The sequence below is a fragment of the Crenalkalicoccus roseus genome (assembly GCF_004761865.1).
Classification (GTDB): domain Bacteria; phylum Pseudomonadota; class Alphaproteobacteria; order Acetobacterales; family Acetobacteraceae; genus Crenalkalicoccus; species Crenalkalicoccus roseus.
This window is the reverse complement of the sequence record NZ_SJDM01000002.1, coordinates 1-55,355: the sequence shown is the minus strand read 5'-3', so window position 1 is coordinate 55,355 and position 55,355 is coordinate 1. Positions and strand designations below refer to the sequence as shown.

The window sequence follows — 55,355 nt, the reverse complement described above, 5'->3', positions numbered from 1 at the left end:
TGCACCGCGGCATTGCGGCCGAGCGTGGCGGCGCGCGCCTCCAGCGTCCGCAACGGACCGGCCAGCAGCAGCGCGCGCAGCTCCTCGACGCTGCGGGCCTCGCGCAGCGCGGGTTGCAGCGAGGCCGCCTCCTCCACCCCGCCGGCCCAGCGCACCGCCTCGGCCCGCGCCGCCTCCAGGTCGCCGCGGGCGAAGGCGGCGCGGGCGCGGTCCACCGAGCGCAGCGCCAGCAGGCCGCGCAGCTCCGCCCAGCCGGCGGAGAGGATCAGCCCGAACCCCGCCACCACCACGCCGAGGGTCAGCAGGCCGAGCGCGGCGCCGCGCTCGAATTGCGCGGCGACGAAGTTGAAGGATTCCAGCGCCGAGAGGCCGAGGATCAGCACCCCCGCCCCGGCGGCGAGCCGCCCGAGGCCGGACCAGCGCCGCGGCTTCGGCGCCGGCGCCACCGGCGCCACCGCCTGCTCCCAGCCGAAGTCGAGGCGGGGCGCGGGCCGGTCCCGCTCCGCCTCCTCCTCCAGAATCACCCGCGGTCCTTGCGGCCTGTCGCTCACAGCAGGTCTCCGATCAGCCAGGCCAGCAGCGCGTCCAGCCCGAGATGCGGAACGCCCGAGCCGCCCGCGGGGTCGAGGCGCGGCGGCTGGAAGGCCGGCATCTCGAAGAAGGCATGTTGCCAGAAGCCGGGCTCGGGCGGGCGCATCGGCACCTCCCCGGGATAGACCTTGGCGCTGCGCCCCTCCTTCAGCAGCACGCCGCGCACCGCCCCGACGGGGCGGCCTTCCAGGCTGACCACGTCCTCCTCGGTGCAGCGGATCGCCGCCAGGGCGTGCACGGCGGTGACGGCCCCCGCCACCGCCGCGCTCGCCTGCGGGGCCTGGACCAGGTGGCCGAGCAGCGCCGTCAGCGCCTCCCTCTGGCGGGCGGGGACGTGGTCGGCCTTGGTGGCGACGAAGGCGGTGCGCGTGGTGCCGAGGCCGAGCAGCCGCTCCAGCAGGCCGGTGCCCTGGCGCAGGCTGGCGGCGATGGCGCCCAGCGCCTCGGCGGTGTCGGCGAAGGCGGCCTCTCCGGCATGCAGGGCGCCGAGCACGTCCACCAGCACCGCCTGGCGGTGGAAGCGGCGGAAGAAGGGCTCGAAGAAGCGCTCCCGCTGTTCCGCCACATAGGCGGCGTGGCGGCGGGCGAGCAGGCCGGCGAGGCCGGTGCCGCCCGGCCGCGGCAAGGGGAAGAACCAGAGCAGCGGCGCCTCGCCGCGCGGTCCGGGGTTCAGCACCCGCCCCGGCTGCAGGAAGCGGAAGCCGAGGCGGTCGCGGCAGCCGCGCAGCGCCTCGCGGTAGAGGGCGTGGCCGCGGCGGGCCAGCGCCTCCTCCGCCGGCGCGTCCTCCGGCAGGGCGTCCGCGAAGGCGAGGAATTCCCGCGTCGCCGGCAGCCTTTCCGGCGCGCGCAGCCGCGCCAGCGTCTCCCGCGACCAGGCGGCGTAGTCCTGGTCCAGCATCGGCAGGTCGAGCAGCCACTCGCCCGGATAGTCGAGCAGTTCCAGCGTGACGGTGCGGGTGCCGAGGAGGGAGCCGAACATGCCCTGCCGGTCGAGTTCCAGCGTCAGTTCGAGGGTGGAGAGGTCCTCGGTGCGGTCCGGCCAGGCGGGCGGATCCCGCGCCAGGGCCTCGAGATGGGCATGCACGTCGAAGCGCGGCACGCTCTCCACCCCCGCGGGCACCAGGCGGACGGCGCGCAGCCGCCCGCCCGCCGCCTGCTCCAGCGCCGGCAGGGTGCGGCTGCCGCGTCCGGCCGCGAGCAGGTTGGCCACCAGCGAGGTGAGGAACACCGTCTTGCCCGCGCGGGTCAGGCCGGTGACGGCGAGGCGGACGCGCTCCTGCCCGATCAGGGCGCGGCCGATCTGCTCCGTGCCGGCCGCGAGGTCCCGCAGCAGGCCGAAAGGGTCGAGAAGGGAGGCCATGGGAGTGCCGGTGGCGGCCGCGGGCGCGGGGCGGGCGCCTGCCCTGCGCCGCCGCCCGTCAGGTCCGTTCGATCAGCTCGATCTTGTAACCGTCCGGATCCTCGACGAAGGCGATGACGGTGGTGCCGAACTTCACCGGCCCCGGCTCGCGCGTCACCTTGCCGCCGCCGGCGCGGACCTTCTCCACCGCCGCCTTCACGTCCGGCACGCCGATCGCCAGGTGGCCGAAGGCGGTGCCGTGCTCGTATGTCTCGACGCCGTAATTGTAGGTGAGCTCGATCTCCGCCTGGCCGGAGGCGTTGCCGTCCCCGTAGCCGAGGAAGGCCAGGGTGTACTTGCCCTCCGGCACGTCGCGCCGGCGCAGCTCCTTCATCCCCAGCAGCTCGGTGTAGAATTTGATGCTGCGCTCCAGGTCGCCGACCCGGATCATGGTGTGCAGGAAGCGGCTCATGGGGTGCTCTCCTCCTCGGTGAAGGCGTCGGGGCGCAGGGACAGCAGGAACAGCCCGGCGGCGTTGGCGGCGGCCACGGTGGCGGCGCGATCCACCAGGATGGTGCCGCCCGCCTCGATGGCAATGCCGCGCAGCCCGGCGGCGATCGCGCCCTCGACGGTGACGGGACCGATGGTCGGCAGGTCGAGGCGGCGGTCCTGCCCGGGCTTCACCAGCTTGACCAGCACGCCGCCCGGGCCTTCCCGCCTCAGCCCGGCGCAACGCGCGAGCAGCGCGTCGGTGCCCTCGATCGCCTCGACGCCGAGCACGAGCCCCTGCTGCACCACCGCCCCCTGGCCGACATCCACCGTGCCGAGGGCGCGCACCACGGCGATGCCGCGCTGGATGTCGGCCCGCGCCGTCCCGTCGGGCGCGGCGCGGGTGAGCAGGCCGGGGCCCGGCAGCAGATCGGACAGCACGGCATGGGGCGCGACCACCTCGAACCCCTCCTCCTCCAGCACCCGCGCGACGGCGCGGAGCAGCCCATCATCACCGGCGAAGAAGGCGCGGCCGATGCGGGCGAGGAGGCGCGCCCCGGTGGCATCCGGCCGCAGCGACAGGAGCGAGGGGCGCGCGGCGCGTCCCGCCAGCACCACCTGGCGCACCCCCTCCCGCCGCAGCGCGGCGAGGATGCGCCCGGCCGCTCCCACCCGCTCGACCATGTGCGGCATCCCCGCCCAGGCGGCGGGGTCGGCCCAGCCCTCCAGGGCCACGGCGAAGACCGGCCGCCCGGCGGCGCGGGCGGCGCGGGCGACGGAGAGCGGCAGCTCCCCCCCGCAGGCGAGGATGCCGAGCGTGCCCTGCCCCGACCCGCTCACGGGCGGAGCCCCCCGAGGCGGGCGATCGCCTCCTCCGGGTCGCGCGCGGTCAGGGCGCCGGCCTCGGCCAGCGCGGCGAGCTTCGCGGCGGCAGATTCGCGGGCGGCGCCGACCAGCGCGCCGGCATGGCCCATGCGCCGCGCGGGCGGCGCGTGGCGACCGACCAGCATCGCGACCACCGGCTTCCCGCAGCCGGGGATCGCCTCGGCCAGCGCGTATTCCTTGTCGCCGCCGATCTCGCCGCAATAGAGCACCGCGGCGGTGCCGGGATCGGCGGCCAGCGCCGCCAGGTATTCGTGCGGGTTGCGGCCGGCGACGGCATCGCCGCCGAGGTGGATCACCGCACGCTGGCCGAGGCCGGCGCGGCTGAGCAGGCGGGCCATGGTCAGGGTCAGCGTGCCGCTGCGGCACAGCACGGCGACGCGGCCGGGCATGCAGAAGGAGGGGGCGATGGAGCCGAGCAGCCCCTCCCCGGGAACGCAGAGGCCGAGCGTGTTCGGCCCGACCAGCCAGCTTCCCGCCTCGCGCGCCGCCCGCGCCGCCCGCAGCGCGTCGTGCACCGGCACGTATTCGGCGGCCACCACGATGGTCGGGATGCCCGCCGCGGCCGAGGCCCGCACCGCGTCCAGCACGCCCTCGGGCGGGGTATAGAGCACCGCGGCATCCGCGGGTTCGGGCAGGTCGGCCAGGGTGTCGAACAGCGGCAGCCCGTCCTGCGCGCCGCCGCCCCGTCCCAGGCTGATGCCGCCGATCAGGCGCGTGCCCGCCTCCCGCATCGCGGCGACCTGGGCGGCGGCGTAGCGGCCGGTCGGGTTGAACACGACGACGCGGCGGGGGAAGCTGGCGAGGAAGGGCAGTGGGGTCACGGGAGGGGACGGTGCGGCTCGCCGAGCATGATGGCAAGACGCTGCTGCGCCGGCACGGCATCCTCGTGCCCGAGGGGCGCCTGCTGACGGGTCCCCCGGATCCGGCCGAGGCGGGCGTGCTGAAGGCCCAGCTCCTGGAGGGCGGCCGCGGCAGGCGGGGCCTGGTGCGCCGCGCCGGACCGGGCGAGGCCCCGGCGGCGGCCGCGGCGATCCGGGCCCTGCTCGGCGATCCCGCGGCCCCGCTGCGCCTCGAGGCCGAGGTGGCCATGACGCGCGAGCTCTACCTCGCGCTCCGCATCGACGGCACGGCGCAGGCGATCGAGCTGCTCTGCGCCGCCGAGGGCGGGGTGGAGGTGGAGCAGGCCGGCGCCCTGCTGCGCTGCCACCTCGACCCCGACGCGGCGGGCGCGGCGGAGCGCGCCTTCGCCGCGCTGCGCCCCGGCCTCGGCCCCGACTTGGCGGCGCGGGTGGCGCGGTTCGCCCTGCGGCTGGCGCGGATCATGCGCGCCGAGGATCTGGAGCTTCTGGAGATCAACCCGCTCGGCCTCCTCGCCGACGGCAGGCTCATGGCCTGCGACGCCAAGCTGGTGCGGGACGAGTCCGCGGCCTTCCGCCACGACTCCCCCGCCCTCTCCGCCGCGCTGGAGGCGGCGGCGCTGACGCCGCTGGAGCGCCGCGCCCGCGACCGGGGCTTCCACCTGGTCGAGCTGCCCGGCGGCACGGTCGCCATGGTCACCGCCGGCGCCGGGCTCGGGATGCTGATGCTCGACCTGCTGGCCGATGCCGGCTGCCCCGCCGCCTGCTTCATGGACAACGCCCCGGACGGCCCGGCGGAGACGATGCCGGAGCGCCTGGCGCTCGCCTTCGAGATCGCGGCGCGGCCGGAGGTGCGGGCGGTGCTGTTCTTCACCACCATTGCCTCGCGCGGGCTGCGGGGGCGGGTGGAGGCGCTGGCCGCGGCGCTGCGCGCCAACCCGCCGGCGAAGCCCTTCTTCGCCGGCCTTGCCGCGGGCCACGCGGCGCTGCGCGGCTACTCGCTCGAGCAGGCGCGCGCGGAGCTGGCGGCGGCCGGCGTCGCGGCGCTGCACGACGACCCGCAGGCGCTGGTGCGCGCCGTGGCCGCGGCGGTGCGCGGCGAGGGCTGACGTCCGCCCCCCTCCGACCGCATCACAGATCGGTGTCGGAGCATTCCCGCCGCGCGGCGAATGCCGGGAAGCGGCGATATGCTGTCAGGTTCGCACGACGCTGATCGCGCGGCGCCGCGAGGCCGCCCGTCCGGGCGGCGACGCAACCACCCAGGAGGGGAACGGCCGGATGCGGCATGGGCCAGGGCTTCGCGGCGGGAGGAGGCCGATGGCCGCGCCGCGTCGCCGCGCGCCCGGCCTGCGGCCACCGCTCCGCCACGCACGAGAGGAAGCCCGCCGATGATCGGCCTCGCCGGCATCATCCTGTCGCTGTTCCTGCTGATGTATCTCGCCTATCGCGGCATCAACGTGCTGGTGCTGGCGCCGCTGATGGCGCTGCTCGCGGTGCTGGCGCAGGGCGACCTGCCGATCCTCGGCACCTACACGCAGGTCTTCATGCCGGCGCTCGGCCGCTACCTGATCCAGTTCTTCCCGCTGTTCATGCTGGGCGCGATCTTCGGCAAGCTGATGGACGATAGCGGCTCGGCGCGCGTCATCTCGCACTGGATCGTCGGGCGCGTCGGCGCGGACCGGGCGATCCTCGCCGTGGTGCTCGCCTGTGGCGTGCTCACCTATGGCGGCGTCAGCCTGTTCGTCGTAGCCTTCGCCGTGTTCCCGATCGCCGCCGAGCTGTTCCGCGAGAGCGGCACGCCGAAGCGCCTGATCCCCGGCGCCATCGCGCTCGGCAGCTTCACCTTCACCATGACCGCGCTGCCGGGGACGCCGGCGATCCAGAACGCGATCCCGGCGCCCTTCTTCGGCACCGACGCCTTCGCCGCGCCCGGCCTCGGCGTGATCGCGGGCCTGATCATGTTCGGCGGCGGCATCCTGTGGCTGAACTGGCGCGCCCGCTCGGCCCGCGCGGCCGGGGAGGGCTACCAGGGGCCGCTCGCCGCCGAGCGCGCCGGCCTGCGCCCGAGCACCGTCGGCGCGGCGCAGGTCGGCGAGGTGTCGCGCGAGGCGCCGCCGCCCGCGGGCGCCGACCAGCCGACCGGCGTGGCGGCGGAGCCGCGCCCGCGCCCCACGCCGCCCGTCGCGCTCGCCTTCGCGCCGGTGCTCATCGTCATCGGGGTGAACTGGCTGTTCCTCAACCTCGCCATCCCGATGATGGACACCGCCTACCTGGCCGAGCCGCGCTACGGCTCCACCAACATCGGCGCGGTGCGCGGCATCTGGTCCATCATCGTGGCGCTGATCGTCGCCATCCTGTTCATCATGGCCACCTCCTGGCGCGCGATCGCGGACATGAAGCGCTCGGTGAACGAGGGCACCATGGGCTCGCTGCTGCCCATCTTCAACACCGCCTCGGAGGTCGCCTACGGCGTGGTCATCGCCAGCCTGCCCGCCTTCTTCGTGATCCGCGAGGCGGTGCTCGGCGTCGGCGGCGGCGACCCGGTGCTCTCGCTCGCCGTGGCGGTGAACGTGCTGGCCGGCATCACCGGCTCGGCCTCGGGCGGCATGAGCATCGCACTGCAGACGCTGGGCTCGACCTATGCCGAGATGGCGGCGGCGGCGGGCATCAGCCCGGAGATCCTGCACCGCGTCTCGGCCCTCGCCTCGGGCGGCTTCGACAGCCTGCCGCACAACGGCGCGGTGATCACGCTGCTCGCCATCTGCGGCCTGACGCACCGCGAAAGCTACGTGGACATCGGCGTGGTCTCGGTCGCGATCCCGCTGCTCGGCCTGGTCGCCGTGCTGGTCCTCTACAGCCTGTTCGGCACCTTCTGAGGGGGAGTGCCGCGCCATGCGCGCCATCCTCGCCGCCGCGGCGGCCCTGCTGCTCCTGCTTCCCCTGCCGGCCGCGGCGCAGCAGGTGCTGCGGCTGGTGACCGGGGAGCTGCCGCCCTACGCCTTCCACGTCCCCCCGCCCACCGTGGCCGAGCAGGGCGAGCCGCAGGGCCTGGTCTGGGAGGTGGTGCGGGAGGTGGCGCGGCGCATCGGCCACCCGCAGACGGTCGAGTTCATGCCCTGGCCGCGCGCGCAGGAACTCGCACTGACGCGGCCGAACATCGGCATCCTGGCGCTGACCCGCTCGCCCGAGCGCGAAGCGCACTACGCCTGGGTGTTCAACGTGGTGACGGACGACCTGGTGCTGGTGGGCGGCGCGGGCGTGGACGTCTCCTCGCTCGAGAAGGTGCGGGAGCGGCCGACAGGGGTGCTGCTGCGTTCCGGCGCCGAGCAGCTCCTGCGCGAGCAGGGCTTCACCCGCATCCTGCCCGCCCCCGAGGAGTGGATCAACGCGCAGCGCCTGAGGGACAGGCTGATCGACGCCTGGCTCGCCCCGCGCCTGATGGTGCTGCACGCGGTGCGCGAGGTGGGGGGCGATGTCGCCACGCTCGCCATCGGCGCCGTGGTGCGCCGCAGCGAGATCTGGTTCGCCGCCTCCCGCGACCTGCCGGAGGCCGAGATCCTCCGCTGGCGCCGCGGCTTCGACGAGGTGCGCGCGGACGGCACCTATGACCGCATCCTCGCCCACTACACGCGCCTGCGCCCCGCGCCGGTGCCGGACGCGGCGCGGCGGCAGCCGATCCCCTGGGTGAACTGAGCGCCGGCGGCGGGAGGGACGGAGATGCGCAACAAGATCGTCTCGGCGGCCGAGGCGGTGGCGCTGGTGCAGGATGGCGACACCATCGCAACCTCGGGCTTCGTCGGCATCGGCGTGCCCGATGACCTGCTGGCGGCGCTCGCCGCGCGCTTCGCCGCCGAGAGCGCGCCGCGCGGCCTGACGCTGCTCTTCGCCGCCGGCCAGGGCGACGGCAAGGAGCGCGGGCTGAACCGGCTCTCCGCCGACGGGCTGCTGCGCCGCGTGATCGGCGGCCACTGGGGCCTGATCCCGAAGATCGGGCGGCTGGCGCTGGAGGAGAGGATCGAGGGCTACAACCTGCCGCAGGGCGTGATCAGCCAGATGTACCGCGACGTCGCCGCGGGCAAGCCGGGCACCATCACCCGAGTCGGGCTGCGCACCTTCGTGGATCCGCGGCTGGAGGGCGGCAAGGTCAATGCCGTCAGCACCGAGGACCTGGTGCGGCTGATCGAGATCGGCGGCGAGGAGTTCCTGTTCTACAAGGCGCTCAGGATCAACGTCGCCCTGCTGCGCGCCACCACCGCCGACGCCGACGGCAACCTGACCATGGAGCGCGAGGCGCTGACCCTCGACAACCTGGCCATGGCCATGGCGGCGCGCAATTGCGGCGGCATCGTCATCGCGCAGGTGGAGCGCGTCGCCGCCGCCGGCTCGCTGCATCCGCGGCAGGTGGTGGTGCCGGGCGTGCTGGTGGACTGCGTGGTGGTGGCGGAGCCGGCCAACCACGCCCAGACCTACGGCACCCACTACTCCCCGGCCTTCTCGGGCGAGCTGCGCGTGCCGCTGGAGGGCCTGGCGCCGCTGCCGCTCGACGAGCGCAAGATCATCGCCCGCCGCGCGGCGATGGAGCTGCCGGTGAACGGCGTGGTCAACCTCGGCATCGGCATGCCGGAGGGGGTGGCCTCGGTCGCCAACGAGGAACGCATCCTCGACCTCATCACGCTGACCGCCGAGCCGGGCGTGATCGGCGGCATGCCGGCCTCCGGCCTCGATTTCGGCGCGGCGGTGAACACGCACGCGATCATCCACCAGAACCAGCAATTCGACTTCTACGACGGCGGCGGCCTCGACCTCGCCTGCCTCGGCATGGCGGAGGCGGGGGCGGCGGGCGATGTGAACGTCAGCCGCTTCGGCACGCGCCTCGCCGGCGCGGGGGGCTTCATCAACATCAGCCAGAACGCGCGGCGCGTCGTGTTCATGGGCACCTTCACCGCGGGCGGCCTCGACATCGCGGTGGAGGAGGGCCGGCTGCGCATCCGCCAGGAGGGGCGGGCGCGCAAATTCCGCGAGGCGGTGCAGCAGGTCACCTTCAGCGGCCCCTTCGCCGCTGAGCGCAGGCGCGAGGTGCTCTACGTCACCGAGCGCTGCGTCTTCCGCCTCACCGCCGAGGGGCTGGAGCTGGCCGAGGTGGCTCCGGGCGTGGACCTGGAGCGGGACATCCTCGGCCAGATGGGCTTCCGCCCCCTGGTCCGCGACCCGAAGCCGATGGATGCGCGCATCTTCCGCCCCGGGTCGATGGACCTGCGCGCCAGCCTGCTCGACCTGCACCTGCCCGACCGCATCGCCTACGACCCGGAGCGCAACCTGCTGTTCCTGAACTTCGAGCGGATGCATGTGCGCGACCTGGCCGACGTCGCCGCGATCCGCGCCGCGGTGGAGGCGCGCTGCCGCGCCATCGGCCGGCGGGTCGGGGTGGTGGTGAACTACGACGGCTTCCGCCTGGAGGACGGGGCGGCGGATGCCTATGCGGCGATGGTGCGGGAGGTGGCGGACGCGCACTACACAAGGGTGTCGCGCTACACCACCAGCGCCTTCCTCCGCCACAAGCTCTCGCGCGTGCTGACCCGCACCGTGGCGCCGCACATCTTCGAGTCGCAGGAGGAGGCGCGCGCCTTCCACGAAAAGGCGGAGGAACGCGGCGGAGGCTGAGCGGGGGGAGGGTTCAGAGGGCGGGCGGCGCCCCGGCCAGCAGCCGCCGCCGCGCCTCGGTCGCCAGCCGGTCCACCCGCTCGTTCATCGGGTCCCCGGCATGGCCGCGCACCCAGACCCAGCGTACCTCGTGGGGCTCGGCGGCGGCCAGCAGGCGCTGCCACAGCGCCATGTTCGCCACCGGCTCCCGGGCGCTGTTGCGCCAGTCGTTGCGCACCCAGCCCTTCACCCAGCGGGTGATGCCGTTCTTCACGTATTCGCTGTCCGTGTGCAGGGTGACGCGGCAGGGGCGCTTCAGGGCCTCCAGCGCGCGGATCGCGGCGGTCAGCTCCATGCGGTTGTTGGTGGTCTCCGCCTCGGCACCGGAGAGCTCCTTCTCCGCCGCGCCGAAGCGCAGGATGGCGGCCCAGCCGCCGGGGCCGGGATTGGGCCGGCAGCCGCCGTCGGTCCAGATCTCGACCTGCGGCATCTCCTCAGAGGCCAAGGGAGCGCGGCCCTTCCGCGGCGGCGAAGAAGCGCAGCTTGCGCAGATATTCCAGCGGGTCCTTGCGAGTCACCAGCGCGCCCGGCGGCGTCGCCGTCCAGTCGTAGAGGCGGGTCAGCAGGAAGCGCATCGCCGCGCCGCGGCAGAGCACCGGCAGCGCCTCCTCCTCGGCCGCCGTCAGCCTCCGCACCGCGCGGTAGCCGGCGAGCAGGGAGCGCGCCCTGGTCACGTTGAAGGAGCCGTCCGCCTCGAAGCACCAGGCGTTCAGGCAGACGGCGATGTCGTAGGCGAGGAGGTCGGTGCAGGCGAAGTAGAAGTCGATGACGCCGGAGACGTAGGGCCGGCGGTCCGCCGCTTCCAGGAAGAAGACGTTGTCGGGAAAGAGGTCGGCGTGGATGTGCCCCTCCGGCAACCGCCCCGGCGCCGGCCAGCGCGCCAGGATCTCCTCGAGCGCCTGGTCGAGCTGGCGGACCAGCCCCGGCTGCACGGAATCGCCGCTCGGGCGGCAGCGCTCCAGCAGCGGCGGCCAGCCGGCGGGGCCGAGCGCGTTGGCGCGGCGCGGCGTGAAGCCCTCCCCGGCGGCGTGCAGCCGCGCCAGCACCTCGCCGAGCGGCGCGCAATGCTCCGGCCGCACGCGGCGCGGCCAGACGCCGGGCAGGAAGGTGCAAATCGCCGCCGGGCGCCCCGCCAGGCGGCGCAGCGCCGCGCCGTCGCGCCCGTGCACCGGCAGCGGGCAGGGCAGGCCGCGCGCCGCCAGGTGCTCCATCAGGCCGAGGAACCAGGGCAGCTCCTCGGGGTCCACCCGCTTCTCGTAGAGCGTCAGGATGAAGTCGCCCGCCGTGGTGCGCAGCGCATAATTCGAGTTCTCTACCCCCTCGGCGATGCCGCGATAGGCGAGCAGGTCGCCGAGCGCGTAATCGGCCAGGAAGGCGCGCAGCGCCTCGTCGGTGACCTCGGTATAGACGGCCATGGGCGGGCTTCTAGCGCCTGATCCGCAGGGGTGGAATCGCCGGCGGCGGATCAGCCGCCCGGCGGGGAGCGGCGGGGTGATCCACCAGGGTTGGACCGCGCTGTAGCAGGCCGTTGCCGCGCTGTCGCGCCGCATTTGACAGCGCCCGCGCCGGCCGGGACGATGCGGCATGCGCCCGGCCCCGCCCATGCTCCTGCGGCCGATCGGCCGACTCGAGACGCCCTGGGCGACACCGGCCGACTGCCCGCGCAACGGCCGCCAGCCGCGGCCGGCGCCGGTCTGCCGCGCGGTGGTGGAGCCGGAATTCCGGCCCGGCCTGCTCGGGCTGGATGGGTTCTCGCACCTCATCCTGCTCTACTGGCTGGAGGCGCCGCCGGGGCCGCCGCGCCTGGTCCTCACCCCGCCCTTCGATGCCGCGCCGCGCGGCGTCTTCGCCACCCGCGCGCCGCTCCGCCCGAACCCGATCGGCCTCTCCGTCGTGGCCTTCGATGGGTTCGAGGCGCCGGGCGTGCTCCGGATCCGCTATCTCGACTGCGCCGACGGCACGCCGCTGCTCGACATCAAGCCCTACCTGCCGAGCACGGACGCCGAACCGGAGGCGCGCATGGGCTGGCTCGAGCCGCACGCGACGCCACGGGAGGGCTGATACGGACCGCGGCCGCACCGCCGCCAGGCGAGGGCCGGCGGACGCGGTCGCCGGCATGAGGGGGCCGGAGGAACCCGGCGGGACGGTGCGCGCTTCTGCGGCATGCACAGCTTCGTCCGGTTCATCCTGCTGCACTTCGCCACGGGCTTCGGCATTGCCGCCCTGTTCGTCGGCGCGCTGCTGCTGGCCGATCCGGGCGGCATCGGCGGGCTGCTGCTGAGCGCCCGGGAGGGGGCCTGGCCGGCGCTGCTGCTCTGGCTGTTCACCGGCCTGACCTTCGGCGCCGTGCAGTTCGGCGCCGCGCTGATGCTGCTCGAGGAGACGCCGCCGCGGCGGCCGGCGCGCGGGCTTCAGCCCGTACCGGCGCGGGTGCCCGCCCGCCGGCGCTGAGCCGCCGCTCAGAGTCCGGCGCAACCCTTGGCGCGGAGCGCCTGCGCCACCCAGGCGCGGTCGTAGCGGCCCGCCTCGATGGCGGCCTGCGCCTCGATTTCCTTGGCGTTGTGCGCCTCGGCTGCCGCCACGACCTCCTCCGCCAGCTCCGCCGGCACCACCACCACGCCGTCCGTATCCGCTGCGACCAGGTCGCCAGGCATCACCACCTGGCCGCCGCAGGCGACCGGATAGCCGATCTCGCCCGGCCCCTCCTTGTACGGTCCCGAGGGCGTGACGCCCCGGGCCCAGACCCCGAGGTCCAGCACGGCGAGCTGCGCGGCGTCGCGGATGGCGCCATCCAGCACCATCGCCGCGATGCCGCGCCTGGCGGCGTGCCCCATCATCAGCTCCCCGGCCAGGGCGATGGAGAGATCGCCGCCGCCGTCGCAGACGATGACGTCGCCAGGCTGGGCGAGATCTATGGCATGGTGCAGCATCAGGTTGTCGCCGGGCCGCACGCGCACGGTGAAGGCCGGCCCGGCCACCGCGGCCCGGCCGCCGAAGGCGCGGAAGCCGCCGCGCATCGTCTGCATGCGGTGCATCACGTCGCCGATGTTGGCCGCCGGCAGCCTCGCCGCCCGCGCGCAGAGCGCGGAGTCCACGCGGCTGGTGACGGAGCGGATGCGGAAACCGATGCTCATGCGCGTCTCCTCCGGGTTTGTGCGCGGCGCATCATGGCGCCCGGGCGGAGAGTGTCGAGCCATGCCGGCGCGTTCCAGCCCCGGAGCGTGATCCACTCCCATGGATCACGCCTCCTCGCCCCTGCCGGGGCGACCGGTCCGCCGCTCCGGCGGGTCCGCCTCGGCGGATCTAGCGGGGCGCCAGCACCATGATCATCTGGCGGTTCTCCAGGCGGGGCATCTGCTCCACCTTGATCGTGTCGCCGAGATCGGCGCGGATCCGCTCCAGCACCTTCAGGCCGAGATCCTGGTGGGCCATCTCGCGGCCGCGGAACCGCAGGGTCACCTTGACCTTGTCGCCTTCGCCGATGAAGCCCTTCATCTGCTTCATCTTCACTTCGTAGTCGTGGTCGTCGATGTTCGGGCGAACCTTGATTTCCTTGATCTCGACCGTCTTCTGCTTCTTGCGGGCCTCGTTGGCCTTCTTCTGCTGCTCGTACTTGTACTTGCCGTAGTCCAGCACCTTGCAGACCGGCGGCACGGCATTGGGCGAGATCTCCACCAGGTCGAGCCCGGCGTCATAGGCGCGGATCAGCGCTTCCCGCGTGCTCAGCACGCCGATCATCTCGCCGTTCTGGTCGATCAGGCGCACCTGGGGAACTCGGATCTCCTCATTGACCCGCGGACCTTCGCGCGCGGGCAATTGGTTGGGGATGGGGCCTCGGGCTATGGGTCCTCTCCTGTCGCTGTGGGAACGAAGCAGCCTAACCTTATGGGGTCTGCGTCAGGCCGCCGCAACCCGGTCGGGCGGCGACCCCTCGACGGCGAGGCGGGACACCGCCTCGCCGAGCGGCAGCGCCTCCTGCTCCCGTCCCGGCAGGCGGCGCAGCACCAGCGCCCGCTCCTCGGCCTCGCGGCGGCCGACCACGGCCAGCACCGGCACCCGCGCCTCGATGTGGTCCACCACCTTGCGATTGATCTTCTCGTTGCGCAGGTCGAGTTCCACCCGGAGACCCGCCGCCTGCAGCGCCGCCGCCGCCTCGCGGGCGAAGGGCGCCACCTCGTCCACGATGGTCGCCACCACCACCTGCACCGGAGCGAGCCAGAGCGGGAACCGCCCGGCATGCTGCTCGATGAGGATGCCGAGGAAGCGCTCGAAGCTGCCGAGGATGGCGCGGTGCAGCATCACCGGGCGCCTGCGCGTGCCGTCCTCGGCGACATATTCGGCGCCGAGCCGTTCCGGCAGCACGAAATCCACCTGCAGCGTGCCGCATTGCCAGTCCCGCCCGATGGCGTCGCGCAGCACGAATTCCAGCTTCGGGCCGTAGAACGCCCCCTCCCCCGGGTTCAGGGTGTACTCGACGCCGGCGGTGCGGCAGGCCTCGCGCAGCGCCCCCTCCGCCTGGTCCCAGACGGCGTCGCTGCCGGCGCGGTTCGCCGGCCGGTCGCTGAACTTCACCCGGAATTCGGGGAAGCCGAGATCGCGGTAGATCGAGGAGAGCAGCTCCACGAAGCGCACCGTCTCGCCCGCGATCTGCTCCTCGGTGCAGAAGATGTGCGCATCGTCCTGGGTGAAGGCGCGCACCCGCATGATGCCGTGCAGCGCACCCGAGGGCTCGTAGCGGTGGCAGGCGCCGAACTCCGCCATGCGCAGGGGCAGCTCGCGGTAGGACCGCAGGCCCTGGTTGAAGATCTGCACGTGGCAGGGACAGTTCATCGGCTTGAGCGCCAGCACGCGGTCCCGCTCGTCCTCGTCCTCGACGCGGGCGAGGAACATGTGCTCGCGGAACTTCTCCCAATGCCCCGAGGCCTCCCACAGCCGTCGGTCGAGGAGCTGCGGCGTGCGCACCTCCTGGTAGCCGGCGGCATCGAGGCGGCGGCGCATGTAGTCCTCCACCGTGCGATAGAGCCGCCAGCCCTTCGGATGCCAGAAGACGCTGCCCACCGCCTCCTCCTGCAGGTGGAACAGCCCCATCTCGCGGCCGATCCTGCGATGGTCGCGCCGCTCCGCCTCCTCGAGCTGGTGGAGATAGGCGTCGAGCTCCTTCTGGTCGCGCCAGGCGGTGCCGTAGATGCGGCTCAGCATGGCGTTGCGGTGATCGCCTCGCCAGTAGGCGCCGGCCACCTTCATCAGCTTGAAGGCGGTGCCGACATCGCCGGTCGAGCGCATGTGCGGGCCGCGGCAGAGGTCGAGCCATTCCCCCTGGCGGTAGACCGAGATGGTCTCGTCGCGCGGCAGGTCCTGGATGATCTCGGCCTTGTAGCGCTCCCCACGCTCGCGGAAGAAGCGGATCGCCTCCTCGCGGTCCCATTCCTCGCGGGTGAAGGGGGCGTCGCGCGCCACGATCTCGCGCATCTTCGCCTCGATCGCCGGGAAGTCCTCGGGCGTGAAGGGCTCGTTGCGCGCGAAGTCGTAGTAGAAGCCGTTCTCGATCGGCGGGCCGATCGTCACCTGGGTGCCGGGGTAGAGGGCCTGCACCGCCTCGGCCAGAACATGCGCCGCGTCATGGCGGATCAGTTCCAGCGCCTCGGGGTCCTTGCGGGTGATGAAGCGCACCGAGGCGTCGTGCTCGATCCGGTGCGCGAGGTCGTGCAGCCGCCCGTCCACCTGCATGGCGAGTGCGGCGCGGGCAAGGCCGGGCCCGATCGCCTGCGCAATCTCGGTGCCCGTCACCGGCCCGTCGAAGCGGCGCACGGATCCGTCGGGCAGGGTGATCGCGGGCATGGGGGGTCTCTCGGCTCCTCGGGGTCGGGGGGCGCGGACCATGGGCGCCGTCCGACGGCGGCGTCAAGCGGGCGGCCGGGACGCGCCGGCCCATGGCCCCTTTCCGCGCCCCGCGAGGGCGGGTGTCGCAGCCCGAGCCGCCCGTGGGCGGGACTTCCCTCGGACCCGCCCCCCCACAGGCAGGCCGAGCGGAGCGCCCGGAGAGGCGCGCGTGAACGCGCCCTCGGCCGCGGCGGAGCTGCGGGAGGAAGGCGATGCCCTGCGACGCGCCCTCGCGGAGCGGCAGGAGCCCCACCGCCGCGGGCCATCCGGGAAAACGCATCACCCGCCGTCGAGCAGCGGCGCCACCACCCGCCGCAGCAGCGCCAGATCCTGCGGGCGCGACAGGCGGTGGTCGCCGTCCTTCACCAGCGTCACCTGCACGTCCGGCCCGGTGATCGCCTCGGCGATGCGGAGCGACAGCTCCCAGGGCACGTCCGGATCGCGCTGCCCGTGCAGCAGCCGCACCGGGACGGAAAGCGGCACCGGCGCGTGCAGCAGCAGGTGATGCCGCCCCTCCTCCAGCAGCGCGCGGGTGATGGGGTAGGGATCGCCATAGGCGCTGGGGCGGTGCCAGACGCCCTCGCGCGCCAGCGCGGCCCGCGCCTCCGGCGGCAGCGCTTCCGCCATGCGCGCAGTGAAGTCGGGCGCCGCAGCGATGCCGACCAGGCCGGCGACGCGCACCGGCCGGCGCAGCGCCAGCAGCAGCGCGATCCAGCCGCCCATGGAGGAGCCGACCAGCACCTGCGGCCCTGCCGTCAGCGCGTCCAGCACCAGCGCCGCCTCCTCGGCCCAGCGGCCGATGGTGCCCTCCGCGAAGCGTCCGCCGCTGGCGCCGTGGCCCGAATAGTCGAAGCGCAGGAAGGCCTGGCCGCGCACGGCGCAGAAGGCGGAGAGGTTCTCCGCCTTGGTGCCGGTCATGTCGCTGTTGAAACCGCCGAGGAACACCACCCCGGGCCCCCTTCCCCCGCGGCGCCGCCAGGCCAGCGTCACCCCGTCGCCACGGTCGAGCCGCCCCTGCTCCTCCCCACCGCCCGGGCGATCGGGCGCGACTTGCTGGCGCGGCCGATTCACGCCCTCGCCATCGCCCGGGCGATCGGGCGCGCTCACAGCCGAGGCATCCCGCGCCGCGCCAGGTTCTGCATCAGCGCGCCGACGCCGAAGCTCCAGGGCGGGCATTCGTCGGTGCGGTCCACCTCGTTCACCAGCGCGCCGAGGCGGGGCGAGGCGATGCGCACCACATCCCCCTCCCGGTGCGTGAAGCCGAGGCCGGGTCCGGCGCGGTCCTTCGCGGGAGAGAAGGGCGTGCCGAGGAACAGCACCGCCCCGTCCGGATACTGGTGGTGCGGCCCGATGAGCTGCCCGACCAGCTCCACCGGGTCGCGGCTGATCGCGCCGACCGCGCCGCGCTCCTCCAGCCGGAAGCCGTCGCGTCCCTCGATCGTCAGCGTGATCTCGGCGCGGCGCACATCCTCCAGCGTGAAGGAGGCGTCGAACAGGCGCAGCAGCGGGCCGAGCGCACAGGAGGCGTTGTTGTCCTTGGCCCGGCCGAGCAGCAGCGCGCTCCGACCCTCCACGTCGCGCAGGTTGACGTCGTTGCCGAGCATGGCGCCCAGGATCGCGCCGCGCGCGTTCACCGCCAGCACCGCCTCCGGCTCCGGGTTGCTCCACGCGCTCGCCGGGTGCACGCCCACCTTGGCGCCGGTGCCGACCGCGGCCATGGGCTGGCACTTGGTGAAGATCTCGGCATCCGGGCCGATCCCGACCTCGAGGTACTGGCTCCACCACCCCTTCGCCACCAGCGCCTCCTTCAGCCGCATCGCCTCCGGGCTGCCGGGCCGGATGGCGGAGAGGTCGTCGCCGATGATGGCGCGCACCTCCTCGCGCACCGCCTCGGCCCGCGCCGCGTCGCCGCGGCAGCGCTCCTCGATCACCCGCTCCAGCATGGAGCGCACATAGGTGACGCCGCAGGCCTTCACCGCCTGCAGGTCCACGGGCGCCAGCAGCCAGGGCTTCTGCGGATCGCGCGCGTGATGGGCGCTGTTGGCCAGGACGGCGCCGAGGTTGAGCGGCATCGGCACGCCGCGGCGGCGGATGGCGGCGAGGGGGTCCTCCGCGTTCAGCCAGGCGCTGACGGTGCCGAAGGCGGGGGTCATGTCGAAGGCCGCGCCTTCCAGCAGCGCGACCGCCGCCGGCCCTTCCGGCGTCATCACCCGCGCCGCGTAGGCCCCCTGCGGCCAGTCCTCCGGCAACGCGCTCGCATCCAGCCGCGGCATCCTGTCCTCCCTCGCCCCAGGCGCGGGAAGCCTAGCCTTGCCGCGCAAGGCTGCCAGCCCCCCGGCGGGCCGCTCCCCACCCTCCCTGGGGGCGCCCGCCGGGGAGCCGTTTCCGCCCGGCTGCCTCCGCGGAAACGCTCCCGCCCCCCTGGCCGCGGGGCAGAGCCACGCTCGCGGCTGTTTCCGGCCGCACGCGATCCGCTCCAGCGCCTGATCCCGGAGGCGCGCTCGCCGGAGCGGCGCCTCGCTCGCCCGGCGAGGGGCGGACGCGTGATCCGCCGAAGCGGATCACGCCGCAGCCCCGCGCGAGGACGGCCATTTCCCCGTGCCGCCTCCCCGGAGCCCGCGGCCGGAATGCCCGGTGCGTCCGGGAAGGGACGCGGCCGCCCGCAATGGGCGCCACGCGGGTCCGGGGCACCGCTCATGCACCGCTGCGCGGGCACAGGGCCGTTTCCGCGCGCCTGCGCGCGCCTTCACGGCTCCTTCGTCCTGCCTGCAGCAGAGCCGTGCCCTCCAGCGGATGCCGGCCTTCCGCGACCGACCTATGACCGGGCGGTCGGGGCGGAGGCCGGTCGCAGGTTGCTCGGCTCTGCGCCCACGTAATACGGGGCGTTGACGCTCCCGAGCGCCGTTGTGCGCGCCGCGTCCTCACCCGCACGGGCCGCCGGGCCCTGGCCGCTGCAGGCGGCCAGCGCGGCGAGTGCCCTATCTTGGGCATGCGGCCGCCCGCTGCACCGGTGCCGGAGCACAATGGCCGCGAATTCACATCACGTGCAGTCCGCGGCCATCCGCCGCCGGAACGGCGGCGCGCCCGGCCGCGCGCGGGGGACGGGCGCGCCTCTTCCGCCCTACTCCTTGCGCAGCATGCGGATGATGCCGGAGAAATCCGCCTCGCCCCCGCCCTGCTCGACGAAGCGGCGATAGAGTTCGAGCGCCTTCGCCCCGACCGGCGTCTCGACGCCGACGCTGCGCGCCGCCTCCTCGGCAAGGCCGAGGTCCTTCGCCATCAGCGCCGCGGCGAAGCCCGGCCGGTAGTCCCGGTTGGCTGGGCTGCCCGGCACCGGCCCGGGCACCGGGCAGTAGGTGGTGAGCGCCCAGGACTGGCCGGAGGATTTCGAGGCCACCTCGAACAGCGCCTGGTGCGACAGGCCGAGCTTCTCCGCCAGCACGAAGGCCTCGCAGGTCACCGCCATGGTGGCGGCGAGCATCATGTTGTTGCAGATCTTCGCCGCCTGCCCCGCGCCCGGCCCGCCGCAATGCACCACCGTGCGGCCCATTGCCCGCAGAATTGGCTCGGCGCGGGCGAAGGCCTCCCCGGGGCCGCCGACCATGAAGGTGAGCGTCCCCGCCTCCGCCCCCATCACGCCGCCGGAGACGGGCGCATCCAGCATCGCCCGCCCCGAGGCCGCCGCCACCTCGCGCGCCGTGGCGACGTCGATGGTCGAGCAGTCCACCAGCACCGCGTCGGGTGCGCTCGCCGCCGCCATGCCCCCCTCGCCGAGCCAGGCCTCGCGCACATGGCGCCCGGCGGGAAGCATGGTGATCACGAACTCGGCGCCGCGCGCCGCCTCCGCCGCGCTGCCCGCGCGCCGCGCCCCGGCCTCCACGGCGCGGTCGAGCGCCGCGGGCACGATGTCGAAGGCCGCGACCTCGTGCCCCGCCTTCAGCAGGTTGCGCGCCATCGGCCCGCCCATGTTGCCCAGGCCCACGAAGCCGATCCGTGCCATCGCCACCTCCCCTGCGGATGCCGGCGGCACCGTGCCAGACCGGTGCCGGGGCCGCGAACGCAGCCTGCGGCCTGTGCCGCGCGTCGCCCCGCCGCGTCAAGCGCCCGGTTGGGCTCAGGCCGGCGCCACCCCAGGGCAGCCGGCCTCCACCGCGAAGCGGGCGCGCTCCTCGGCCGGGGCGCCGGGGCGGGTGACCCAGGGCAGGGCGCGGAAGCTCGCCTCCAGGCGCCCAGGCGTCGCCTCGTGCAGGGTGTAGCCGCGGCGGGCGTTGAGGAAGGCGATGTGCGGGTTGCGCGCCAGCAGCGCCGGCGTGTCGGGGCGCTGCTCCGCCCCGTCGCCCTCGCTGGTGACGGAGGTGGCGACGAACTCGCTCGCCACCACCGGGCTCCGCTCCGCCTCCGGATCGAGGCGAAGCGAGGCGGCCATCGCCACGTGCACGTCGCCCGAGAGCACCACGGCGTTCGCCACGTTGCGCTCGACGATCCCCCGCAGCAGCCGCGCCCGCGCCGCCGGGTAGCCGTCCCACTTGTCCATGGCGAGGGCGCCGTTGGCGAATTCCCGCCGCATCATCGGCACCTGCTGCGCCAGCACCTGCCAGGTGGCGGGGGAGGAGGCGAGGCCGTCGAGCAGCCAGCGCTCCTGCGCTGGCCCGAGCATCTGCGCCTCCGGCCGCGCCACCTCCGCGCAGGGCGGGCGGGCGCCGTCGCCGCAGGGCTGGTCGTCGCGGAAGGAGCGGGTGTCGAGCACGTGCACCGTCAGCAGCCGCCCGTAATGCAGGCGGCGGAAGGCCCGGATCTCCGGCCCGCGCGGCAGGACGGCGCGGCGCAGCGGCATGTGCTCGTACCAGGCCTGCAGCGCCGCCTGCTTGCGCAGCGCGAACACCTCGGGCGGCACGGCGACGGGGAAGCGGGCGCTGCCATCCTCCTCGCTGATGTCGCCGGCCCAGTTGTTGTCCACCTCGTGGTCGTCGAAGCTGGCGAGGAAGGGATGCGCCGCGTGCGCGGCGGCGAGGTCGGGGTCGAGGCGGTACTGGGCGTAGCGCTGGCGGTAATTCTCCAGCGTGTACACCTCCTCCCCCTCGTGGCTGCGCACCAGCGGGCCCCAGCCGGGCTGGCCGGGGACACGGCCGCGGTATTCGTAGATGTAGTCCCCGTAGTGGAAGACGAAATCGAGCTCCTCCTCGGCCAGGTGACGCCAGGCGGTGAAGTGGCCGTGCTCGTAGTGCTGGCAGCCGGCGGCGGCGAAGCGCAGCCGCCCCGGCATCGCCTCCGGCGCCGGGGCGGTGCGGGTACGCCCGACCGGGCTCGCCTCCCGGCCGGCGCGGAAGCGGTACCAGTAGGGGCGGCCGGGAGAGAGCCCCTCCACCTCCACATGCACGGCGAAGCCGAGCTCGGGGCGGGCGATCGCCGTGCCATGGGCGGCGATGCGGGCGAAGCGCGCATCCTCCGCCACCTCCCAGCCGATCTCGACCGCGGCGTGCGGCATGCCGCCCATGGGGGAGAGCGGCTCCGGCGCCAAGCGGGTCCAGATCACCACTCCGTCGGGCAGCGGCTCGCCGCTCGCGACCCCCAGGGTGAAGGGGTAGCGGCGGAAGACGGGCTGCGCCGCCGCGCGCCGCGCCGGCGCCGGCTGCAGCGCCGCCAGCGCGGCGAGGCCGAACCCGCCGCGCAGCAGGCCGCGGCGGTGCAGGTCCAGGATGTGGCGGCGCGTGCTGTCCATGGCTTCCCTCCGGCACCGGCCGCAGTGTAGCGCCGGCGCGTGACAGGGGCGTGACGTTCCGCCCTCCGCACCCCGTTTTCCCGCGGCGTCGGGCGGTCCATTCTCCCCCCTCCCGGTGCGGAAGGAGGAACGGAGGGATGCGGGCGATCGTCATCGGCGGCGGCATCGGCGGGCTGACCACCGCGCTCGCCCTGCACGCCGCCGGGATCGGGGCGGAGGTGTTCGAGGCGGCGGCCGAGGTCCGTCCGCTCGGGGTCGGCATCAACCTGCAGCCGCACGCGGTGCGCGAGCTGACCGAGCTCGGCCTCGGCGAGGCGCTGGCGGCGGCCGGGGTGGCGACGCGAGAGTTCGTCTACGCCAACCGCTTCGGCCAGGAGATCTGGGCCGAGCCGCGCGGCCTCGCCGCCGGCTATCGCTGGCCGCAATACTCCATCCACCGCGGCCGGCTGCAGATGCTGCTGTGGCGGGCGGCGGCGGAGCGTCTGGGCGCGGCGCGGCTGCACACGGGGCGGCGCCTGCTCGGCATCGAGCAGGACGGCGCCGGGGTGACCGCCCGCTTCGCCGATGGCGGCACGGCGCGCGGCGACCTGCTGGTGGCCGCGGACGGCATCCATTCCGCGGTGCGGGCGCAGTTCTTCCCCGGCGAGGGGCCGCCGAAATGGAACGGCTGCATCCTCTGGCGCGCCGTCAGCCTCGCCTCCCCCTTCCGCACCGGGGCGAGCATGGTGCAGGCCGGGCACCGCGACCGCAAATTCGTCTGCTACCCGATCGGCCAGGCGGCGGACGGCCGGGCCGAGATCAACTGGATCGCCGAGCAGCGCTTCCCCGCCGACCATGTCTGGGCGCGGGAGGACTGGAACCGCCGCGCCGACCCGGCCGCCTTCCTGCCGCTCTTCGCCGACTGGGAGTTCGGCTGGCTTTCCGTGCCGGCGCTGATCCGCGCGGCCGAGGCAGTGTACGAGTTCCCCATGGTGGACCGCGACCCGCTGCCCTGGTGGACGCAGGGGCGGGCGACGCTGCTCGGCGACGCGGCGCACCCGATGTACCCGATCGGCTCCAACGGCGCCTCGCAGGCGATCCTCGACGCACGCTTCCTGGCGCTGCAGCTCGCCACCCAGCCCGGCATCGAGGCCGGCCTCGCCGCCTACGAGGCGGCGCGGCGCCCCGCCACGGCGGCGGTGGTGGAGGCGAACCGCGGCGACGGGCCGGACCGGGTGATGGACATCGTCCACGCCCGCGCCCCCGAGGGCTTCGCCCGCCTCGAGGATGTGGTCAGCCGCGAGGAGCTGGAGGCGACGGTGACAGCCTACAAGCGCATCGCCGGCATGGACCCGGCGACGCTGAACGCCCGTCCGAGCTGGTCGGTGCCCGCCCGCCCTGCGGGCTGAGCCGCCCCGCAGCCCGCGCCGCCCCCGCGCGTTGCAGTGCGCAGCACCACGGCCAGGAGGCGGCGATGATCAACGGCAGCGGCAACGGCCACCCGCCCGACGAGGAGCCCCGGGACGCGGTGGCGGAGGCGCTCGACGACGCCGACGACGAGAGCCTGCTCGCCCTCGGCGTCGCGGTGCTGAGCGAGCTCAAGGATCGCGGCCTCCTGCGGGTGGCGCTGCGCAACCGCAGCGACGCGGTGAGCGTGTTCGGCGCCGAATCCATCGAGAGCGACGGCGAGGCGATCGAGGTGGTGGCGGAAGGCTTCCACGCCGAGACGCCGGACCGCTACGAGCTCTGGGTGCGGGAGGCCGACGCGCTGCACGAGCGGCTGACCGCCCCCGAGCTCTCCGAGGCGGAGGCGGAGGCGGCGCTCGGCGGCGCCTCCGACGAGGCGCTGCTGATCGAGCTCGACCGCGCGCAGGACACGCCGCCGCGACCCTCTCCGGGGGAGCGGGACATCGGCGGCCGCATCGCCATCGAGCTGCTGCGCCGCGGCGTGATCGAGCCCCGGGACGGCCCCTGAGCGGCGGGGCAACCGCCGTCGCGGGACGGGCGTTGGCCCGGCTCCGCCCATGCCGGCAGAGAAGGATGCAGCGATGGCCACCGACCACCGTCCGACCGATGCCATGCCACGAGGCGAGCGGGACCGGCCGCCCCAGGAGGACACCCGCGCCAGCCAGCGCGGCCAGCGGCGCACGGGGCCCGAGCCGGGCGAGGATCCCGCCGCCGGCTCGGTCGAGAGCCCGGTGGCGCCGGGCGAGGCGCAGGCGGGGGACCTGAACGAGGCGGCGAGCCAGCTCGGCGGGCCGGTGGACGTCTTCCCCGTGCCCGGCCGCGCCCGCAGGGAGGGAAGGCGGGACTGATACGGCCGCCGTCGGGCGCATCGGCGCGCGGGGCTGCCGGGGTCCCGGCCGGCCGCGCCCGGGCCCGGGGCGGTGGTGGGCGCGCCACCGGCACGGACCCCCGCCCGCACGCGTTCAGCCCTTCCGCGATCTGCCCTATCCTCGCGGGCGGAGGCCGCCGTGAGGATCCTGCTCGTCGAGGACGACGCCGAGACCGCCCGCTACGTGATCCGCGGGCTGCGCGAGGCCGGGCATGTCGTGGACCACGCTGCGGACGGCACGCAGGGCCTCTTCCTCGCCACCACGGGCGGCCATGACGTGCTGGTGGTGGACCGGATGGTGCCCGGCCTCGACGGGCTGTCGCTGGTGCGCGCCCTCCGCGCGGCCAGGGTCGCCGCCCCGGTCCTGTTCCTGACCGCGCGCGCCGGCGTCGGCGACCGGGTGGAGGGGCTGGAGGCGGGCGGGGACGACTATCTGGTCAAGCCCTTCGCCTTCGCCGAGCTGCTGGCGCGCATCAACGCCCTTGCCCGCCGCCCGCCGCCGCGCGAGGAGGTCACGGTGCTCCGCGCCGGCGACCTGGAGATGGACCTGATCCGCCGCACCGTCACCCGCGCCGGACGTCGGATCGAGCTGCAGCCGCGCGAGTTCCGGCTGCTCGAATACCTGCTGCGCCATGCCGGCCAGGTGGTGACCCGCACCATGCTGCTGGAAGGGGTGTGGGACTTCCACTTCGACCCGAAGACCAGCGTGGTGGAGACCCACATCAGCCGCCTGCGCGCCAAGGTGGACAAGGGGTTCGACCGGGAGCTGATCCACACCGTGCGCGGCGCCGGCTATGCGATCCGCGCCGATGGCTGAGGCGCCCGGCGCCGACCGGGGCTGGGCCTTCCTGCGCACCACCGCCTTCCGCGTCACCCTGCTGCACCTGGCGCTGACCCTGCTCGGCACGCTCCTCCTCTCCGGCCTCGCCTGGTGGGCGACGGCGGGCTTCGCGGCGCGGCAGGTGCAGCAGCAGATCGAGCGCGACATGGGCGTGCTGCTGCAGGCCGCAGCGCTTTCCGGCGTGCGGGGCGTGGCGCTCTCTATCGAGGCGCGCATCGCCTCCGATCGCTCGGGCCTCGAATACTACCTGCTCGCCGCCCCCGACGGGCGGCGCATCGCCGGCAACCTGGCCGAGGCGCCGCGCCAGCGCGGCTGGCACACCCTCGTGCTGCGCCACCCGGAGGGTGGCACCGCGCCGCTGCTCGCCCTCGGCGCGCCGCTCGGCGGCGGGACGATGCTGGTGGTGGCGCGCGACCTCTCGCCGGTCAGGGCGCTGGAGGAGCGGCTGCTCGGCGCCGCCGGCTGGGTCGGCGGCGGGGCGCTGCTGAGCGGGCTGCTCGGCGGGCTGCTGATGGGCCGCGGGGTGGCGCGCCGCGCCGCGGCGATGGCGGAGGCGCTGGCGGCGGTGCAGGCCGGCGACCTCTCCCGCCGCCTGCCGCTGCGCCGGGGAGGCGACGAGTTCGACAGCCTGGCGGAGCGCATCAACGCCACGCTCGACCGGCTGCAGGTGCTGGTGGCGGCGCTGCGCCAGGTGACGGACGACATCGCCCACGACCTGCGCACGCCGCTGACCCGCCTGCGCCAGCGCCTGGAGGCGGCCGGCCGCGCCGCGACGCGGGAGGAATGGGCGGCGGAGGCGGAAGCCGCGATCGCCGAATGCGACGCCCTGCTCGAGGTGTTCGCCGCGCTCCTGCGCATCGCGCAGATCGAATCCGGCGCGCAGCGCGCCGGATTCGCGCGCCTCGACCTCTCGGCGGCGGCGGAGGCGGTGGCCGAGGCCTACGCCCCGGCGGCGGAGGAGCGCGGCCAGCGCTTCGAGGCCCGCATCGCGCCCGGCATCGAGGCCTTCGGCGACCGCGCGCTGCTGACGCAGATGATCGCCAACCTGGTGGAGAACGCGGTGCGCCACGGCCGCGCCGGCGGAAGGGTGGCGCTTGCCCTCTCCCCCGCGGCAGGGGGCGGGGCGGTGCTGGAGGTGGCCGATGACGGGCCGGGCATTCCGGAGAGCGAGCGCGAGCGCGTGTTCCGCCGCTTCCACCGCCTCGACGCGGCGCGCTCCACGCCGGGCAGCGGCCTTGGCCTGGCGCTGGTGCGGGCGGTGGCAGAGCTGCACGGGCTCTCCGTCACGCTGTCGGACGCGGCGCCCGGCCTGCGGGTGACGGTGGCGTTCCCGGCGTCACCCGCCGGGACACCGGCGCCGCGGCGCCTGGGCGGAGAGAAGGTCCCGGCCTAGAGCGGACCGCTCCGGATCAGGCCGCCGGGACCGGCCGCAGCCCGAAGCCGCCGCGCATGGGCGGCCGGCCCCGCGCTCGCCCCGAGCCCCCCTCCTCGGCGATGGCCCGCACCGCAGCCGCTCTCCCCCCGGCCGCAGGCGCCCCTGCCGCTGCCGCGATCTCCCGATGCGGAGGTCCGTGGAAGTCTTTACGCCAAAACCTGCTCATACGAAGAAAATTTCTCTTATTTTCCAGGATTTTCTTGCCATACATAGAAATACTTTCTAAGTCCCCGCCCGCTGCGCCTGCCAGAGCTGGAGACTGCCCATGCCCCGCCTGCCCCTTCGCACTCCCGGCGACGCCCCCACGGAAGCGCAGGAGCGGCTGACCGCCGCCGAGAAGGCGAACGGCTTCCTGCCCAACCTGCTGCGCCTGCTCGCCAATGCGCCCGCCGCGCTCGAGGCCTATCAGACCCTCTCCGGCATCAATGCCCGCACGGGCCTCTCCCTCGCCGAGCGCGAGGTGGTGCAGATCACCGCCGCCGCGACCCATGGCTGCGGCTTCTGCGTCGCCGGCCATACCGCGATCGCCACGAAGAAGGCGGGTCTCGATGCCGGCACGGTGGAGGCCCTGCGCGGCCTTGCCCCGCCCGCCGATCCGCGCCTGGCCGCGCTTGCCGCCTTCACCGCCGCGGTGATCCGCAGCCGCGGCCAGGTGGAGGAGGCCGAGCTCGCCGCCTTCCGCGCCGCCGGCTTCACCGATGCCAACGCGCTCGAGGTGGTGCTCGGCGTCAGCCTGGCCACGCTCTGCAACTTCGCCAACAATCTCGGACAGCCGCCGCTCAACCCGGAGCTCGAGGCCTTCCGCTGGGACGGCCCGCGGCGCCTGGCGGCGGAGTAGGCGCCATGCCGGTCCTTGCCGATGCCGGGCTGCGCCGTTGGCTGGAGGAGGCGGCCCCGAGCCTGGACGACGGCTCCGCCGACCCGGCGGCGCCGCTTCTCCGCCTCGCGGAGGCGGGGCTGTTCGCCCTCGGCGTGCCGCGGGAGGAGGGCGGCGCCGGCGGGACGGTGGGCGAGGCGGTGGAGGCCATCGCCGCCGTCTCCGAACACTCCATGGCCGCGGGCTTCCTGTTCTGGAGCCAGCGCACCTTCATCGAGTACCTGCTGCAGAGCCCCAACGCGGCGCTGCGCCGGCGCCTCCTGCCCGACCTGCTCGCCGGGCGGGTGGCGGGCGCCACCGGCCTGTCCAACGCCATGAAGTTCCTCTCGGGCCTCGAGGAACTCCAGGTGGCGGCGCGGGCGGAGGGCGCGGAACTTCGCCTGAGCGGCCGGCTGCCCTGGGTGACCAACCTGCAGCCCGCCGGCTTCCATGTCGCCGCCGCGGTGGCGCTGCCGGGAAGCCAGCCCTTCGTCGCCGCCCTGCCGCACGACCTGCCGGGCCTCGCGCGCTCCGCCGATCTCGACCTCATCGGCATGCGCGCCACCGCCACGGCGGCGATCGCGCTGCAGGAGGCCCCGATCGGGCCGGAGCATCTGCTGCACGACCAGGCGGCGCGCTGGCTGCCGCAGGTCCGCCCCGCCTTCCTCGGCCTGCAGTGCGGCATGTCCATCGGCCTCGCCCGACGCGCCCTGGCCGAGGCCGCCGGCCAGGGCGGCCCGGCGCGGGAGGTGCTGCGCGCCCCGCTCGAGGTGCTCGGCGAGCGGCTCGCGGAACAGGAGCGCGCGCTGCGCGAGGGGCTGCGCGCCGGCGCCTTCCACGCCCGGGCCGCCGGCCTCTTCCGCATCCGCATCGCCCTGGCCGGGATCGTGGCCGAGGCCATGCAGCTCGAATTGCAGGCCTCCGGCGGCCGTGCCTACCTCTCCCCGCAGGGCCGGGGCTTCGCCCGCCGCTGGCGCGAGGCGGCCTTCGTGCCGGTGATCACCCCCAGCCTGACGCAGCTCAAGGCCTCGCTCGCTGCCGAGGCGTTGCGGACGGGCCGCGCCGCATGACCGAGGCGCTGCGTGCCGAGGCGGTGGCGCTGCGCTACCCGGGCGCGGCGCAGCCGGTGCTCGCCGGCCTCGACCTCGCGCTGCACCGGGGCGAGGTGGTGGCGGTGCTGGGGCCGAGCGGCATCGGCAAGTCGAGCCTCCTGCGCGTGCTGGCGGGGCTGGAGGCGCCGAGCGAAGGCCGGGTGCTGGTCGGCGGCGTCCCGCTCGCCGCGGCGCATCCGCGCGTGGCCATCGCCTTCCAGGATCCCTGCCTGCTGCCCTGGCTGTCGCTGGAGCAGAACGTCGCCTTCGGCCTCGACTTCCGCAGCCAGAAGCGGCTTTTGCGCGCGGAGCGCGAGGCCCGCGTGGCGGCGGCGATCGCCGCGGTCGGCCTCTCCCCGGCGCGCCGCCGCCGCCCGGCGGAGCTGTCGGGCGGCATGGCGCAGCGCACGGCGCTCGCCCGCTGCCTCGCGCGCGATCCGGAGGTGCTGCTGCTCGACGAGCCCTTCGGCGCGCTCGACGAGGTGACGCGGGCGGAGATGCAGCGCCTGCTGCTCAGGGTGGTGGCGGCGTCGCGTGCCGCGACGCTGCTCGTCACCCATGACATCGACGAGGCGCTGCTGCTCGCCGACCGCGTGCTGCTGCTGGGCGGAAGCCCCGCCCGCGCGGCCGGGGAATGGACCGTGGACCTGCCCCGCCCGCGCGAGGATCTCGTCGCCGAGCTCGGCGCGCTGCGCATCGAGATCCTGCGGACGCTGCGCGCCGCCATGCGCCGCCACTGAACGGACCGCCCCCATGTGCCTCGACTGCTTCTCCCGCCGCGCCCTGCTCGGGCTTTCCGCCACGCTGGCGGGGGCGGCCGCGCTGCCCGCCGCGCGCCCGGCCCGCGCCTCGGAGGCGCCCCTGCGCATCGGCTACCTGCCGATCACCGACGCCGCGCCGCTGCTCGTCGCCCATGCCCGCGGCCTGTTCGAGGCCGAGGGGATCCGCGCCGAGAAGCCGACCCTGCTGCGGAGCTGGGCGCAGGTGATCGAGGCCTTCGTGGCGGGCCAGGTGGACGTGGTGCATCTGCTCTCGCCGATGGCGGTCTGGGCCCGCTTCGGCAGCCGCGTGCCGCTGAAGGTGGTGGCGTGGAACCATGTCGGCGGCTCCGCCCTCGCCGTGGCGCCGGGGATCGAGCGCGTCGCCGATCTCGGCGGCCGGACGGTGGCGGTGCCCTTCTGGTATTCGATCCACAACGTCGTGCTGCAGGCGCTGCTCGCCGAGGCGGGCCTGAAGCCCGTCATCCGCCGCCGCGGCGCGCCGGCGGCGGACGAGGTGAGCCTCGTCGTCATGCCGCCCTCCGACATGCCGCCCGCGCTCGCGGCGCGGCAGATCGCCGGCTACATCGTGGCCGAGCCCTTCGTCGCGGCCGCCGAGGCGCTCGGCGTCGGCCGCGTGCTGCGCTTCACCGGCGATGTGTGGCGCAACCACGCCTGCTGCGTGGTGACGATGCACGAGCGCGACCTCGCGGCGCGGCCCGACTGGGCGCGCGGCGTGGTCGCCGCCATCGTCAGGGCGCAGCTCTGGCTGCGGGAGAACCGCGCCGAGGCGGCGCGCCTGCTCTCGCGCGAGGATCCGAACCGCTACACGCCGCACGCCCCGGCGGTGCTCGCCCGCGTGCTGGCGCCGCCGGATTCCGACCGCGCCGCCTATCTCGCCTCCGGCGCGCTGCGGCATGCCGAATGGCGCGATGCGCGCATCGATTTCCAGCCCTACCCCTTCCCGAGCTACACGGAGGAGCTGGTGCGCCGCCTGAAGGACACGCTGGTGGAGGGCGAGCGGGGCTTCCTCGACGCGCTCGACCCCGCCGCCGCCGCGGCCGAGCTGGTGGAGGAGGGGCCGGTTCGCCAGGCCCTCGCCAGGGTCGGCGGCCTTCCGGCCTTCGGCCTGCCGGAAGGCTTCACCCGCGCCGAGGCGATCGCGCCATGAGCGCGAGCGTCCTGGCGCCGCCGGCCGCGGCCGGGGCGCGCTGGCCGCGGCCCACGCCAGGGCTGCGCGCAGCGGCCCGCCGCCTCGCCGCCGGTGCCGGCGGCCTTGCCGCACTCCTCCTCCTCTGGTGGGCGGGCATCGCGCTGTTCACGGCGCCGGAGGGGCTCGGCCGCGCCTTCGGCCCCGTGGAGAGCCTGGCAAGCCTCGCCAGGATGCTCGCGGAAGGAGAGGTGCTGACCCATGCCGGTGTCAGCCTGCGCCGCGTGCTGGTCGGGCTCGGCGTCGCGCTGGCGGTGGGCGTGCCGCTCGGCCTCGCCGTCGGCGCCTGGCGTGGCCTGGAGGCGGCGACCACGCCGGCCTTCCAGTTCCTGCGCATGATCTCGCCGCTGTCCTGGATGCCCATCGCGGTGATGGTGCTCGGCGTCGGCGACGCGCCGGTGCATGTCCTGCTCGCCTTCGCCGCCGTCTGGCCGATCATGCTGAACACGGCGGCGGGCGTGCGCGCGCTCGACGCCCGCTGGATGCAGCTCGCGAGGAGCCTCTCCGCCACCTGGTGGGAGACGCTGCGGCGGGTGGTGCTGCCTGGCGTGCTCGGCCATGTGCTCACCGGGGTGCGGCTGGCCATCGGCATCCTCTGGATCGTGCTGGTGCCGTGCGAGATGCTCGGCGTCTCGGCCGGGCTCGGCTATGCCATCCTCGATGCGCGGGACCGGCTCGCCTATTCGGAGCTGATGGCGCTGGTGCTGCTGATCGGCGCGCTCGGCTTCGCGCTCGATGCGGCGGCGCGCGCCCTCTACCGGCTGCGGGGGGGCTGACCGCGCGCCGACGCCGTCATCCCGCGATCGGCCGCGGGGTGCGCCCTGCATCGGCGGCCCTTCCGCGGCCAAGGCCCGCAGTCACCGCGTCGGGGGGATGCCCGGCTGGCTCGGAGGCGTGGGCTGCGGCAGCGGAGCGGGCGCTCCGGGCGGCCCCTCGAGGATCGCCCCGCCTCCCCGATGGGCGCGGTTCGCCTCGGGCGTGAAGGGGCCACGGTCGACCGGCGCCCCCGGCGGGGAGGACGCGCCCTCGGCGCCTGGCCGCGCGGGAGGCACCTCCTCCCGCGCCGTCTGGGCGAGTGCGGCGGCGCCGAGAAGGCCCGCCACCGCGGCCGACAGGAGGATGCCGCGCATCCGCAGTCCCGCTGCCATGGGACAGGTGCTCCCGCTTGTGCGGGAGGGGAACGTTTGTCCCGCGGGCGGGTTGCCTCCCGGCCGGGACGGCCGGCGCTCCCCCAGACCCGCGGGGGAGGGGGCGAGGCCGGTGCGGGGATGGCCCTCCGTCGCGGAGGAAAATGGCGCGCCCGGCAGGATTCGAACCTGCGACCACACGCTTAGAAGGCGCGTGCTCTATCCAGCTGAGCTACGGGCGCCCGGACCGCGCCGTCCCGGGCGTGGCGGCGGCTCAATGGGTCCAGTTCTCGGTCCGGCCGAAGCGGAAATTCTCGGCGTAGGATTTCGGCCGGAAGCGGACCGGCTTCGGCTCCTCCACCTCATAGGCCAGGCCGCGCGCCTCGGCATAGGCGATGGCCTGCTCCCGCGTCTCGAAGTGCAGCCGCACCTGCCCCTCGGTGTCGCCCGACCCGGCCCAGCCCATCAGCGGATCGAGGCGCGGCCTCTCGGCCGGCTCGAATTCCAGCACCCAGCCCTGGCTGCGGCCGCGGCCGGACTGCATGGCGGAGCGGGGGGGGACGAAGATGCGGGCAAGCTGCCTGGTACCGGACATGGTTTCGCTTCTGCCTCAGGCGCGCGGGCAGGGCAATCGGGGCGGCGGGATTCGAACCCACGACCTCCTGTACCCAAAACAGGCGCGCTACCAGGCTGCGCCACGCCCCGCGCAGCGGCAACCTATGGGAGCGTGCGGCGCCCGGCAAGGGCGGCTCAGGGCGCGGTGCCGAAGATCCGGTGCAGCACCCGGTCGCCGACGCGGATGCCGAGGCGCTCCGCCGTCCCGCCGGCCAGTTCCAGCGTCGCCCGCACCGGGCCGCGGCTCTCGATGCTGGCCAGGGAGTGCGGCACGGTGCGCTCCGCGATGCGGTGGATCCGCCCGTCAGCGGCGATGAACAGCATGTCGAGCGGCACCAGGGTGTTGCGCATCCACATGGCGGATTCGCGGGGCGTGCCCCAGTCGAACAGCATCCCCTCGTCGGGGCCGACATGCTCGCGGAACATCAGCCCGATCCGCTGCTGCTCGGGCTCCACCGCCATCTCCACGCGGAAGGTGTGGCGGCGCCCGTCGCGGGTGACGATGACCAGCTCCTCCTCCGGCAGGCGGGGCTGCGGCCCCGTCTGGGCGCGGAGGAGGGAGGCCGGCAGGGCGGCGAGGGCGAGAAGGACCAGCAGGCGGCGGCGCATGGCCCCACCATGCCACCGCGGGGCGTCCCGGCCAACAACCGCGCCCCGGGGGACGGGGGCGCGCTTCAGCCGGGAGGAGGATCCGGCAGGTCGCGCAGCACGGCGGCGCAGGCGCGCTGCACCGCCGCGCGCACCACGCCGCGCCGCGGCGGATCGGCCAGCGTGGTGAACCAGCGCTCGGGCGGGTCGCGCCCCGCGGCGCGGTGCCAGGAGAGGGCGCGCAGCACCGCCTCCGCCGGCGGCGGCAGGCGCTCCGGCACCGGCAGGCCGTTCAGCGCCGCCCAGACGCCGGCCCAGCAGCGCGCCACGGACCAGGGGTTGTACCCCCCTCCCCCCAGCACGATCAGCCGCGGCGCGAGGTCCATCACCGCCCGCACCACCGCCCGGTGGGCGTTGTTGGAGAGCGAGAGGCGCGACAGCGGGTCGTCCTCCAGCGCATCGGCCCCGCATTGCAGCATGATCGCCTGCGGCCGCAGCCGGCGCGCGAGTGGCAGCACCGCCTGGTGCAGCACCCAGGCCATCTCGTCGTCGTGGAAGCCGGCGGGTACCGGGATGTTGCGCGCATGCCCGCCGGCGCGGTCCTCCACGCCGCCGGTGAAGGGCCAGCGCCCCTCCTCGTGGATGCTGAGCGTGAAGACGCGCGGGTCGTCGTGGAAGGCGTCCTGCACGCCGTCGCCGTGATGCGCGTCTATGTCGATGTAGAGGAGGCGCGTCAGCCCCGCATCCAGCCAGGCGAGCAGGCCGAGCACCGCGTCGTTCAGGTAGCAGAAGCCGCTGGCCCGGTCCGGCCGCCCGTGATGCGTGCCGCCGCCCGGCACATGCGCGATCCCGCCCCCGAGCGTCAGACGCGCGGCCAGGATGGTGCCGCCCGCGCCGGTGGCGGGGCGGGAGAACACCTCGCGGAACACGGGGTTGCCGCGCGCGCCGATGTGGAAGCGGGCGCGGTCCTCCTCGGTCGCCGTCTGCGTCGCCTCGGCGCGGCGCAGCGCGGCGATGTAGTCGGGGTGATGGAAGCGGGCGAGCTGCTCCGGCGTGGCGCGGGGGCTTTCCAGGTAGCGCTCCGGCGGCAGCCAGCCGAGCGCGCGGACGAGGTCGAGGGTGGTGGAGACGCGCGGGATCGCCAGCGGGTGCTTCGGCCCGTAGCTGGAGTGCCGATAGATCTCCGAGCCGATCATCACCGGCCCGGCGCGCGGATCCGGCGGCACGCGCCCGCCCTAGCCGGCGCGGGCGATCGCCAGGAAGTCCTCCGCCACCAGGCTCGCGCCGCCGACCAGCGCCCCGTCCACATGCGGCAGCGCCAGGATGCCGGCCGCGTTGCCGGGCTTGACCGAGCCGCCGTAGAGGATGCGCATCCCCTCCCCGGCCGCGCCGAAGCGGGTGCGCAGGCCGGAGCGGATGGCGGCGTGGATGGCGGCGATCTCGGCCTCGGTGGGCGTGCGGCCGGTGCCGATGGCCCAGACCGGCTCATACGCCACCACCCCGCCCGCCGCCGCGAAGCCGTCGGGCAGGCTGCCGTCCACCTGCGCCGTCACCACCAGCTCCGCCTGCCCGGCCAGGCGCTGCGCCTCGCTCTCGCCGACGCAGACGATGGGGACGAGGCCGGCGCCGATCGCCGCCTCGGCCTTGGCCCGCACCAGGCCGTCGCTCTCGCCGTGATCGGCCCGGCGCTCGGAATGGCCGAGGATGACGAAGCGGGCGCCGGCATCCCGCACCATGGGCGCCGAGACGTCGCCGGTATGCGCGCCCTTGGGCGCGGCGTGGCAGTCCTGGGCGCCCACCGCCACCGGACCGCCGGACAGCGCCTCGGCGATCGCGGCGAGCAGGGTGAAGGGCGGGCAGACCAGCAGCTCCGCCGCCACGTCGCCGGCGCCGGCGGCGACGGCGCGCGCCAGCGCCAGACCGTCGGCGCGCAGCCCGTGCATCTTCCAATTGCCCGCGATCAGCGGCCGCACGCCTGGGGTCATCGCCTTCCTCCACCCTCGGAGGGTCCGGGTATCCGCCGCGCCGCGGTTTGGCAACGGGGCGCCGCTCCGCTATGGCTCCGCGCGCAAGGCCTTCAACGGGACGCGATGCTCACCGCCCTCCGCCGCATGGCCCAGACCTGGGTCGCCAAGGTGCTGTTCGCGCTGCTGATCGTCTCCTTCGCGGTGTGGGGGATCGGCGACACGGTGCGCAATTACGGCCGCGACACGGCGGTGGCCCGCGTCGCCGGCGAGCCGGTGGAGATGGAGGAGGCGCAGCTCGCCGTCCGGCGGGAGATGCTGCGCCTCTCCCGCGCCCTCGGCCCGCAATTCGAGGCCGACCCGACGGTGCGCGGCGCCATCGCCCGGCAGGCGGTGGATTCGCTGGTGATGGACCGCGTGCTGCGCTGGGAGGCGGAGCGCCTCAGGCTCGCGGTGCCCGACGAGGCGGTGCGCGACTTCATCTTCACCCTCGAGGGGTTCCGGGGGCCGGATGGCCGCTTCTCCCGCCCGCTGTTCGAGAGCTTCCTGCGCAACAACGGGCTGACCGAGGGCGAATTCCTCGCCCTGGTGCGCGCCGACCTGGCGCGCCAGCAGATGACCGGCGCCGTGCGCTCCGGCGCCGCCGCGCCCGAGACGCTGGCAAGGCCGCTGCTGCGCTGGGAGCTCGAGCAGCGCGCCGCCCTCGTGGTCTCCCTGCCGCTCGCCGAGGCGCCGGAGCCGCCCGCGCCGACCGGGGAGGCGCTGCGCCGCTTCCACGAGAACAACCCGGCCCTGTTCTCCGCCCCCGAATACCGCGACGCGGTGGTGGCGGTGCTCAGCGCCGACCGCATCATCCGCGAGGTCGAGGTCCCCGAGGCCGAGATCGCCGCCGCCTTCGCGCAGCGCCGGGACCAGTTCGAGGTGCCGGAGCGGCGGGCGCTGCAGCAGGCGCTGGTGGACGACCCCGAGCAGGCGCGGGCGATCGCGCGGGCCTGGCGCGAGGGCGCGGGCCTGGACGAGATCGCCGCCCAGGCCCAGGCGGCGGGGGGACAGGCGATCGCGCTCGGCAGCTTCGCGCGCGCCGAGCTGCCGCTGCCGGAGCTGGCCGAGGCCGCCTTCTCCCTGCCCGAGGGCGGCGTCAGCGAGCCGGTGCAGAGCCCGCTCGGCTGGCACGTGGTCCGGGTGGAGCGGGTCGAGCCGCCGCAGCGCCGCACCCTCGACGAGGTGCGCGGCGCGCTGCGCGACGAGCTGGCGCATGAGCGGGCGGCCGACCTCGCCTTCGAGCGCGCTAACCGCGTGGAGGACGCGCTGGCCGGCGGCGCCACGCTGGAGGAGGTGGCGAACCGCTTCAACCTCGGCTTCGCCCGCGTGCGCACCGACGCCGCCGGGCTGGACCCGGAGGGGCGGCGGGTGGCGCTGCCGGTGATCGAGGAGGCGCGGGAGCCGCTGCTGCACACGATCTTCGCCACCGAGCCCGGCGCCATGCCGCGGCTGCAGGAGACCGAAGCGGGCTTCGTCGGCGTGCAGATCCTGGAAGTGGTCCCGCCCGCGCTCCGCCCCTTCGAGGCGGTGGAGGCCGAGGTGCGCGAGGCCTGGGCGCGGGACGCCCGCCGCCGCGCGCAGGAGGAGGCCGCCGCGGCGCTGCTCGCCGCGGTGCGCGACGGCCGGCCGCTCGGCGCCGCGGCGCAGGAGGCCGGTCTCGGCTGGCGCGAGGTCGGCGGCCTGCGCCGCGATCCGCGCCAGGCCGCGGGCGTGCCGCCCGAGCTGCTCGGGCCGCTGTTCGAGCTGCCGCTCCACCAGGCGACCATGGTCGAGACCCCGGAGGGCTTCGTGGTGGCGCAGGTGACCGAGATCATCCCCGCCGATCCGGACGCGGCGCCCGAGGCGCTCGGGCGGCTGCGCGCCGAGGTGGGGCAGACCCTCGCCCGCGACCTCGAGGTGCAGTTCCTCGCCGCGCTGCGCGAGCGCGCGGATGTGCGCGTCAACCCCCGCCTGGTCGAGCAGCTCGCCCGTCCCTGAGCCCCGGAGGAGCCCCGCCATGCCGCAGCCCGACTTCGCCGCCTTCGGCGCCGCGCTGGCCGCCGGCCAGGGGCAGGTGCTGTGGCGCGAGCGGGTGGCCGACCTGGAGACGCCGGTCGGCGCCTTCCTCAAGCTCGCCGCCGGGCGGCCCAACGCCTTCCTGCTGGAGAGCGTCGAGGGCGGCTCGGCGCGGGGCCGCTATTCCGCCATCGGCCTCGAGCCGGACCTGATCTGGCGCTGCCGCGACGGGCGGGCGGAGGTGAACCGCCACGCCCTCGCCGCGCCGCACGCCTTCGAGCCGGAGGCGGCGCCGCCGCTCGAGAGCCTGCGCGCCGCCATCGCCGCGACGCAGATGCCGCTGCCCCCCGGCCTGCCGCCGATCGCCACCGGCCTGTTCGGCTATCTCGGCTACGACATGGTGCGGCTGATGGAGCGGCTGCCGGCGGAGAAGCCCGACCTGCTCGGCATCCCGCAGGCGGTGCTGATGCGCCCGACCCTGGTCGCGGTATTCGACCACGTGCGCGACGCGCTCAGCCTGTTCACCCCGGTCTTCCCCGCGCCCGGCCTCGATGCGCAGGCGGCCTGGGACGCCGCCCAGGCGCGGCTCGACGAGGCGGAGGCGGCGCTGGAGCGCCCCCTGCCCCGCCCCGCCGGGCCGGTCAGCCTGCCGCGGCCGCCGGAGCCCGAGAGCAACTTCACCCGCGAGGGCTTCATCGCCGCGGTGGAGCGCGCCAAGGAGTACATCCGCGCCGGCGACTGCTTCCAGGTGGTGCCGAGCCAGCGCTTCTCCGCCCCCTTCGCCCTGCCGCCCTTCGCCCTCTACCGCGCGCTCCGGCGCATCAACCCCGCGCCCTTCCTGTTCTTCTTCGACTTCGGCGGCTTCGCCGCGGTCGGCGCCAGCCCGGAGATCCTGGTGCGGTTGCGCGACGGCACCGTGACCATCCGCCCGCTGGCCGGCACCCGCCGGCGCGGCGCGACGCCGGAGGAGGACAAGGCGCTGGAGGCGGAGCTGCTCGCCGACCCGAAGGAGCGGGCCGAGCACCTGATGCTGCTCGACCTCGGCCGCAACGATGTCGGCCGGGTGGCGGAGGTGGGCAGCGTGCACGTGCCGGCGCAGTTCCAGATCGAGCGCTACAGCCAGGTGATGCACATCGGCAGCGAGGTGCAGGGGCGGCTGCGCGCCGGCCTCTCCGCGCTCGACGCGCTGATGGCGGGCTTCCCCGCCGGCACGCTGACCGGCGCGCCGAAGGTCAGGGCGATGGAGATCATCGAGGAGCTGGAGCCCTCCCGGCGCGGGATCTACGCCGGCGGCTTCGGCTACTTCGGCGCCGATGGCGGCATGGACACCTGCATCGGCCTGCGCACCGCGCTGGTGAAGGACGGGGTGATGCACGTGCAGGCCGGCGCCGGCGTGGTGGCGGACAGCGACCCGGCGGCGGAGTACGAGGAGACGCGGCAGAAGGCCCGCGCCCTGTTCCGCGCCGCGGAGGAGGCGGTGCGCTTCGCCGCCGGGCGGCGGTAGCGGGCGGGGCGCGGCGCGTTGACAGCGCCGCGGCGGCATTGCCCGATGCCGGGCCGGAGGAGACGACGCCGATGACCCGCCCCTGCCCCGGCCCCCGCCCCGTGACCAGCCGCCCGAACTGGCGGCCGCCGCCCGGCGGCACCGACTGCCACTGCCACATCTTCGGCCCCTACGACCGCTACCCGCTCTCGCCCGGCCGCGGCTACACCCCGCCCGAGGCCTCGATCGCGCAGTATCTGGAACTGCTCGCCACGCTCGGTCTCTCCCGCACCGTCATCGTGCAGCCGAGCGTCTACGGCACCGAGAACGCGGTGACGCTCGACGCCGTGGAGGCGATCGGGCCGGAGCGCGCGCGGGCCGTGGTGGTGGTGGAGGAGGACATCGACGCCGAGGCGCTGCGCGAGATGCACCGCCGCGGCGCGCGCGGCGTGCGCGTCAACGCCGTCAGCGGCAACGGCGTCCCGACCGCGCAGATCGCGCGGCTTGCGGAGCGGATCGCCCCGCTCGGCTGGCACCTGCAGCTCTATGCCCATGCCGCGGAGCTGCTGGCGCTGGAGCCGCTGCTCGCCCGCCTGCCGGTGCCGGTGGTGATCGACCACATGGGCGGGGTGAAGGCGGCAGAGGGCGGCGCCCACAGCCCCGCCTTCCGCGCCCTGCTGCGCCTCCTGGAAGGCGGGGCCTGGGCCAAGCTCTGCGGCTACCGCGCCTCCTCGGGCCAACCCTATGCCGACGTGCTGCCGATGGCGCGGGCGATGATCGCCGCCGCGCCCGGGCGCTGCGTCTGGGGCACGGACTGGCCGCACCCCTCGCTGCGCACGCCGGAGGAGGTCCCGGATGACGGCCACCTGCTCGACCTGCTGGCGCAGTGGGCGCCGGAGGAGGCGCAGCGCCGCGCCATCCTGGTGGACAACCCGGCGCGGCTCTACGGCTTCTGAGCGGCCACGGAGAGGCTTGCGCGCGCGCCCGGCGGCGCTATGGTTGGCGCATGATCCGGCCCGTGATCATCGCGCGATTTTGGTACCGCTGGCACAGCCCGGCGGCCTAGGCACTCGCGCGCAGCAGAGACCCGAAGCCGCCACAAGCTGGCGGCTTTCGTGTCCCTGGGCCCTTCCTTGGTCGCACGAGATCCCGCCGGCGGTGGCGGCGGAGCCGAAGGAGGCCCGCCATGCCCCGCAGCGACTACGATTTCGACGTGATCACCGACCCGCCCGCGCCACCCCCGCCGCCCGCCGACACGCAGCGGCCCGAGCCCGCCGCCGCCCCGCCGCGGCAGGACGGGCGGTGAGGCCAAGGGGCGCGGCAGGCGTGCCTCCGCGCGCCCGGCTTCGCCGCACGGACGGCGGCGGGCGCGGGTCGCACCAAGCGAGAGCTGGTGGCGGGCGGTTCCGCCCGGACGGGATCCGCTCCGGGCGGGCCGCCGCCCCCTCGCTTGACCGTGCCCGGCCCCGGCAGGAAAGTCCCCAACCCATGATCCTGCTGATCGACAATTACGACAGCTTCACCTTCAACCTCTATCACTTCCTGGGCGACCTCGGGGTGGAGGTGGAGGTCCACCGCAACGACGCGCTGACCAGCCAGGAGGCGCTGGCGCGGCGGCCGGAGGCGATCGTCCTCTCCCCCGGCCCCTGCACGCCGAGGGAGGCCGGCATCTGCCTGCCGCTGATCGGCGCGGCGGCGGCGGCGCGGGTGCCGCTGCTCGGCGTCTGCCTCGGCCACCAGGCGATCGGCCAGGCCTTCGGCGGCACGGTCGAGCGCGCCCCGGTGCCGGTGCACGGCAAGGTCTGGGACATCCACCACCGGGGCAGCGACGTCTTCGCCGGCCTGCCGAGCCCCTTCCGCGCCACCCGCTACCATTCGCTGGTGGTGCGGCGGGCGGACCTGCCGCCAGCGCTGGAGGCGACCGCCTGGACCGAGGATGGCCTCGTCATGGGCCTCGCCCACCGGGAGCTGCCGGTCTGGGGTGTGCAGTTCCATCCCGAGAGCATCGCCAGCCAGCACGGCCACGACATCCTGCGCAACTTCCTCTCCCTGGCCCGGGTGCGGGTGGGAGCGCCGGCGTGAACAGCCTGAAGCCGGTGCTCGCGCGCCTCGCCGCGGGCGAGCGCCTGGCGGAGAGCGAGGCCGAGGCCGCCTTCGACCTGATCATGGCCGGCGAGGCGACGCCGGCGCAGATCGCCGGCCTGCTGATGGCGATGCGCGTGCGCGGCGAGACGGTGGCGGAACTCACCGGCGCGGTGCGCGCCATGCGCGCCCGCATGGCGGCGATCGAGGCGCCGGCGGAGGCGATGGACATCGTCGGCACCGGCGGCGACGCCTCGGGCAGCCTCAACATCTCCACCGCCGCGGCGCTGGTGGTGGCGGGCTGCGGCGTGCCGGTGGCGAAGCACGGCAACCGCGCCCTCTCCTCCCGCTCCGGCGCGGCGGACGCGCTCTCGGCGCTCGGGGTCAACCTCGAGGTGCCGCTCGAACGGCTGGAGGCGGTGCTGGCCGAGGCGGGGATGGTGTTCCTGATGGCGCCCCGCCACCACGCGGCGCTGCGCCACGCCGCGGGCCCGCGGGTGGAGCTCGGCACGCGCACCATCTTCAACCTGCTCGGCCCGCTGGCCAATCCGGCGCGGGTCAGGCGCCAGCTCACCGGCGCCTACAGCCCCGACTGGCTGCGGCCGATGGCGGAGGCGCTCGGCCGGCTCGGCACCGAGCGCGCCTGGGTGGTGCACGGCCAGGGGCTGGACGAGATCGCCCTCTGCGGCCCGACCCGCGTGGCGGCGCTGGAAGAGGGCAGGATCCGCGAGTTCAGCATCGCCCCGGAGGATGCCGGCCTCTCCCGCGCCCCGCCGGAGGCGATCCGCGGCGGCGACCCGGCGGAAAACGCGCTCGCCCTCTCGGCCCTGCTCGAGGGCGCCCCCGGCCCCTATCGCGACATTGTCCTGCTCAACGCCGCCGCCGCCCTTGTCGTCGCCGGCCGGGCCGACGACCTGCCCGCGGGCGTGCGCCTCGCCGCCCACGCCATCGATTCCGGCGCCGCCGCCGCCGTGCTCACCCGGCTGCGGCACGCCACCGCCCCCCAAGGGTCCCGCCCATGAACGCCCCCCAGATCGCCCTTCCCGAGGCCAGGATGCCGGACACCCTCGCGCGCATCCTCGCCGACAAGTACGAGGAGGTGCGCGAGCGCGCCGCCGCCCTGCCGCAGGCCGAGATCGAGCGCCAGGCGCGGGCGGCGGCGCCGCCGCGCGGCTTCACCCAGGCGCTCTGCCGCGCCGTCGCCGAGGGGCGGGTCGGGCTGATCGCCGAGATCAAGCGCGCCTCCCCCTCCGGCGGCCTGATCCGCGACCCCTTCGACCCCGCCGCCCTGGCGCGGGACTATGCGGCGGGCGGGGCCACCTGCCTCTCCGTGCTGACCGACGCGCCGTACTTCCAGGGCGCGCCCGAGCATCTGAGGAAGGCCCGCGCCGCCTGCGCCCTGCCGGTGCTGCGCAAGGACTTCATGGTGCATCCCTGGCAGGTGTTCGAGGCGCGCACCATGGGCGCGGACGCCATCCTGCTGATCATGGCGGCGCTGTCGGACGAGCAGGCGCACGAGCTCGAGGACGTCGCCCGCTCCCTCGACATGGCGGTGCTCGCCGAGGTGCACGACCGGCGCGAGCTCGACCGCGCGCTGGCGCTGGAGACGCGGCTGATCGGCGTCAACAACCGCGACCTGCGCACGCTGCGCACCGACCTCGCCACCTCCGAGGCGCTGGTGCCGCTGATCCCGGCCGACCGTATCCCGGTGGCGGAAAGCGGCATCCGCACCCCGGCCGACGTGCGGCGCATGGCGGCGGCCGGGGCGCGCTGCATCCTGGTCGGCGAGCACCTGATGCGCCAGCCGGACGTCGCCGCCGCCGCCCGCGCCCTGGTCCACGCCCTCTGAGGCCCCGCCATGGCCGGCTTCACGCATTTCGACGAGCAGGGCCGCGCCGCCATGGTGGACGTCTCCGCCAAGGCGGAGACGGAGCGGGTGGCGGTGGCCCGCGGGCGCGTGGTGATGGCGCCCGAGACCCTCGCCCGCATCCGGGAGGGAGGGGTCGGCAAGGGCGACGTTCTCGGCGTCGCCCGCCTCGCGGGGATCATGGGCGCCAAGCGCACCGCCGAGCTGATTCCGCTCTGCCACCCGCTGATGCTCTCGAAGGTGACGGTGGACCTCGTCCCGGCGCCGCCCGAGGCGGTGGAGATCGAGGCCACGGTGAAGGTCACCGGCCGCACCGGCGTGGAGATGGAGGCGCTGACCGCCGTCACCGTCGCCGCGCTGACCGTCTACGACATGTGCAAGGCGCTGGATCGCGGCATGCGCATCGAGGCGGTGCGCCTCGCGCGCAAGTCCGGCGGCCGGTCCGGCGACTGGGAGGCGGAAGGATGATCGCGGTCGAGGAGGCGCGGCGGCGCATCCTGGAAGCCCTGCGGCCCACCCCGGCCGAGACGCTGCCGCTGCCTGCCGCCTGGGGCAGGGTGCTGGCGCGGCCCGTGCTCTCCCGCGTCACCCAGCCTCCCGCCGACGTCTCGGCGATGGATGGCTACGCGGTCCGCGCTGCCGATGCGGTGCAGGGCGCGCGGCTGCGGGTGATCGGCGCCGCCCCGGCGGGCCACCCCTTCGCCGGCGGCGTCGGTCCCGGCGAGGCGGTGCGCATCCTCACCGGCGGCTTCGTGCCCGCCGGTGCCGACGCGATCCTGCTGCAGGAGGACGCGGAGGCGGAGGGGGGAACGGTCACCGTGCGCGAGACGGTGCGCGAGGGGCGCTGGATCCGCCGCCGCGGCCTCGACTTCGCGGCGGGCGAGGAGGTGCTGCCCGCCGGCCGGCGGCTGACGGCGCGCGACATCGGCCTTGCCGCCGCCGCGAACCACCCCTGGCTCGCCGTGCACCGGGCGCCGCGCATCGGCATCCTCGCCACCGGCGACGAGATCGCGCTGCCCGGCGAGCCGATCCCGCCGGGCGGCATCGTCAGCAGCAACGCCCATGCCCTGGCGGCGCTGGTGCGCGCCGGCGGGGGCGAGCCGCTGGTGCTGCCGATCGTGCCCGACGATTCGCGCGCCATCGCCGAGGCCGCCGCCGCGGCGCGGGCCTGCGACCTGCTGGTGACCACCGGCGGAGCGAGCGTCGGCGACACCGACCTGGTGCAGAGCGCGCTCGGGCCGCAGGGCTTCGCGCTCGATTTCTGGAAGATCGCGATGCGTCCCGGCAAGCCGCTGATCTGGGGGCGGCTCGGCCAGACGCCGGTGCTTGGCCTGCCCGGCAACCCGGTCTCGGCGCTGGTCTGCGGCGTGGTGTTCCTGCTGCCGGCGCTCGAGCGCCTCTCCGGCCTGCCGGGCGCGGCGCCGCGCACCCTCGCCGCCCGCGCCGGCGCGCCGCTGCCGGAGAACGACCGGCGCTTCGACCATCTGCGCGCGCGGCTGGAGGCGGCGCCGGATGGCGCGCCGGTGGCGACCCCCTTCCCGGTGCAGGACAGCTCCATGCTCAAGACCATGGCGCGGGCCGAGGCGCTGATCCTGCGCCCGCCGCACGCGCCGGCGCTGCCCGAGGGCGCGGCGGTGGAGGTGATTCCGCTCGGCGATCTCGGCATCTGAGCGGCCGATCCTCGCGAAAAACATTTGACGCGCCGGCCGGAACCAACCTAGAACACGCCATCGGGTTTCCCGTTTGTTCCGAAGGCCCCGGCACCGCCGCAGCCAGGCGGGTGGGGCGAGGCCATGGAGGGTTCCAGGTGCTCACGCGCAAGCAGCACGAGCTGCTGATCTTCATCGACAAGCATCTGCGCTCGACCGGCTTCTCCCCCTCCTTCGAGGAGATGAAGGAGGCGCTGAACCTCAAGTCCAAGTCGGGCATCCACCGCCTGATCACGGCGCTGGAGGAGCGCGGCTTCCTGCGCCGCCGCGCGCACCGCGCCCGGGCCCTCGAGGTGATCCGCCTGCCGGACACGCTGACGCCGCGCCGCCCGCAGGGCGCGCCCGACACGGCGCCGCGCGAGGGCGCCTTCGCCCCCAATGTCATCCGCGGCAATTTCGCCGCGCATCTGTCCGGCGTGCAGAAGGCCGCGAACGAGGCGGCGGCGGTGCAGCTCCCGCTCTATGGCCGCATCGCCGCCGGCCTGCCGATCGAGGCGCTGCGCGACCAGGGCACCAATGTCGAGGTGCCGGCCGCCCTGCTCGGCAATGGCGAGCACTACGCGCTCGAGGTGGCCGGCGATTCGATGGTGGAGGCCGGCATCCTCGACGGCGACACCGTCATCATCCGCCGTGCCGACACGGCGGAGAACGGCGCCATCGTGGTCGCGCTGGTGGACGAGGCCGAGGTCACGCTGAAGCGCCTGCGCCGGCGCGGCAACTCGATCGCGCTCGAGGCCGCCAACCCGCGCTACGAGACCCGCATCTTCGGCCCCGACCGGGTGAAGGTGCAGGGCAGGCTGGTGGGGCTGCTGCGCCGCTACTGAGGCACGCCCGCCCCGGGCAGCAGGCCGAGCGCGGCCAGGAACAGCGGCGCGGCCGGGACCATCGCCCGCCCCTCGGCGGCGCAGAAGGCGGGTAGCGCCGCCTCCGGCACCACCCGCAGGGCGGTGTACTCCACGGTGCGGGCATGGCGCTGGCGGGCGAGGATGGTCGCGAACCGCGCCTCCGTCTCCAGCACGATGCCGAGGTCATGCACGCCGGTGCTGCCGGCGCGGACCAGGGCGAAGGGCCGCGCCCGGCGCACCACGCCCCAGGGAAGGGCGAGTTCCTCCTCGAATTCGGTGCGGATCTGGGCCAGGGGGTCAACCCGCCCCTCCCGGACCGCCGAGGCATCCACGCTGCCGGCCGGGGGCATCTGCCACAGCCCCGGCTCGTAGGTCGCGCGCGGCGTGCGGCGGCCGAACAGCACGCCATCCGGCGTGCGCAGCACGCCGCAGACCGCGAGCGGGCGCAGGCCGAGCCTTGCCGCGAGGGCGGGATCGGCGAAGCCGGCGACGACCAGCCGGTATTCCGCGAGGTGGCCGCGCAGAAGGTGCGGCTCCGCGCTCTCCACCGAGAAGACGCGGCCGTTGAACAGCCGCCCGCCGGCGCGCCGCTGCGCTGCCTCCCAGGCCGCGGCGATCGCGGGCTCGAGCGCCGGCGGCACGGGCGGCGCCTCGCCCGAGACCTCGATGCGGAGGTCGGGCGATACCGCCATCATCGTATCCGGTGGCGAAAGAACGTCCTGCATCCTCGCTTCCCCGATGCCGTTTCCGCCTGGCCATGCCCCCGGCAACGGCTTCATCCCCTTGCTTGCGGAGCGGCGCCACGGTCCGCCCGCTTCCGCCCCCCCGCGATCCGCTTCAGCCATCCTCCGGTATCGTCGCGGCCGGCGGCTCGCGCGCGCCGCGCGGCCGTGGCGGGGGCGGCACCCAGGGCCGGTCGCCGCGCCAGGCCCGGTCGCTCAGCACGCGCACCCCGTCCGCCTCCAGCCAGACCGCATGCGCGCCCTCCCGCCAGACCGAGAACCGGTCCACCACCCGGGCGGCGCAGCGGCCCCGCACCGGCTCGGCGGAGACCACCAGCGCCGCGCCGGCACAGGCCTCGCGTGCCGGGCCGCCGCGCAGCAGCACCGCGACCGCACCCTCGGAGCGCGGTCGGAACCAGCAGGCGCCGGCGGTGCAGGCGATGGCGCCCTCTCCCGCCTCCCCCTCTCTCGGCAGGGGCCGCGCCGCCGCCTCGGCATAGAGGCGCAGCCAGCTTTCGGCCACCAGGGAGGAGGCGCCGGAGAGGCGCTGCAGATGCAGGCCCTCGGCGCTGCGCAGCCCGATCAGCCGCGCATCCGCCGAGACCAGCAGGTCGGGCGGCCGCACCGCGGCGGCGCTGGCGAGGCCGGCGGCGATCAGCGGCAGGCCGAGCAGCCGCCACCGCGCCCGCCACAGGCAGAGCCAGGCCATGCCGAAGGCCGTCACCCCGAGGCCCCAGGCGGGGATGGGCGGGGCCGAGAAGGCGGCGCCGGGCCAGGAGGCGACCTGGCGCGCGACCCGGAGTATCGCCTCCACCCCCCAGCCCATCGGCGCCAGGGCCAGCCCCTCCAGCCCGAGCGGCATCAGCGCCACCGCCAGCATCCCCGCCGGCATCACGAGCAGGGAGGTGATGGGCACCGCCAGCATGTTCGCCGCCACGCCGTACAATTGCAGGCGGCCGAAATGGTGCAGGCCGAAGGGCGTGGTCGCGGCGCCGGCGAGTAGCGAGGTGGCGGCGATGCCGAAGGCGCCGAGCAGCAGCCGGCGCCGCCATGCCTCCCGCCGCGAGGCGCCCCCCGTCCGGGCGAGGCGCGGGCGCAGCCACTCCCAGCCGGCGATCAGCGCCAGCACGGCGGCGAAGCTCATCTGGAAGCTCGGGCCGAGCAGCGCCACCGGCTCGATCAGCAGCACCCCGGCGAAGGCGAGGCCCCAGGCGCGCAGGGTGAGCGCCCGCCGCCCCGTCAGCAGCGCCAGCGTCGCCAGGGCCGCCATGGCGAAGCTGCGCTGCATCGGCACCTGGGCCCCGCTCAGCAGCATGTAGAACCCGCCGGCGGCGAGCGCCGCCACCGCCGCGACCGACTTCACCGGCAGGCGCAGCGCCGCCCAGGGCAGCGCGGCGAGGGCCAGGCGCACCACGGCGAAGCTGACGCCGAACACGATGCCGATGTGCAGCCCGGAGACCGAGAGCAAGTGCGCGAGCCCCGCATCCCGCAGCGCCGCGAGGTCGGGGGCCGGAATGGCGCTGCGCCCGCCGGTCAGCAGCGCCGCGGCCACGCCGCCCGTCGGTCCGGGCAGGGCGGCGGCGACGCGCGCCTCGATATCCGCGCGCAGCGCCGCAAGGGGCGGGGCGCGCCCCCGCTCCTCCGCCTCCAGCTCGGCCATGCCGAGGGCGAAGCCGCTGCCGCCGAGGCCGCCGAACCAGGCGGCGCGCTGGAAGTCCCAGCCGCCCGGATAGGCTGGCGGGGCGGGCGGACGGATCAGCGCCCGCACGCGCAGCCGCTCGCCCGGGCGTGGCCGGACCGGATCGGTGGCGCGCAGCCTTATCCGCAGGTGTCGCGCCAGCGGCTCCCCACCGTCCAGCCGCGGCGCGTCCAGGGTGATGCGCTGCCCCTCCGGCAGCAGCTCCACCCGCGTCACCACGCCCGAGACGATGACGGCGCCGCGCGGCAGATCCGGCATCGGCGGCTGCCGCGCGGCGTGCCAGGAGGCCACGGCTGCGCCCAACGCTGCCGCCGCCGGCAGGCCGGCGCACCACGCGGCGAGCGGGGCACGCGGCGCCAGCGCCAGCGCCAGGAGCAGGGGGGGCAGGGCGGCCCAGCGCCAGGCCGGGTCGGGTTCCTCCGGCAGGGCGAAATAGGCGGCGATGCCGAGGCCGAGGGCAATCGCCAGCCAGGGTGCGAGGCGCAGGCGCTCCGCCTCGAACAGGCCGGCAAGCCTGGCCGCCGGGCTGAGGGGCGATGCGAGCGTCTGGGTGGCGGCGCTGGCCATGAACAACAACCTCGGGTAGCAGGCGCGCCGGCGCAAGCGCCGAATGCGTCCCGCCGCCCCGCCCCTTGACCGGGCCCTACGCCGCGTCTTGACACCACCCTGTCACGCCGCGAGGCCCGCCATCATGACCGTTCGCACCCGCTTCGCCCCCTCCCCCACCGGCTTCCTGCACATCGGCGGGGCGCGCACCGCCCTGTTCAACTACCTCTTCGCGCGCCGGCATGGCGGGAAGTACCTGCTGCGGATCGAGGACACGGATCGCGCCCGCTCCACCCCGGAGGCGGTGCGGCAGATCCTGGACAGCCTGGAATGGCTCGGCCTGAGCCCGGACGAGCCGCCGGTGTTCCAGAGCGCGCGGGAAGCGCGCCACGCCGAGGTGGCGCACCAGCTCCTCGCCGCCGGCCGCGCCTACCTCGCCTTCGAGACGCCCGAGGAGCTGCAGGCGATGCGCGAGCGGGCGATCGCCGAGGGGCGCCCGCCCCGCTACGACGGCGCCTGGCGCGACCGCGACCCCTCCGAGGCCCCGCCCGGCCGCAAGCCGGCGATCCGCCTGAAGGCGCCGCGCGAGGGCGAGACCGCGGTCGAGGACCTGGTGCAGGGCGAGGTGCGCGTCGCCAATGCCGAGCTCGACGACATGATCATCCTGCGCTCGGACGGCACGCCGACCTATCTGCACGCGGTGGTGGTGGACGACCACGACATGGGCATCACCCATGTCATCCGCGGCGACGACCACCTGACCAACACCTTCCGCCAGTGCCAGATCTACGACGCGATGGGCTGGACGCGGCCGCGCTTCGCCCACATCCCGCTGATCCACGGCGCCGACGGCGCCAAGCTGTCCAAGCGCCACGGCGCCGTCTCGGTGCTGGAGTTCCGCGAGCAGGGTTACCTGCCGGAGGCGGTGTTCAACTACCTGCTGCGCCTCGGCTGGGGGCACGGGGATGAGGAGGTGATCTCCCGCGAGCGGGCGATCGCGCTGTTCGACCTCGACGGCGTGGGGCGCGCCCCCTCGCGCATGGACTACGCCAAGCTGACGCACCTCAACGGCGTCTGGCTGCGCCGCGCCGAGGATGCGCGGCTGGTCCACGAGGTACTGGAGCGGCTGGCGAGGCGCGGCGTGCTGTTCGGCCCCGCCGGGGCGGAGCGGGTGCGGCTGCTGATGCCGGAGCTGAAGGAGCGCGCCCGCACCCTCGAGGAGCTGGCGGGCAGCGCCGCCTTCGCCGTGCTCGACGGCCCGCCGCCGATGGAGGCCAAGGCGGCGGCGCTGCTGACGCCGGAGGCGAAGGCGCGCCTCCGCGACCTCGCCCAGTTCCTCAGCGACGCGCCCTGGGAGCGGGCGGACCTGGAAGCCTGGCTGCGCGACTACGCCGAGGTGAAGGGGCTGAAGCTCGGCACCATCGCCCAGCCGCTGCGCGCGGCGCTGACCGGCAGCACCACCAGCCCGCCGATCGACGCGGTGCTGTTCGCGCTCGGCCGCACCGAGGCGATGGACCGCATCCTGGCCGCGGTGGAGGGCGGCTGACGCGCCCCCGTCCGGACCGTTCCGCCATGCGCCTCGCCACCTTCAACGTGAACTCCATCCGCCGGCGCCTGCCGCATCTGCGCCGGTTCCTGCAGCGGCTCGCGCCGGATCTCGTGTTCCTGCAGGAGATCAAGTGCCGCACCGAGGAGTTCCCGGCCCTCGACCTCGCCGATCTCGGCTACCGCGCCCATGCGGTGGGCCAGGTGGGGGGGCGCAACGGCGTCGCCGTGCTCGGCCGCATCCCCTTCACCGTGGCGGCGGAGGCGCTGCCGGGCGAGGAGGGAGATACCCAGGCGCGCTACCTGGAGGTGGAGGCGGCGGGGGCGCGCCTCGCCGGGGTCTATGTGCCGAACGGCAATTCGGGTGGGGAGGACGGCTTCGCCTACAAGCTGCGCTGGATGGACCGGCTGGCCGCGCGGGTGCGGGAACGGCTGGACGCCTTCGCGCCCTTCGCCGTGCTCGGGGATTTCAACGTCTGCCCGACCGAGGCCGATCTGGCGCCAGGCGCCCTGCCGCCGGGCGACGCGCTGGTGCGGCCGGAGGCGCGCGCCCGGTTCCGGGCCCTGCTGCACCTCGGTATGACGGATGCGTTGAGGGCGCTGCATCCGGAGGACGCGCCCTTCACCTACTGGGATTATGGCCCCGCCTTCGAATCGAATCGCGGGCTGCGGATCGACCACATCCTGCTCAGCCCGGAACTCGCCGAGCGGCTCACGGCCTGCGGCGTGGACATAGAGGCCAGGGCCGAGGAGCAGCCGAGCGACCACGCCCCGGTCTGGTGCGACCTCGACTGACTCCGCGCCCACCCCGCGCGGGGTGGGCGGGAGGCGGCCTTCGGCTCAGTAGCTCGGGCGGACCGTCACGGTCGGCGCGGGCGCCGCCGGCACCGGCTGCACCACCGTCGGAGCCGGGGTGATGACCGCGGCCGGGGCGGGGGGCGGACGCTCGCGCTCGACATAGGTGCAGGCGGCCAGCAGCAGCGCGGCCCCCAGCGCGGACAGGACTGGCAGTGTGCGCATTCGGTCTTTCTCCTCTTTTGGACCGATCCTGCGCACCAACTGTGACGCCCGGCGACCGTTGCGCGCGGCTTTGGTGAAGCCTGCGTGACCGGGGCGCCCCGCCGGCGGCCGGGCGCCCCGCCTCTTCACTGGTCCGCGTAGCAGTGCGTCTCCGCCGCCGCGCCGGGATGGGTGACGGCGCCGAGATGCGCCGGACCGACGAGCTGGGCGTATTTCCACAGCGCGCCGGAGTTGTAGTCGGTCCGGCGCGGCTGCCATTCCGCGCGGCGCCTCGCCAGCTCCTCCTCGGGGAGCATGACGTCGATCGTGCCCTTCTCGGCGTCGATGACGATGCGGTCGCCGTTGCGGAGCAGCGCGATCGGCCCGCCCACCGCCGCCTCCGGCCCGACATGGCCGATGCAGAAGCCGCGCGTGGCGCCGGAGAAGCGGCCGTCGGTGATCAGCGCCACCTGCTCGCCCATGCCCTGGCCGTAGATGGCGGAGGTGGTGGCGAGCATCTCCCGCATCCCCGGCCCGCCCTTCGGCCCCTCGTAGCGGATGACGATGACGTCGCCCGCCTTGTAGGCGCGGTCCTCCACGGCGCGGAACGCGTCCTCCTCGCAGTCGAAGCAGAGCGCCGTGCCCTCGAAGCGCAGCGTCTTCATGCCGGCGATCTTCACGATCGCGCCCTCGGGGGCGAGGTTGCCGTGCAGCGCCACCACGCCGCCGATCGGCGAGATCGGGTCGGAGGTCGGGCGCACCACGTCCTGGTCCTTCGGCACGATCACCTCGCGGTGGTTTTCGGCGAGGGTCTTGCCGGTGACGGTGATGCAGTCGCCCTTCAGGTAGCCGCCGTCGAGCAGCGCCTTGATGATGACGGGGACGCCGCCGATGCGGTGCACGTCCGCGGCCACGTACTTGCCGCCGGGCTTCAGGTCGGCGATGTGCGGCGTCTTGCGCATGATCTCCGCCACGTCCTGCAGGGTGAAGCGCAGGCCGGCCTCGTGCGCGATGGCGGGCAGGTGCAGGACGGCGTTGGTGGAGCCGCCGGTGGCGCCGACGATGGCGGCGGCGTTGTGCAGCGCGTCCATCGTGACGATGTCGCGCGGGCGGAGGTTGCGGCGCAGCAGCGCCACCACCGCCTTGCCGGATTCATGGGCCCAGCGGTCGCGGTCCACATCCTCCGCCGGCGCTCCGGCGGAGAAGGGCAGGGCGAGGCCGATCACCTCGCTGATGCAGGCCATGGTGTTGGCGGTGAACTGCCCGCCACAGGCGCCCGCGCCGGGGCAGGCGTGACGCTCCAGCTCCTCCAGCTCCTCGTCCGAGATCCGCCCGGCGGCGTGCTGGCCCACCGCCTCGAACACGTCGAGCACGGTGACGTCGCGGCCGTGGAATTTCCCGGGCAGGATGGAGCCGCCATACATGAAGACGGAAGGCACGTTCAGCCGCAGCATCGCCATCATCACGCCGGGCAGCGACTTGTCGCAGCCCGCCATGCCGACCATCGCGTCGTAGCAGTGGCCGCGCATGGTCAGCTCGATCGAATCGGCGATCACCTCCCGGCTGGCCAGGCTGGACTTCATGGACTGGTGGCCCATGGCGATGCCGTCGGTGACGGTGATGGTGGTGAACTCGCGCGGCGTCGCGCCCGCCTCCTTCACCCCGCGCTTGGCCGCCTGGGCCTGGCGGGAGAGGGCGATGTTGCAGGGCGCGGCCTCGTTCCAGCAGGTGGCGACGCCGACCAGGGGCTGCGCGATCTCCTCCTTGGTCAGCCCCATGGCGTAGTAGTAGGAGCGGTGCGGCGCGCGCTCGGGCCCCACGGTGACGTGGCGGCTCGGCAGCTTCGACTTGTCCCAGGCGGTCATGGCGGTCTTCCCAAGGCGATCCTGTGGGGCTTTGTCGCGCGCTGAGGGCGGGCCGGCAAGCGGGGCCCGCGCTGGACGGGCCGGCCGCGGCTGGCGCAGGATGCGCCGCGGCACCATCCGGAACGGGCCATGGCAGAGCCGCGCCCGACACCGCCCGGAAGAATGACCCGCGAGGAATACTACCGCTGGGCCGAGGAGCCGCCGCGCGGCCGCTTCGAGCTGGCCGGGGGCGAGGTGGTGGCGATGGCGCCGGAGCGGGTGGCTCACATGCGTGCCAAGGCGCGGGTCTGGCTGGCGCTGCGCCAGGCCATCGTCTCCGCCGGCCTGCCCTGCGACGTCCTGCCGGACGGGGCGACCGTGGAAATCGGGAATGACGCCGCCTACGAACCCGATGCGCTGGTGCATTGCGGCGAGACGCTCGACGGCGAGGCCCTCGGCTCGCCCCCGCCGGTCATCGTGGGCGAGGTGACCTCCCCTTCCAACGCCGCGTGGATCCGGCGACCAAGTTCACCGACGACGTCCGGGTTTCGTCGATCCGGCCTCATCTCATCGTCGGCCTGCTGCGGCGGGTGGTGATCCACCACCGCCGCCTGGAGGACGGGCGGGTCGAGAGCGCCATCCTCGCCGCCGGACCGGTTCCGCTATACCCGCCGGGCATCGCCATCCAGGTGGAGGAGCTGTTCGGCTAGAGCGGATCCCGTTCAGGCGGCCTCGCCTGAACGGGCGAAGATGCTCGCACGCTCGATGAGCCAGGGCATTTGCCGTGCGCCAGGGCGGATCGCGGAAGGCGGGAGACAGCCGCAGCCGCGCATCCGCCCTGCGGGCGGGCGGAGACGGCTGCGGGGAGCGGCCTACCCCCCGATCCGCGCCAGCGCCGCGTCGAGCCGCGCCATCTCCGCCCGCGCGGCGGCGAGGCGCTCGCGGTTCTCCTCCACCACCTCCTCCGGCGCGCGGGCGACGAAATCGGCGTTGTCGAGCTTGGCGGCGATCTTTCGCGCCTCGGCCTCGGCCCTGCCGCGCTCCTTCGCAAGCCGGGCGCGCTCGGCCGGGATGTCGATGACGCCCTCGAGCGGCAGCATCACCGTGGCCTCCCCCAGCACCGCCTGCGCCACGCCCTTCGGCACCTCCCCATCCAGCGGCCGGACCTCGCTGATGCGGCCGAGGCGGCGGATCGCCTCGATCCAGCGCCCGGCGCGGGCCAGGCTTTCCGGCGCCGCGTCCTTCACCAGCAGCGGCATGGTGACGGAGGGCGGCACGTTCACCTCGTTGCGGACGCTGCGCACCTCGGACACCAGCGAGACCACCCAGTCGAGCTCCGCCCGCGCCGCCTCGGCCTCCGCCACCGGCACAGCGCCGGGCCAGGACGCGCGGATCAGGCTGAACGCCGGCCCGTAGCCGAAGCGGTCCCACAGCTCCTCGGTGACGAAGGGGATGGCCGGATGCAGCAGACGCAGGATGGTGCCGAGCACGTGCTGCGCCGCGCCCCTCGCCTCCTCCTTCTCCGGCCCGTCCGGCCCGGCCAGCACCGGCTTGGCGAATTCGATGAACCAGTCGCAGAAGGTGTTCCAGACGAAGCGGTAGCAGGCGGCGGCGTACTCGTCGAAGCGGTAGGCCTCGAGCGCCGCCGTGGCCTCCGTCACCGCGCGGTTCGCCGCGTCCAGGATCCAGCGGGCGAGCGGTGTGCGCGCCCGCGCCGGATCCCAGGCGGGGTCGGGCGCGACCCCGTTCATCTCCAGGAAGCGCGCGGCGTTCCAGATCTTGGTGACGAAGGCGCGGTGATCCTCGACCCGCTTGCGGGAGAGCTTCACGTCCCGCCCCGGCCCGGTGAGGGCGCAGATGGTGAAGCGCAGCGCGTCGGCGCCGTAGGCCTCGATCAGCTCCAGGGGATCCATGACGTTCCCCTTGGACTTCGACATCTTCTGCCCGCGCTCGTCGCGCACCAGGCCGTGGATGTAGACGGTGCGGAAGGGCACCTCGCCCATGAAGTGCAGCCCCATCATCATCATCCGGGCGACCCAGAAGAAGATGATGTCGAAGCCGGTCACCAGCACGTCGCCGGGGTAGTAGCGGGCGAGCTCCCGCGTCCGCTCCGGCCAGCCGAGCGTCGAGAACGGCCACAGCGCGCTGCTGAACCAGGTGTCCAGCACGTCCTCGTCGCGGCGCAGCGGCACCTCCTTGCCGTAGTGCGCGCGCGCCGCGGCCTGCGCCTCCGCCTCGGTCCGCTCGACGAAGACATGGCCGTCCGGCCCGTACCAGGCCGGGATCTGGTGGCCCCACCAGAGCTGGCGGGAGATGCACCAGGGCTGGATGTCGCGCATCCAGGCGAAGAAGGTGTTCTCCCACTGCTTCGGCACGAAGGCGGTGCGGCCGCTCTCCACCGCCTCGATCGCCGGCTTCGCCAGGGTGGCGGCGTCGGCGTACCACTGCCAGGTCAGCCGCGGCTCGATCGGCACGCCGCCGCGGTCGCCATGCGGCACCTGGTGGGTGTGCGGCTCCACCTTCTCGACCAGGCCGAGTTCCTCCAGCCGCGCCACAATCGCCTTGCGCGCGGCGAAGCGGTCCTGGCCGGCGAGGGCGCGCAGGAAGGCGGGATCGGCCACGCCCTCCACCGCGCGCATCTCGGGCGCGATCTCCTCGAGCCAGATCCGCGCCTCGGCGTCGAGCACGCTCGGCATGGGCAGGCCGTGGCGGCGGCCGACCTCGAAATCGTTGAAGTCGTGCGCCGGGGTGATCTTCACCGCGCCGCTGCCCTTCTCCGGGTCGGCATGCGTGTCGGCGAGGATCGGGATGGCGCGGCCGACCAGCGGCAGCACCGCGCGCCGGCCGATCAGGTGGCGCAGCCTGCCGTCCTCCGGGTGCACCGCCACCGCAGTGTCGCCGAGCATGGTCTCCGGCCGCGTGGTGGCGACCACCACGTAGCGGCCCGGCTCGCCCTCGATCGGGTAGCGCAGGTGCCAGAGGCTGCCCCTCACCTCGCGGCTCTCCACCTCGAGGTCGGAGATCGCGGTCTGCAGCTTGGGATCCCAGTTCACCAGCCGCCGGTCGCGGTAGATCAGGCCCTGCCTGTGCAGGGTGACGAACACCTCCCTGACCGCCGCCGAGAGGCCCTCATCCATGGTGAAGCGCTCGCGCGGCCAGTCGAGCGAGGCGCCGAGGCGGCGGAGCTGGCGGGTGATGGCGCCGCCGGATTCCGCCTTCCACGCCCACACCTGCTCCAGGAAGGCCTCCCGCCCCATCTGCCGGCGGTCGAGGCCGCGGGAGGCGAGAAGCCGCTCCACCACCATCTGGGTGGCGATGCCGGCATGGTCCGTGCCGGGCTGCCACAGCGCGTCGCGCCCCTGCATCCGCCGCCAGCGGATCAGCGTGTCCTGCAGCGTGAAGGTCAGCGCGTGCCCCATGTGCAGGCTGCCCGTCACGTTCGGCGGCGGGATCATGATGGTGAAGGGGCGGGCCGCGCTGTCCGGGTCGGCCGCGAAGGCGCCCGCGCGCTCCCAGCCCTCGTAGAGCCGCGCCTCGAAGGCGCCAGGCGTCAGGACCTTGTCGAGCATGGGCGCATCCGTCTCCCGCGGCCCGCCCCGCGTCAAGGGGCCGCGTCCGGCGTGCCGTCCGGGCGGATCTCCCTGGACGGGACCTGCTCTGAGCGCGATCCGCCCTGGCGGATCAGGCGCTAGGCCGCGTGGACAAACCGGTAGGCTGG

General features: G+C 74.9%; 52 protein-coding genes and 2 tRNA genes (1 of these 54 running past the window's edge). 28 read left to right on the top strand and 26 right to left on the bottom strand.

The genetic code is table 11. From position 1 onward, the window contains the following. The 5 genes in view from ET526_RS02370 to ET526_RS02350 are tightly spaced (at most 58 nt apart) and all read right to left on the bottom strand, a layout consistent with a single transcriptional unit that may run on beyond the window. Positions 1-551, bottom strand: partial view of a DUF697 domain-containing protein gene (locus tag ET526_RS02370; RefSeq protein WP_135466068.1) — the 5' portion only. 334 nt of this gene lie to the left of the window's left edge; only the first 551 of its 885 coding nucleotides appear in the window; the start codon lies at positions 549-551; the stop codon falls past the left edge of the window. After that, positions 548-1,951: a YcjX family protein gene (locus ET526_RS02365; protein WP_135466067.1), complete on the bottom strand. Its 1,404-nt coding sequence runs from the start codon at positions 1,949-1,951 to the stop codon at positions 548-550. The genes ET526_RS02370 and ET526_RS02365 overlap by 4 nt, the downstream gene beginning before the upstream one ends. A 58-nt stretch (positions 1,952-2,009) precedes the next feature. Continuing rightward, the gene (gloA, locus tag ET526_RS02360; protein WP_135466066.1) at positions 2,010-2,402 is read right to left on the bottom strand and encodes a lactoylglutathione lyase; all 393 of its coding nucleotides are present in this window, start codon (positions 2,400-2,402) and stop codon (positions 2,010-2,012) included. Next, positions 2,399-3,259, bottom strand: coding sequence for an LpxI family protein (locus ET526_RS02355; RefSeq protein ID WP_135466065.1), 861 nt, complete (start codon positions 3,257-3,259; stop codon positions 2,399-2,401). Before ET526_RS02355 ends, gloA begins: the two co-directional genes overlap by 4 nt. Beyond that, a complete protein-coding gene (locus ET526_RS02350; RefSeq protein ID WP_135466064.1) occupies positions 3,256-4,125 on the bottom strand; it encodes a CoA-binding protein in 870 nt (289 codons plus the stop codon). The genes ET526_RS02355 and ET526_RS02350 overlap by 4 nt, the downstream gene beginning before the upstream one ends. On the opposite strand from ET526_RS02350, the gene ET526_RS02345 reads away from it, so the two are divergent. The 4 genes from ET526_RS02345 (at position 4,116) to ET526_RS02330 (ending at position 9,822) form a co-directional block, all read left to right on the top strand. Continuing rightward, the gene (locus ET526_RS02345; protein ID WP_135466063.1) at positions 4,116-5,270 is read left to right on the top strand and encodes an ATP-grasp domain-containing protein; all 1,155 of its coding nucleotides are present in this window, start codon (positions 4,116-4,118) and stop codon (positions 5,268-5,270) included. The two genes, ET526_RS02350 and ET526_RS02345, sit on opposite strands and share 10 nt — an antisense overlap. A 279-nt stretch (positions 5,271-5,549) precedes the next feature. Next, positions 5,550-7,037 (top strand): GntP family permease, encoded by a 1,488-nt coding sequence (locus ET526_RS02340; RefSeq protein WP_192898643.1) that lies wholly within the window; start codon positions 5,550-5,552, stop codon positions 7,035-7,037. Between the two features lie 16 nt (positions 7,038-7,053). Continuing rightward, entirely contained in the window at positions 7,054-7,854 is an 801-nt protein-coding gene (locus ET526_RS02335; RefSeq protein WP_135466062.1) for a substrate-binding periplasmic protein, read from the top strand. 24 nt (positions 7,855-7,878) lie between these two features. Continuing rightward, on the top strand, positions 7,879-9,822 hold the full coding sequence (locus ET526_RS02330; RefSeq protein ID WP_135466061.1) for an acyl CoA:acetate/3-ketoacid CoA transferase: 1,944 nt from the start codon (positions 7,879-7,881) through the stop codon (positions 9,820-9,822). Positions 9,823-9,835: 13 nt separating this feature from the next. Here the strand turns inward: ET526_RS02330 and rnhA are convergent, their stop codons facing one another. Together rnhA and ET526_RS02320 are read right to left on the bottom strand one after the other, a co-directional pair. Continuing rightward, on the bottom strand, positions 9,836-10,306 hold the full coding sequence (rnhA, locus tag ET526_RS02325; RefSeq protein WP_135466060.1) for a ribonuclease HI: 471 nt from the start codon (positions 10,304-10,306) through the stop codon (positions 9,836-9,838). Then, entirely contained in the window at positions 10,296-11,276 is a 981-nt protein-coding gene (locus ET526_RS02320; protein WP_135466059.1) for a homoserine kinase, read from the bottom strand. The genes rnhA and ET526_RS02320 overlap by 11 nt, the downstream gene beginning before the upstream one ends. Positions 11,277-11,445: 169 nt before the next feature. On the opposite strand from ET526_RS02320, the gene tsaA reads away from it, so the two are divergent. Both tsaA and ET526_RS02310 read left to right on the top strand, forming a co-directional pair. After that, a complete protein-coding gene (tsaA, locus tag ET526_RS02315) occupies positions 11,446-11,922 on the top strand; it encodes a tRNA (N6-threonylcarbamoyladenosine(37)-N6)-methyltransferase TrmO (protein ID WP_135466058.1) in 477 nt (158 codons plus the stop codon). Positions 11,923-12,024: 102 nt separating this feature from the next. Continuing rightward, positions 12,025-12,312, top strand: coding sequence for a hypothetical protein (locus ET526_RS02310; protein ID WP_135466057.1), 288 nt, complete (start codon positions 12,025-12,027; stop codon positions 12,310-12,312). 8 nt (positions 12,313-12,320) lie between these two features. Here ET526_RS02310 and ET526_RS02305 read toward each other — a convergent pair whose 3' ends face one another. From ET526_RS02305 to ET526_RS02275, 7 genes are all read right to left on the bottom strand, one after another. Continuing rightward, positions 12,321-12,995, bottom strand: coding sequence for an RraA family protein (locus ET526_RS02305; RefSeq protein WP_135466056.1), 675 nt, complete (start codon positions 12,993-12,995; stop codon positions 12,321-12,323). Between the two features lie 169 nt (positions 12,996-13,164). Then, complete coding sequence (gene infC, locus ET526_RS02300; protein ID WP_135466055.1) at positions 13,165-13,677, bottom strand: translation initiation factor IF-3; 513 nt, start codon at positions 13,675-13,677, stop codon at positions 13,165-13,167. Between the two features lie 81 nt (positions 13,678-13,758). Further along, the gene (thrS, locus tag ET526_RS02295; protein WP_135466054.1) at positions 13,759-15,699 is read right to left on the bottom strand and encodes a threonine--tRNA ligase; all 1,941 of its coding nucleotides are present in this window, start codon (positions 15,697-15,699) and stop codon (positions 13,759-13,761) included. Between the two features lie 321 nt (positions 15,700-16,020). Beyond that, positions 16,021-16,848, bottom strand: coding sequence for an alpha/beta hydrolase (locus tag ET526_RS02290; protein WP_456305105.1), 828 nt, complete (start codon positions 16,846-16,848; stop codon positions 16,021-16,023). Then, positions 16,845-18,014, bottom strand: a complete 1,170-nt coding sequence (locus tag ET526_RS02285) for a fumarylacetoacetate hydrolase family protein (RefSeq protein WP_135466052.1) — start codon at positions 18,012-18,014, stop codon at positions 16,845-16,847. The genes ET526_RS02290 and ET526_RS02285 overlap by 4 nt, the downstream gene beginning before the upstream one ends. A gap of 848 nt (positions 18,015-18,862) precedes the next feature. Beyond that, positions 18,863-19,741: a 3-hydroxyisobutyrate dehydrogenase gene (gene mmsB, locus ET526_RS02280; RefSeq protein WP_135466051.1), complete on the bottom strand. Its 879-nt coding sequence runs from the start codon at positions 19,739-19,741 to the stop codon at positions 18,863-18,865. 114 nt (positions 19,742-19,855) lie between these two features. Continuing rightward, complete coding sequence (locus tag ET526_RS02275; RefSeq protein WP_135466050.1) at positions 19,856-21,460, bottom strand: alkaline phosphatase D family protein; 1,605 nt, start codon at positions 21,458-21,460, stop codon at positions 19,856-19,858. 137 nt (positions 21,461-21,597) lie between these two features. On the opposite strand from ET526_RS02275, the gene ET526_RS02270 reads away from it, so the two are divergent. From ET526_RS02270 to ET526_RS02225, 10 genes are all read left to right on the top strand, one after another. Next, entirely contained in the window at positions 21,598-22,848 is a 1,251-nt protein-coding gene (locus tag ET526_RS02270; protein ID WP_135466049.1) for a flavin-dependent oxidoreductase, read from the top strand. 65 nt (positions 22,849-22,913) lie between these two features. After that, on the top strand, positions 22,914-23,414 hold the full coding sequence (locus tag ET526_RS02265) for a hypothetical protein (RefSeq protein WP_135466048.1): 501 nt from the start codon (positions 22,914-22,916) through the stop codon (positions 23,412-23,414). A 73-nt stretch (positions 23,415-23,487) separates the two neighbouring features. Then, a complete protein-coding gene (locus tag ET526_RS02260) occupies positions 23,488-23,754 on the top strand; it encodes a hypothetical protein (RefSeq protein ID WP_135466047.1) in 267 nt (88 codons plus the stop codon). A 159-nt stretch (positions 23,755-23,913) separates the two neighbouring features. Next, positions 23,914-24,591, top strand: a complete 678-nt coding sequence (locus ET526_RS02255) for a winged helix-turn-helix domain-containing protein (RefSeq protein WP_135466046.1) — start codon at positions 23,914-23,916, stop codon at positions 24,589-24,591. After that, the gene (locus ET526_RS02250) at positions 24,584-26,008 is read left to right on the top strand and encodes a sensor histidine kinase (protein ID WP_135466045.1); all 1,425 of its coding nucleotides are present in this window, start codon (positions 24,584-24,586) and stop codon (positions 26,006-26,008) included. Before ET526_RS02255 ends, ET526_RS02250 begins: the two co-directional genes overlap by 8 nt. Positions 26,009-26,315: 307 nt before the next feature. Continuing rightward, positions 26,316-26,888, top strand: coding sequence for a carboxymuconolactone decarboxylase family protein (locus ET526_RS02245; RefSeq protein ID WP_135466044.1), 573 nt, complete (start codon positions 26,316-26,318; stop codon positions 26,886-26,888). A 5-nt stretch (positions 26,889-26,893) separates the two neighbouring features. Further along, positions 26,894-27,976, top strand: a complete 1,083-nt coding sequence (locus ET526_RS02240) for an acyl-CoA dehydrogenase family protein (protein ID WP_135466043.1) — start codon at positions 26,894-26,896, stop codon at positions 27,974-27,976. Next, positions 27,973-28,737, top strand: coding sequence for an ABC transporter ATP-binding protein (locus tag ET526_RS02235; RefSeq protein ID WP_135466042.1), 765 nt, complete (start codon positions 27,973-27,975; stop codon positions 28,735-28,737). Before ET526_RS02240 ends, ET526_RS02235 begins: the two co-directional genes overlap by 4 nt. A gap of 13 nt (positions 28,738-28,750) precedes the next feature. Beyond that, positions 28,751-29,926 carry an ABC transporter substrate-binding protein gene (locus ET526_RS02230; RefSeq protein ID WP_135466041.1) on the top strand — a complete coding sequence of 392 codons (1,176 nt, stop codon included), beginning with the start codon at positions 28,751-28,753 and terminating at the stop codon, positions 29,924-29,926. Further along, positions 29,923-30,741, top strand: coding sequence for an ABC transporter permease (locus ET526_RS02225; RefSeq protein WP_135466040.1), 819 nt, complete (start codon positions 29,923-29,925; stop codon positions 30,739-30,741). Before ET526_RS02230 ends, ET526_RS02225 begins: the two co-directional genes overlap by 4 nt. An 81-nt stretch (positions 30,742-30,822) precedes the next feature. On the opposite strand, the gene ET526_RS02220 is transcribed toward ET526_RS02225, so the two are convergent. The 7 genes from ET526_RS02220 to tpiA form a co-directional block, all read right to left on the bottom strand. Further along, on the bottom strand, positions 30,823-31,113 hold the full coding sequence (locus tag ET526_RS02220; RefSeq protein WP_135466039.1) for a hypothetical protein: 291 nt from the start codon (positions 31,111-31,113) through the stop codon (positions 30,823-30,825). Between the two features lie 144 nt (positions 31,114-31,257). Then, positions 31,258-31,334 (bottom strand) — tRNA-Arg (locus ET526_RS02215). 32 nt (positions 31,335-31,366) lie between these two features. Next, positions 31,367-31,687, bottom strand: a complete 321-nt coding sequence (locus ET526_RS02210; RefSeq protein WP_135466038.1) for an ETC complex I subunit — start codon at positions 31,685-31,687, stop codon at positions 31,367-31,369. A gap of 36 nt (positions 31,688-31,723) precedes the next feature. After that, positions 31,724-31,797, bottom strand: a tRNA-Pro gene (locus ET526_RS02205). A gap of 45 nt (positions 31,798-31,842) precedes the next feature. Next, positions 31,843-32,316: a DUF192 domain-containing protein gene (locus tag ET526_RS02200; RefSeq protein ID WP_135466037.1), complete on the bottom strand. Its 474-nt coding sequence runs from the start codon at positions 32,314-32,316 to the stop codon at positions 31,843-31,845. Positions 32,317-32,381: 65 nt separating this feature from the next. Beyond that, positions 32,382-33,521: an acetoin utilization protein AcuC gene (locus tag ET526_RS02195; protein ID WP_456305104.1), complete on the bottom strand. Its 1,140-nt coding sequence runs from the start codon at positions 33,519-33,521 to the stop codon at positions 32,382-32,384. Positions 33,522-33,530: 9 nt separating this feature from the next. Next, a complete protein-coding gene (gene tpiA, locus ET526_RS02190; protein ID WP_204623471.1) occupies positions 33,531-34,268 on the bottom strand; it encodes a triose-phosphate isomerase in 738 nt (245 codons plus the stop codon). A 117-nt stretch (positions 34,269-34,385) separates the two neighbouring features. Between tpiA and ET526_RS02185 the strand changes: the two genes are divergently transcribed. The 9 genes from ET526_RS02185 to lexA all read left to right on the top strand — a co-directional run bounded on the left by ET526_RS02185 (position 34,386) and on the right by lexA (position 44,261). After that, entirely contained in the window at positions 34,386-36,278 is a 1,893-nt protein-coding gene (locus ET526_RS02185; RefSeq protein WP_135466035.1) for a peptidylprolyl isomerase, read from the top strand. A 19-nt stretch (positions 36,279-36,297) separates the two neighbouring features. Beyond that, positions 36,298-37,800: an anthranilate synthase component I gene (gene trpE, locus ET526_RS02180; protein ID WP_135466034.1), complete on the top strand. Its 1,503-nt coding sequence runs from the start codon at positions 36,298-36,300 to the stop codon at positions 37,798-37,800. Positions 37,801-37,871: 71 nt separating this feature from the next. Beyond that, entirely contained in the window at positions 37,872-38,735 is an 864-nt protein-coding gene (locus ET526_RS02175) for an amidohydrolase family protein (protein ID WP_135466033.1), read from the top strand. 532 nt (positions 38,736-39,267) lie between these two features. Further along, positions 39,268-39,861 (top strand): anthranilate synthase component II, encoded by a 594-nt coding sequence (locus tag ET526_RS02170; RefSeq protein ID WP_135466032.1) that lies wholly within the window; start codon positions 39,268-39,270, stop codon positions 39,859-39,861. After that, on the top strand, positions 39,858-40,883 hold the full coding sequence (trpD, locus tag ET526_RS02165) for an anthranilate phosphoribosyltransferase (protein WP_135466031.1): 1,026 nt from the start codon (positions 39,858-39,860) through the stop codon (positions 40,881-40,883). The genes ET526_RS02170 and trpD overlap by 4 nt, the downstream gene beginning before the upstream one ends. Then, a complete protein-coding gene (trpC, locus tag ET526_RS02160; RefSeq protein WP_456305103.1) occupies positions 40,880-41,710 on the top strand; it encodes an indole-3-glycerol phosphate synthase TrpC in 831 nt (276 codons plus the stop codon). Before trpD ends, trpC begins: the two co-directional genes overlap by 4 nt. A 9-nt stretch (positions 41,711-41,719) precedes the next feature. Further along, entirely contained in the window at positions 41,720-42,196 is a 477-nt protein-coding gene (gene moaC / locus ET526_RS02155; protein ID WP_135466030.1) for a cyclic pyranopterin monophosphate synthase MoaC, read from the top strand. Then, positions 42,193-43,398 carry a molybdopterin molybdotransferase MoeA gene (locus tag ET526_RS02150; protein WP_135466029.1) on the top strand — a complete coding sequence of 402 codons (1,206 nt, stop codon included), beginning with the start codon at positions 42,193-42,195 and terminating at the stop codon, positions 43,396-43,398. The genes moaC and ET526_RS02150 overlap by 4 nt, the downstream gene beginning before the upstream one ends. 137 nt (positions 43,399-43,535) lie before the next feature. Continuing rightward, a complete protein-coding gene (lexA, locus tag ET526_RS02145) occupies positions 43,536-44,261 on the top strand; it encodes a transcriptional repressor LexA (RefSeq protein WP_135466028.1) in 726 nt (241 codons plus the stop codon). Here lexA and ET526_RS02140 read toward each other — a convergent pair. Then, on the bottom strand, positions 44,255-44,974 hold the full coding sequence (locus ET526_RS02140) for a hypothetical protein (RefSeq protein WP_135466027.1): 720 nt from the start codon (positions 44,972-44,974) through the stop codon (positions 44,255-44,257). The two genes, lexA and ET526_RS02140, sit on opposite strands and share 7 nt — an antisense overlap. 145 nt (positions 44,975-45,119) lie before the next feature. Further along, positions 45,120-47,270, bottom strand: coding sequence for a ComEC/Rec2 family competence protein (locus tag ET526_RS02135; protein ID WP_135466026.1), 2,151 nt, complete (start codon positions 47,268-47,270; stop codon positions 45,120-45,122). A gap of 124 nt (positions 47,271-47,394) precedes the next feature. Here ET526_RS02135 and gltX point away from each other — a divergent pair, with 124 nt between their 5' ends. Together gltX and ET526_RS02125 are read left to right on the top strand one after the other, a co-directional pair. Then, positions 47,395-48,795, top strand: coding sequence for a glutamate--tRNA ligase (gltX, locus tag ET526_RS02130; RefSeq protein WP_135466025.1), 1,401 nt, complete (start codon positions 47,395-47,397; stop codon positions 48,793-48,795). 26 nt (positions 48,796-48,821) lie between these two features. Beyond that, on the top strand, positions 48,822-49,589 hold the full coding sequence (locus tag ET526_RS02125; RefSeq protein ID WP_135466024.1) for an exodeoxyribonuclease III: 768 nt from the start codon (positions 48,822-48,824) through the stop codon (positions 49,587-49,589). Positions 49,590-49,634: 45 nt separating this feature from the next. Here the strand turns inward: ET526_RS02125 and ET526_RS02120 are convergent, their stop codons facing one another. Continuing rightward, on the bottom strand, positions 49,635-49,814 hold the full coding sequence (locus tag ET526_RS02120) for a hypothetical protein (protein ID WP_135466023.1): 180 nt from the start codon (positions 49,812-49,814) through the stop codon (positions 49,635-49,637). A gap of 125 nt (positions 49,815-49,939) precedes the next feature. Beyond that, the gene (gene ilvD / locus ET526_RS02115; protein WP_135466022.1) at positions 49,940-51,658 is read right to left on the bottom strand and encodes a dihydroxy-acid dehydratase; all 1,719 of its coding nucleotides are present in this window, start codon (positions 51,656-51,658) and stop codon (positions 49,940-49,942) included. Positions 51,659-51,787: 129 nt separating this feature from the next. Here ilvD and ET526_RS02110 point away from each other — a divergent pair, with 129 nt between their 5' ends. Next, positions 51,788-52,234: a Uma2 family endonuclease gene (locus ET526_RS02110; RefSeq protein WP_135466021.1), complete on the top strand. Its 447-nt coding sequence runs from the start codon at positions 51,788-51,790 to the stop codon at positions 52,232-52,234. A 275-nt stretch (positions 52,235-52,509) separates the two neighbouring features. Here the strand turns inward: ET526_RS02110 and ET526_RS02105 are convergent, their stop codons facing one another. Further along, positions 52,510-55,206: a valine--tRNA ligase gene (locus tag ET526_RS02105; protein ID WP_135466020.1), complete on the bottom strand. Its 2,697-nt coding sequence runs from the start codon at positions 55,204-55,206 to the stop codon at positions 52,510-52,512. Between the last annotated feature and the right edge of the window lie 149 nt (positions 55,207-55,355).

What these genes read in the sequence shown, in the direction of transcription:
- ET526_RS02365 (WP_135466067.1), bottom strand. Translation starts at nt 1,951, where the DNA reads ATGGCCTCCCTTCTCGACCCTTTCGGCCTGCTGCGGGACCTCGCGGCC.
- gloA (WP_135466066.1), bottom strand. Translation starts at nt 2,402, where the DNA reads ATGAGCCGCTTCCTGCACACCATGATCCGGGTCGGCGACCTGGAGCGC.
- ET526_RS02340 (WP_192898643.1), top strand. Translation starts at nt 5,550, where the DNA reads ATGATCGGCCTCGCCGGCATCATCCTGTCGCTGTTCCTGCTGATGTAT.
- ET526_RS02335 (WP_135466062.1), top strand. Translation starts at nt 7,054, where the DNA reads ATGCGCGCCATCCTCGCCGCCGCGGCGGCCCTGCTGCTCCTGCTTCCC.
- ET526_RS02330 (WP_135466061.1), top strand. Translation starts at nt 7,879, where the DNA reads ATGCGCAACAAGATCGTCTCGGCGGCCGAGGCGGTGGCGCTGGTGCAG.
- ET526_RS02320 (WP_135466059.1), bottom strand. Translation starts at nt 11,276, where the DNA reads ATGGCCGTCTATACCGAGGTCACCGACGAGGCGCTGCGCGCCTTCCTG.
- tsaA (WP_135466058.1), top strand. Translation starts at nt 11,446, where the DNA reads ATGCGCCCGGCCCCGCCCATGCTCCTGCGGCCGATCGGCCGACTCGAG.
- ET526_RS02310 (WP_135466057.1), top strand. Translation starts at nt 12,025, where the DNA reads ATGCACAGCTTCGTCCGGTTCATCCTGCTGCACTTCGCCACGGGCTTC.
- ET526_RS02305 (WP_135466056.1), bottom strand. Translation starts at nt 12,995, where the DNA reads ATGAGCATCGGTTTCCGCATCCGCTCCGTCACCAGCCGCGTGGACTCC.
- thrS (WP_135466054.1), bottom strand. Translation starts at nt 15,699, where the DNA reads ATGCCCGCGATCACCCTGCCCGACGGATCCGTGCGCCGCTTCGACGGG.
- ET526_RS02285 (WP_135466052.1), bottom strand. Translation starts at nt 18,014, where the DNA reads ATGCCGCGGCTGGATGCGAGCGCGTTGCCGGAGGACTGGCCGCAGGGG.
- mmsB (WP_135466051.1), bottom strand. Translation starts at nt 19,741, where the DNA reads ATGGCACGGATCGGCTTCGTGGGCCTGGGCAACATGGGCGGGCCGATG.
- ET526_RS02275 (WP_135466050.1), bottom strand. Translation starts at nt 21,460, where the DNA reads ATGGACAGCACGCGCCGCCACATCCTGGACCTGCACCGCCGCGGCCTG.
- ET526_RS02270 (WP_135466049.1), top strand. Translation starts at nt 21,598, where the DNA reads ATGCGGGCGATCGTCATCGGCGGCGGCATCGGCGGGCTGACCACCGCG.
- ET526_RS02265 (WP_135466048.1), top strand. Translation starts at nt 22,914, where the DNA reads ATGATCAACGGCAGCGGCAACGGCCACCCGCCCGACGAGGAGCCCCGG.
- ET526_RS02260 (WP_135466047.1), top strand. Translation starts at nt 23,488, where the DNA reads ATGGCCACCGACCACCGTCCGACCGATGCCATGCCACGAGGCGAGCGG.
- ET526_RS02250 (WP_135466045.1), top strand. Translation starts at nt 24,584, where the DNA reads ATGGCTGAGGCGCCCGGCGCCGACCGGGGCTGGGCCTTCCTGCGCACC.
- ET526_RS02245 (WP_135466044.1), top strand. Translation starts at nt 26,316, where the DNA reads ATGCCCCGCCTGCCCCTTCGCACTCCCGGCGACGCCCCCACGGAAGCG.
- ET526_RS02240 (WP_135466043.1), top strand. Translation starts at nt 26,894, where the DNA reads ATGCCGGTCCTTGCCGATGCCGGGCTGCGCCGTTGGCTGGAGGAGGCG.
- ET526_RS02235 (WP_135466042.1), top strand. Translation starts at nt 27,973, where the DNA reads ATGACCGAGGCGCTGCGTGCCGAGGCGGTGGCGCTGCGCTACCCGGGC.
- ET526_RS02230 (WP_135466041.1), top strand. Translation starts at nt 28,751, where the DNA reads ATGTGCCTCGACTGCTTCTCCCGCCGCGCCCTGCTCGGGCTTTCCGCC.
- ET526_RS02225 (WP_135466040.1), top strand. Translation starts at nt 29,923, where the DNA reads ATGAGCGCGAGCGTCCTGGCGCCGCCGGCCGCGGCCGGGGCGCGCTGG.
- ET526_RS02220 (WP_135466039.1), bottom strand. Translation starts at nt 31,113, where the DNA reads ATGGCAGCGGGACTGCGGATGCGCGGCATCCTCCTGTCGGCCGCGGTG.
- ET526_RS02210 (WP_135466038.1), bottom strand. Translation starts at nt 31,687, where the DNA reads ATGTCCGGTACCAGGCAGCTTGCCCGCATCTTCGTCCCCCCCCGCTCC.
- ET526_RS02200 (WP_135466037.1), bottom strand. Translation starts at nt 32,316, where the DNA reads ATGCGCCGCCGCCTGCTGGTCCTTCTCGCCCTCGCCGCCCTGCCGGCC.
- ET526_RS02185 (WP_135466035.1), top strand. Translation starts at nt 34,386, where the DNA reads ATGCTCACCGCCCTCCGCCGCATGGCCCAGACCTGGGTCGCCAAGGTG.
- trpE (WP_135466034.1), top strand. Translation starts at nt 36,298, where the DNA reads ATGCCGCAGCCCGACTTCGCCGCCTTCGGCGCCGCGCTGGCCGCCGGC.
- ET526_RS02175 (WP_135466033.1), top strand. Translation starts at nt 37,872, where the DNA reads ATGACCCGCCCCTGCCCCGGCCCCCGCCCCGTGACCAGCCGCCCGAAC.
- ET526_RS02170 (WP_135466032.1), top strand. Translation starts at nt 39,268, where the DNA reads ATGATCCTGCTGATCGACAATTACGACAGCTTCACCTTCAACCTCTAT.
- trpC (WP_456305103.1), top strand. Translation starts at nt 40,880, where the DNA reads ATGAACGCCCCCCAGATCGCCCTTCCCGAGGCCAGGATGCCGGACACC.
- moaC (WP_135466030.1), top strand. Translation starts at nt 41,720, where the DNA reads ATGGCCGGCTTCACGCATTTCGACGAGCAGGGCCGCGCCGCCATGGTG.
- ET526_RS02150 (WP_135466029.1), top strand. Translation starts at nt 42,193, where the DNA reads ATGATCGCGGTCGAGGAGGCGCGGCGGCGCATCCTGGAAGCCCTGCGG.
- ET526_RS02140 (WP_135466027.1), bottom strand. Translation starts at nt 44,974, where the DNA reads ATGGCGGTATCGCCCGACCTCCGCATCGAGGTCTCGGGCGAGGCGCCG.
- ET526_RS02135 (WP_135466026.1), bottom strand. Translation starts at nt 47,270, where the DNA reads ATGGCCAGCGCCGCCACCCAGACGCTCGCATCGCCCCTCAGCCCGGCG.
- gltX (WP_135466025.1), top strand. Translation starts at nt 47,395, where the DNA reads ATGACCGTTCGCACCCGCTTCGCCCCCTCCCCCACCGGCTTCCTGCAC.
- ET526_RS02125 (WP_135466024.1), top strand. Translation starts at nt 48,822, where the DNA reads ATGCGCCTCGCCACCTTCAACGTGAACTCCATCCGCCGGCGCCTGCCG.
- ET526_RS02120 (WP_135466023.1), bottom strand. Translation starts at nt 49,814, where the DNA reads ATGCGCACACTGCCAGTCCTGTCCGCGCTGGGGGCCGCGCTGCTGCTG.
- ilvD (WP_135466022.1), bottom strand. Translation starts at nt 51,658, where the DNA reads ATGACCGCCTGGGACAAGTCGAAGCTGCCGAGCCGCCACGTCACCGTG.
- ET526_RS02110 (WP_135466021.1), top strand. Translation starts at nt 51,788, where the DNA reads ATGGCAGAGCCGCGCCCGACACCGCCCGGAAGAATGACCCGCGAGGAA.
- ET526_RS02105 (WP_135466020.1), bottom strand. Translation starts at nt 55,206, where the DNA reads ATGCTCGACAAGGTCCTGACGCCTGGCGCCTTCGAGGCGCGGCTCTAC.